Source organism: Streptomyces sp. 147326 (assembly GCF_045000215.1).
GTDB lineage: Bacteria > Actinomycetota > Actinomycetes > Streptomycetales > Streptomycetaceae > Streptomyces.
This window is the reverse complement of the sequence record NZ_CP134201.1, coordinates 6712501-6770171: the sequence shown is the minus strand read 5'-3', so window position 1 is coordinate 6770171 and position 57671 is coordinate 6712501. Positions and strand designations below refer to the sequence as shown.

At 72.0% G+C, this 57671-nt stretch carries 47 protein-coding genes, 2 rRNA genes and 2 pseudogenes (1 of these 51 running past the window's edge); 13 read left to right on the top strand and 38 right to left on the bottom strand.

What is annotated here, in order from left to right:
- Nucleotides 1–798 carry the 5' portion of a DUF5685 family protein gene (locus RIU97_RS31085; RefSeq protein ID WP_404960883.1) on the bottom strand. Its footprint begins 504 nt before the window's first position, so 798 of the gene's 1302 nt are visible here — the first part of the coding sequence; the start codon lies at nucleotides 796–798; the stop codon falls past the left edge of the window.
- Nucleotides 799–1083: 285 nt separating this feature from the next.
- On the opposite strand from RIU97_RS31085, the gene RIU97_RS31080 reads away from it, so the two are divergent.
- Nucleotides 1084–1533, top strand: a complete 450-nt coding sequence (locus RIU97_RS31080; protein ID WP_361760240.1) for a cell division protein SepF — start codon at nucleotides 1084–1086, stop codon at nucleotides 1531–1533.
- A gap of 9 nt (nucleotides 1534–1542) precedes the next feature.
- Here the strand turns inward: RIU97_RS31080 and RIU97_RS31075 are convergent, their stop codons facing one another.
- Both RIU97_RS31075 and RIU97_RS31070 read right to left on the bottom strand, forming a co-directional pair.
- Nucleotides 1543–2715: an acyl-CoA dehydrogenase family protein gene (locus tag RIU97_RS31075; protein WP_404960882.1), complete on the bottom strand. Its 1173-nt coding sequence runs from the start codon at nucleotides 2713–2715 to the stop codon at nucleotides 1543–1545.
- A gap of 202 nt (nucleotides 2716–2917) precedes the next feature.
- Nucleotides 2918–4558 (bottom strand): MFS transporter, encoded by a 1641-nt coding sequence (locus tag RIU97_RS31070; RefSeq protein ID WP_404960881.1) that lies wholly within the window; start codon nucleotides 4556–4558, stop codon nucleotides 2918–2920.
- A gap of 282 nt (nucleotides 4559–4840) precedes the next feature.
- Here RIU97_RS31070 and RIU97_RS31065 point away from each other — a divergent pair, with 282 nt between their 5' ends.
- Nucleotides 4841–5962, top strand: coding sequence for a hypothetical protein (locus RIU97_RS31065; protein WP_404960880.1), 1122 nt, complete (start codon nucleotides 4841–4843; stop codon nucleotides 5960–5962).
- Nucleotides 5963–6201: 239 nt separating this feature from the next.
- Entirely contained in the window at nucleotides 6202–7266 is a 1065-nt protein-coding gene (locus tag RIU97_RS31060; protein ID WP_404960879.1) for a phosphatase PAP2 family protein, read from the top strand.
- Nucleotides 7267–7577: 311 nt separating this feature from the next.
- On the opposite strand, the pseudogene RIU97_RS31055 reads toward RIU97_RS31060, so the two are convergent.
- The 3 genes and pseudogenes from RIU97_RS31055 to RIU97_RS31045 form a co-directional block, all read right to left on the bottom strand.
- Nucleotides 7578–8530 (bottom strand): annotated as a pseudogene (locus tag RIU97_RS31055) (helix-turn-helix transcriptional regulator); the annotation flags it as partial.
- 66 nt (nucleotides 8531–8596) lie between these two features.
- Nucleotides 8597–9121: a hypothetical protein gene (locus RIU97_RS31050; protein WP_404960878.1), complete on the bottom strand. Its 525-nt coding sequence runs from the start codon at nucleotides 9119–9121 to the stop codon at nucleotides 8597–8599.
- Between the two features lie 5 nt (nucleotides 9122–9126).
- Nucleotides 9127–10008, bottom strand: coding sequence for a transglycosylase family protein (locus tag RIU97_RS31045; RefSeq protein WP_404960877.1), 882 nt, complete (start codon nucleotides 10006–10008; stop codon nucleotides 9127–9129).
- Between the two features lie 297 nt (nucleotides 10009–10305).
- On the opposite strand from RIU97_RS31045, the gene RIU97_RS31040 reads away from it, so the two are divergent.
- Nucleotides 10306–11112: a hypothetical protein gene (locus RIU97_RS31040; protein WP_404960876.1), complete on the top strand. Its 807-nt coding sequence runs from the start codon at nucleotides 10306–10308 to the stop codon at nucleotides 11110–11112.
- A 206-nt stretch (nucleotides 11113–11318) separates the two neighbouring features.
- Nucleotides 11319–11684, top strand: coding sequence for a hypothetical protein (locus RIU97_RS31035; RefSeq protein ID WP_404960875.1), 366 nt, complete (start codon nucleotides 11319–11321; stop codon nucleotides 11682–11684).
- Nucleotides 11685–11721: 37 nt separating this feature from the next.
- Here the strand turns inward: RIU97_RS31035 and der are convergent, their stop codons facing one another.
- From der to RIU97_RS31010, 5 genes are all read right to left on the bottom strand, one after another.
- Nucleotides 11722–13185, bottom strand: coding sequence for a ribosome biogenesis GTPase Der (gene der, locus RIU97_RS31030; protein WP_361760294.1), 1464 nt, complete (start codon nucleotides 13183–13185; stop codon nucleotides 11722–11724).
- Between the two features lie 75 nt (nucleotides 13186–13260).
- Nucleotides 13261–13950 (bottom strand): lysophospholipid acyltransferase family protein, encoded by a 690-nt coding sequence (locus RIU97_RS31025; protein ID WP_404960874.1) that lies wholly within the window; start codon nucleotides 13948–13950, stop codon nucleotides 13261–13263.
- Nucleotides 13905–14612, bottom strand: coding sequence for a (d)CMP kinase (gene cmk, locus RIU97_RS31020; RefSeq protein ID WP_404960873.1), 708 nt, complete (start codon nucleotides 14610–14612; stop codon nucleotides 13905–13907). The genes RIU97_RS31025 and cmk overlap by 46 nt, the downstream gene beginning before the upstream one ends.
- Nucleotides 14613–14855: 243 nt before the next feature.
- Nucleotides 14856–15944 carry a prephenate dehydrogenase gene (locus tag RIU97_RS31015; protein ID WP_404960872.1) on the bottom strand — a complete coding sequence of 363 codons (1089 nt, stop codon included), beginning with the start codon at nucleotides 15942–15944 and terminating at the stop codon, nucleotides 14856–14858.
- 132 nt (nucleotides 15945–16076) lie between these two features.
- Nucleotides 16077–16553 (bottom strand): YidB family protein, encoded by a 477-nt coding sequence (locus RIU97_RS31010; protein WP_404960871.1) that lies wholly within the window; start codon nucleotides 16551–16553, stop codon nucleotides 16077–16079.
- A 138-nt stretch (nucleotides 16554–16691) separates the two neighbouring features.
- Between RIU97_RS31010 and RIU97_RS31005 the strand changes: the two genes are divergently transcribed.
- From RIU97_RS31005 to RIU97_RS30995, 3 genes are all read left to right on the top strand, one after another.
- On the top strand, nucleotides 16692–17033 hold the full coding sequence (locus RIU97_RS31005; protein WP_404960870.1) for a DUF952 domain-containing protein: 342 nt from the start codon (nucleotides 16692–16694) through the stop codon (nucleotides 17031–17033).
- 83 nt (nucleotides 17034–17116) lie between these two features.
- Nucleotides 17117–17590 (top strand): Rieske (2Fe-2S) protein, encoded by a 474-nt coding sequence (locus RIU97_RS31000; RefSeq protein ID WP_404960869.1) that lies wholly within the window; start codon nucleotides 17117–17119, stop codon nucleotides 17588–17590.
- 28 nt (nucleotides 17591–17618) lie between these two features.
- Nucleotides 17619–18299: a DNA polymerase beta superfamily protein gene (locus RIU97_RS30995; protein WP_404960868.1), complete on the top strand. Its 681-nt coding sequence runs from the start codon at nucleotides 17619–17621 to the stop codon at nucleotides 18297–18299.
- Here the strand turns inward: RIU97_RS30995 and RIU97_RS30990 are convergent.
- The 14 genes from RIU97_RS30990 to RIU97_RS30925 form a co-directional block, all read right to left on the bottom strand.
- Nucleotides 18288–19046 carry a DNA polymerase beta superfamily protein gene (locus RIU97_RS30990; RefSeq protein ID WP_404960867.1) on the bottom strand — a complete coding sequence of 253 codons (759 nt, stop codon included), beginning with the start codon at nucleotides 19044–19046 and terminating at the stop codon, nucleotides 18288–18290. The genes RIU97_RS30995 and RIU97_RS30990 overlap by 12 nt on opposite strands.
- 3 nt (nucleotides 19047–19049) lie before the next feature.
- Nucleotides 19050–20060: an ADP-ribosylglycohydrolase family protein gene (locus RIU97_RS30985; protein ID WP_404960866.1), complete on the bottom strand. Its 1011-nt coding sequence runs from the start codon at nucleotides 20058–20060 to the stop codon at nucleotides 19050–19052.
- Nucleotides 20057–20785 carry an NUDIX hydrolase gene (locus RIU97_RS30980; protein ID WP_404960865.1) on the bottom strand — a complete coding sequence of 243 codons (729 nt, stop codon included), beginning with the start codon at nucleotides 20783–20785 and terminating at the stop codon, nucleotides 20057–20059. Before RIU97_RS30980 ends, RIU97_RS30985 begins: the two co-directional genes overlap by 4 nt.
- On the bottom strand, nucleotides 20782–21861 hold the full coding sequence (locus tag RIU97_RS30975) for an AAA family ATPase (protein WP_404960864.1): 1080 nt from the start codon (nucleotides 21859–21861) through the stop codon (nucleotides 20782–20784). The genes RIU97_RS30980 and RIU97_RS30975 overlap by 4 nt, the downstream gene beginning before the upstream one ends.
- Complete coding sequence (gene pnuC, locus RIU97_RS30970) at nucleotides 21858–22475, bottom strand: nicotinamide riboside transporter PnuC (protein WP_404960863.1); 618 nt, start codon at nucleotides 22473–22475, stop codon at nucleotides 21858–21860. The genes RIU97_RS30975 and pnuC overlap by 4 nt, the downstream gene beginning before the upstream one ends.
- A 165-nt stretch (nucleotides 22476–22640) precedes the next feature.
- On the bottom strand, nucleotides 22641–24011 hold the full coding sequence (locus RIU97_RS30965) for a pseudouridine synthase (protein WP_404960862.1): 1371 nt from the start codon (nucleotides 24009–24011) through the stop codon (nucleotides 22641–22643).
- Complete coding sequence (scpB, locus tag RIU97_RS30960) at nucleotides 24011–24646, bottom strand: SMC-Scp complex subunit ScpB (protein WP_319726253.1); 636 nt, start codon at nucleotides 24644–24646, stop codon at nucleotides 24011–24013. The genes RIU97_RS30965 and scpB overlap by 1 nt, the downstream gene beginning before the upstream one ends.
- Complete coding sequence (locus tag RIU97_RS30955) at nucleotides 24643–25674, bottom strand: segregation and condensation protein A (protein WP_404963013.1); 1032 nt, start codon at nucleotides 25672–25674, stop codon at nucleotides 24643–24645. The genes scpB and RIU97_RS30955 overlap by 4 nt, the downstream gene beginning before the upstream one ends.
- Before the next feature lie 1088 nt (nucleotides 25675–26762).
- The gene (locus RIU97_RS30950; protein ID WP_404960861.1) at nucleotides 26763–27302 is read right to left on the bottom strand and encodes a hypothetical protein; all 540 of its coding nucleotides are present in this window, start codon (nucleotides 27300–27302) and stop codon (nucleotides 26763–26765) included.
- Complete coding sequence (locus RIU97_RS30945; protein WP_361760339.1) at nucleotides 27287–28405, bottom strand: ParA family protein; 1119 nt, start codon at nucleotides 28403–28405, stop codon at nucleotides 27287–27289. The genes RIU97_RS30950 and RIU97_RS30945 overlap by 16 nt, the downstream gene beginning before the upstream one ends.
- Before the next feature lie 368 nt (nucleotides 28406–28773).
- On the bottom strand, nucleotides 28774–29889 hold the full coding sequence (gene ald / locus RIU97_RS30940; protein ID WP_404960860.1) for an alanine dehydrogenase: 1116 nt from the start codon (nucleotides 29887–29889) through the stop codon (nucleotides 28774–28776).
- A gap of 152 nt (nucleotides 29890–30041) precedes the next feature.
- Nucleotides 30042–32054 carry a tetratricopeptide repeat protein gene (locus RIU97_RS30935; RefSeq protein WP_404963012.1) on the bottom strand — a complete coding sequence of 671 codons (2013 nt, stop codon included), beginning with the start codon at nucleotides 32052–32054 and terminating at the stop codon, nucleotides 30042–30044.
- A 330-nt stretch (nucleotides 32055–32384) separates the two neighbouring features.
- Nucleotides 32385–33032, bottom strand: a complete 648-nt coding sequence (locus tag RIU97_RS30930; protein WP_404963011.1) for an NUDIX domain-containing protein — start codon at nucleotides 33030–33032, stop codon at nucleotides 32385–32387.
- An 82-nt stretch (nucleotides 33033–33114) separates the two neighbouring features.
- The gene (locus RIU97_RS30925) at nucleotides 33115–34767 is read right to left on the bottom strand and encodes a CTP synthase (RefSeq protein WP_404960859.1); all 1653 of its coding nucleotides are present in this window, start codon (nucleotides 34765–34767) and stop codon (nucleotides 33115–33117) included.
- 472 nt (nucleotides 34768–35239) lie between these two features.
- Here RIU97_RS30925 and RIU97_RS30920 point away from each other — a divergent pair, with 472 nt between their 5' ends.
- From RIU97_RS30920 to RIU97_RS30910, 3 genes are all read left to right on the top strand, one after another.
- Entirely contained in the window at nucleotides 35240–37045 is a 1806-nt protein-coding gene (locus RIU97_RS30920) for a glycoside hydrolase family 15 protein (protein ID WP_404960858.1), read from the top strand.
- A gap of 102 nt (nucleotides 37046–37147) precedes the next feature.
- Nucleotides 37148–38530, top strand: coding sequence for an FAD-binding protein (locus RIU97_RS30915; protein ID WP_404960857.1), 1383 nt, complete (start codon nucleotides 37148–37150; stop codon nucleotides 38528–38530).
- 22 nt (nucleotides 38531–38552) lie between these two features.
- Nucleotides 38553–40172, top strand: a complete 1620-nt coding sequence (locus RIU97_RS30910; protein ID WP_404960856.1) for a PucR family transcriptional regulator — start codon at nucleotides 38553–38555, stop codon at nucleotides 40170–40172.
- 149 nt (nucleotides 40173–40321) lie between these two features.
- Here RIU97_RS30910 and RIU97_RS30905 read toward each other — a convergent pair whose 3' ends face one another.
- The 5 genes from RIU97_RS30905 to RIU97_RS30885 form a co-directional block, all read right to left on the bottom strand.
- Nucleotides 40322–41452 (bottom strand): glycosyltransferase family 4 protein, encoded by a 1131-nt coding sequence (locus RIU97_RS30905; RefSeq protein ID WP_404960855.1) that lies wholly within the window; start codon nucleotides 41450–41452, stop codon nucleotides 40322–40324.
- 261 nt (nucleotides 41453–41713) lie between these two features.
- Nucleotides 41714–43438, bottom strand: a complete 1725-nt coding sequence (gene recN / locus RIU97_RS30900; protein WP_404963010.1) for a DNA repair protein RecN — start codon at nucleotides 43436–43438, stop codon at nucleotides 41714–41716.
- 118 nt (nucleotides 43439–43556) lie between these two features.
- Complete coding sequence (locus RIU97_RS30895; RefSeq protein ID WP_361769205.1) at nucleotides 43557–44465, bottom strand: NAD kinase; 909 nt, start codon at nucleotides 44463–44465, stop codon at nucleotides 43557–43559.
- The gene (locus RIU97_RS30890) at nucleotides 44462–45277 is read right to left on the bottom strand and encodes a TlyA family RNA methyltransferase (protein WP_361769203.1); all 816 of its coding nucleotides are present in this window, start codon (nucleotides 45275–45277) and stop codon (nucleotides 44462–44464) included. The genes RIU97_RS30895 and RIU97_RS30890 overlap by 4 nt, the downstream gene beginning before the upstream one ends.
- 7 nt (nucleotides 45278–45284) lie before the next feature.
- The gene (locus tag RIU97_RS30885) at nucleotides 45285–45545 is read right to left on the bottom strand and encodes a hypothetical protein (RefSeq protein ID WP_404960854.1); all 261 of its coding nucleotides are present in this window, start codon (nucleotides 45543–45545) and stop codon (nucleotides 45285–45287) included.
- A 64-nt stretch (nucleotides 45546–45609) separates the two neighbouring features.
- Between RIU97_RS30885 and RIU97_RS30880 the strand changes: the two genes are divergently transcribed.
- A complete protein-coding gene (locus tag RIU97_RS30880) occupies nucleotides 45610–45957 on the top strand; it encodes an SCP2 sterol-binding domain-containing protein (protein ID WP_404960853.1) in 348 nt (115 codons plus the stop codon).
- A 94-nt stretch (nucleotides 45958–46051) separates the two neighbouring features.
- Here RIU97_RS30880 and RIU97_RS30875 read toward each other — a convergent pair whose 3' ends face one another.
- From RIU97_RS30875 to RIU97_RS30860, 4 genes are read right to left on the bottom strand one after another with little or no spacing between them, the layout of a single operon-like run.
- The gene (locus RIU97_RS30875; protein ID WP_404960852.1) at nucleotides 46052–46885 is read right to left on the bottom strand and encodes an ABC transporter ATP-binding protein; all 834 of its coding nucleotides are present in this window, start codon (nucleotides 46883–46885) and stop codon (nucleotides 46052–46054) included.
- Entirely contained in the window at nucleotides 46882–47955 is a 1074-nt protein-coding gene (locus RIU97_RS30870; RefSeq protein WP_404963009.1) for a FecCD family ABC transporter permease, read from the bottom strand. Before RIU97_RS30870 ends, RIU97_RS30875 begins: the two co-directional genes overlap by 4 nt.
- A gap of 2 nt (nucleotides 47956–47957) precedes the next feature.
- On the bottom strand, nucleotides 47958–49013 hold the full coding sequence (locus RIU97_RS30865; protein WP_404960851.1) for a FecCD family ABC transporter permease: 1056 nt from the start codon (nucleotides 49011–49013) through the stop codon (nucleotides 47958–47960).
- A 50-nt stretch (nucleotides 49014–49063) separates the two neighbouring features.
- Nucleotides 49064–50101 carry an HAD hydrolase-like protein gene (locus RIU97_RS30860; RefSeq protein WP_404960850.1) on the bottom strand — a complete coding sequence of 346 codons (1038 nt, stop codon included), beginning with the start codon at nucleotides 50099–50101 and terminating at the stop codon, nucleotides 49064–49066.
- 113 nt (nucleotides 50102–50214) lie between these two features.
- Here RIU97_RS30860 and RIU97_RS30855 point away from each other — a divergent pair, with 113 nt between their 5' ends.
- Nucleotides 50215–51486 carry a DUF1015 family protein gene (locus tag RIU97_RS30855; RefSeq protein WP_404960849.1) on the top strand — a complete coding sequence of 424 codons (1272 nt, stop codon included), beginning with the start codon at nucleotides 50215–50217 and terminating at the stop codon, nucleotides 51484–51486.
- Nucleotides 51487–51556: 70 nt separating this feature from the next.
- Here RIU97_RS30855 and RIU97_RS30850 read toward each other — a convergent pair whose 3' ends face one another.
- The 4 genes and pseudogenes from RIU97_RS30850 to RIU97_RS30835 all read right to left on the bottom strand — a co-directional run bounded on the left by RIU97_RS30850 (nucleotide 51557) and on the right by RIU97_RS30835 (nucleotide 57435).
- Nucleotides 51557–52414: a hypothetical protein gene (locus RIU97_RS30850; protein WP_404963008.1), complete on the bottom strand. Its 858-nt coding sequence runs from the start codon at nucleotides 52412–52414 to the stop codon at nucleotides 51557–51559.
- Nucleotides 52415–52768: 354 nt separating this feature from the next.
- A pseudogene (locus RIU97_RS30845) lies at nucleotides 52769–53989 on the bottom strand (hypothetical protein); the annotation flags it as partial.
- A gap of 104 nt (nucleotides 53990–54093) precedes the next feature.
- Nucleotides 54094–54210: ribosomal RNA gene (gene rrf, locus RIU97_RS30840) — 5S ribosomal RNA — on the bottom strand.
- 106 nt (nucleotides 54211–54316) lie between these two features.
- A 23S ribosomal RNA gene (locus tag RIU97_RS30835) occupies nucleotides 54317–57435 on the bottom strand.
- Nucleotides 57436–57671: the final 236 nt, after the last annotated feature.

Genomic DNA, 57671 nt, shown 5'->3' with positions numbered 1-57671 from the left:
GGCGAGCCCCGCGTCCGCGAACTCGACCTCGCCCAGCGCGAGCCTGATCCCGTGCAGGGCGTCGTCGCAGAGCCGGCGGGCCTCGGTGAGCGAGGTCCCGGTGGCGGTGAGCGGGTTCCAGGCGCCCGCCGCGGCGTCGGCGCCCTGGTCCTCCACCGCGTCCAGCAGGTGTGCGAGCCGCCCGAAGTACCGGCCCGCCTCGGCCAGCGCGGGGGCGTTGCCTGGCCGTCCGGCCAGCTGCGCGGTATGGGCGAAGGCGGCGGCCGTCGCGGTCTCCGTCGGCTCGGTCACCACGAGCACGGGCGTGCCGGGGCCCGCCAGCGTCTCGATGCCCGCCTGCCGGTCCACGGCGTCGACGAGCACCGCCGTGTCGAAGCCGAGCGAGGCCCCGGTGCGGGCACCGGCGCGGTCCCAGCCCCGGGCCACCTTGCGCGCGGCCGCGGCGATGGGTGCGCGGGCCAACAGGCCGTCCCGGTCCGCCACGTGGTCGCGCACCTTCGCGGAGGCGAGGACGAGCGAGACCGCGGCCGCGAGCCGCGCACCCTCGCCCCGGGCGACCGACGCGGTGCGCATCCCGCGCAGCGGGCAGGGCCCCGCGGTGCGGCGGGCGGCGGGCGCGGGCCCCGACTGAGCCTCCGTCAGAACGGAGACGAGCAAGCCGTCATAGTTCGTGACGATCCGGGCGAACTGACCGTGGTCTCCGCGAAGTGCCAGACACAGCCCGCACAGATGGGCCATCCACTCCGCCTTGAACCGCTCCCCCAGCCGGTGCGTGCAAGGTCTGACGATGCCGAACAAGCTGCTTCCCCCGTGTGTCGTACGCGTATCTGCCGGGCATCGTAGCGAGCCGCGTCCTTCACTCGAACGTCCCCATAGCTCACCCGCACGGCGGCAGTGGTCGTATTTTCACTCAGTCAGCAGTGGTAGCCACCAGGATCCTTGACCGTGCAACGGATGTTCTGCACCAGTACCGTCACGAAACCTCTGCGCGGCGGCTATCCACTTGGCGCGTTGTCAGCATCATGGACGAGCATAGGGGCAGCGGAGAGAAGACAGACTGACCGCGGTGAAAGGAGGCAGTCCATGGGTTCGGTGCGCAAGGCGAGTGCCTGGCTGGGTCTCGTGGAGGACAGCGACGACGAGCGCTACTACGACGACGACTACGCGGAGGCCGCCCAGGGTTCGGTGGCCGGCCCCGGTGAGCAGTGGGTCACCGACCCGCGGGTGAAGGTGGCCTCCGAGTCGGCCGTGGAGCACGGCCGCCGGATCGCGACGGTCACCCCGGACGGCTTCCGTGACGCGCGAGGCATCGGCGAGCTGTTCCGCGACGGTGTCCCGGTCATCGTGAACCTGTCCTCGATGGACCCGGGCGACGCGAAGCGCGTGGTCGACTTCGCTGCCGGCCTGACCTTCGGGCTGCGCGGTTCGATCGAGCGGGTGGCGACCAGGGTCTTCCTGCTGACCCCGGCCGACACCCAGATCGTGAGCGGCGAGTCCGGCGGCCGCTCGCGCGACTTCTTCAACCAGAGCTGAGCAGGGCCCTCACCGGAAGGCGTCGAGACCGGTGAGCGCCTTGCCCAGCACCAGCTGGTGCATCTCGACGGTGCCCTCGTAGGTGAGGACCGATTCGAGGTTCGTGGCGTGCCGCATGACGGGGTATTCGAGCGAGATCCCGTTGGCACCGAGGATGGTCCGCGCGGTACGGCAGATGTCGATGGCCTCGCGGACGTTGTTGAGCTTGCCGAAGCTGATCTGCTCCGGCCGCAGGGTGCCCGCGTCCATCCGCCGGCCCAGGTGGTGGGCGAGCAGGATGCCCTTGTGGAGTTCGAGGGCCATGTCCGCCAGTTTGGCCTGGGTGAGCTGGAAGCCGCCGATCGGCTTGCCGAACTGCTCCCGCGTCCTCGCGTAGTCGAGCGCCGCCTCGAAACTGGCGCGGGCCGCGCCCATGGACCCCCAGATGATCCCGTACCGCGCGTGGCTGAGACAGCCGAGCGGCCCCTTGAGCCCCTTCACCGACGGCAGCACGGCATCGGCGGGCAGCCTCACGTCGTCCATGACGAGTTCGCTGGTCACGCTGGCCCGCAGGGACCACTTGTGCTTGATCTCCGGCGCGGAGAACCCGGCGGTGTCCGTCGGGACGGCGAATCCGCGGATCCCCTCGTCGGTCTGCGCCCACACCACGGCCACGGCGGCCACCGACCCGTTGGTGATCCACATCTTGCGCCCGTTGAGCACCCAGTCCGTGCCGTCGCGCTTGGCGCAGGTGCGCATCGCGGCGGGGTCCGAGCCCACATCGGGCTCGGTCAGCCCGAAGCAGCCGATCAGCTCGCCGGCCGCCATCCCGGGCAGCCAGCGCTGCTTCTGCTCCTCGGAGCCGTACTTCCAGATCGCGTACATGGCCAGCGAGCCCTGGACGGAGACCAGCGAGCGGATACCGGAGTCGGCGGCCTCCAGCTCGAGACAGGCGAGGCCGTACTGCACGGCACTGGCCCCGGCGCACCCGTAGCCCTCGAGGGACATCCCGAGCGCCCCGATGGCCCCGAGCTCCCGGGCCAGCTCCCGGATCCCGGGCAGCTCACCGTCCTCGTACCACTGGGCGATGTTCGGCAGCACCCGGTCGGCGGCCCAACTCCGTACGGTGTCCCGGACGGCGAGGTCCTCGGGCCCGAGGAGCTCGTCGAGCCCGAGCGGATCATGGGGCAGGAACGCGGACACGGGGCCTCCCGGCGGCCTGAGTACAGAACCTAGCAACGCAAGTTTTTGCGCCCAGCCGACGCTAGCCACCCGGATCCCCGCCCGTCCACCCCCGCCTATTCAGTCCCGCCGCACGATCCAGCCCCGCCGGCGTTCGAGGCGCGGGGTCCGGGGCGGAGCCCCGATCTTTCAGCCCCGCCGGCGTTTGAGGCGCCGGCGGCGATCAGCCCGCGTGCTCGACCGACGCAGGAGCCACGCACGGCTCACCGCTCGCCTGCGCGGGCAACCGCACCGACTCGGCCGCACTCCCGCACTCCATGGCCCGCGGCAGCTTCAGCGCCATCACCGCCCCCGCGAACAACAGCCCCGCACTCACCAGCAGCGTCACGTGCAGCCCGTGCACGAACGAGTGCCGCGCCGCCGCGTACAGCGAGGCACCCGCCGGCCCCCCGAGGTGCGCGGCGATCTGATAGGCCTCGCCGAGAGAGTTCGCCGCGCCCGCCGCGTCCGCCTTCGAGACCCCCGGCACGCCCACGAGCCCCGGCCGGTACGCCGCGTTCATCACGCTGCCCAGCAGCGCGATGCCGATGCCCGCGCCCAGCTGGTACGAGGTCTCGCCGATCGAGGCCGCACCGCCCGCGGCGGCCGCCGGGGCCTCGCTCAGCATCGACTCGTACGCGGCGAAGAGCGTGGTCTGCAGTCCGAAGCCGAGCAGGATGAAGCCGACGGTCAGCAGCAGCGGCCGGTCGTGCTGGCCCATCAGCGTCAGCAGCAGCACGGCGAAGGCGGTCAGCAGGAAGCCCAGCGAGACCATCGTCCGCGGCCCGACCCGGCCCAGGGTGTACGAGCCGGTGGCGCCCGCGGCCATGGCGGCGAAGGTCAGCGGCAGCAGCCGCAGACCCGTCTCCAGCGGGCTGAGCTCCAGCACCAGCTGGAGGTACTGGACGGCGATCAGCTCCAGGCCGACGAGGGCCAGCATGGCGAGCACGATGCAGGCCACGGAGGCGGAGAAGGCCGCCCTGGAGAACATCCGCATGTCGATCAGCGGGTGCGTCCGCCGCTTCTGCCGCCGTACGAACAGCACGAGCAGCACCGCGCCGAGCAGCAGCGGGACCACGGCCTGCGCGTCCAGGAGGTGCCGTTCGGCGCCGAGCCGCTTGATGCCGAGCACCGAGCCGAGTACGCCGGCGGCGGCCATCAGCGCGCCGACCACGTCCCACGGCCCGTCCGCGGCGCCGCGCGATTCGGGCAGCAGCCAGCGTCCGAGCGGGAGGATCAGTGCCATCAGCGGGATGTTGATGAGGAAGACCGAGCCCCACCAGAAGTGCTGGACGAGGAAGCCGCCGAGCACCGGCCCGCTCGCGGCGCCGACCGCGGCGACGGCGGTCCAGATGCCGATGGCCAGGGCCCGCTCGCGCCGGTCGGGGAAGACCTGGCGCAGGATCGACAGGGTGGCGGGCATGATCATCGCGCCGCCGATGCCGAGCAGGGCGCGCGCGGCGATGAGGACCTGGGCGTTGTCGGCCAGGGCCGCTATCGCGGAGGCGACGCCGAAGAGTCCGTAGCCGAGGAGGAGGATGCGGCGGCGGCCGACCCGGTCACCGAGGGTGCCGAAGAGGATGAGCAGCGAGGCGCAGACGAGTGGATAGGCGTCGACGATCCAGAGGAGTTCGATCGGGCCGGGACGCAGGTCCTCGGTGACGGAGGGGACGGCGACGTGCAGGATGGTCGCGTCGAGTGCGACGAGGACCAGGCTGACGCAGAGAACGGCCAGGACGACCCAGCGGTTGGCTCCGCCGGAGGCCGCGCTGAGCCGCTGCCAGGGGGAAGGGGTCCTGGCCCCGGCCGCGTTCGTCCCCGACATGCATGTACCTCCCAGGTGATCCCTCGCGCTCGGCGGACCAGCGTCTTGTGGAGCCACGGGGGGTGGTGCGCTGTGCGGCGTCCAACGGGGTCCGGCATCGACACGCGAGTGAACGGTCAGCGTACGCGAGTTCGTCCGTCCGACACGTGGCCAAGCTCTCATCCCGGTGACGGCCCCGGTGTGGTGTGCGCCACTCGCCGGCCCCCCGATCCTCCCCCGCGTGCACGCGCACTCACGGCCCGTGGTCGCCGGACCCGGGCAGGGCCGGCGCCACCGATAATCATGCCCGTGGAAGATCTTGGATTTCGCCGGGCCGCGCCCGCGCTGGCCGTCTTCGCGGCGGTCCGGCTGCTGGGGCTGACCGTGCTGGCGGTGTGGGGCGCGGTGGCCGGCAGCAGCCCGCACACGCTGCTGTCGGCCCGCTGGGACTCGCTCTGGTACGCCCGCATCGCGGCCGAGGGGTACGGGTACGAGGTGGTCCTCCCGAACGGGGACGTCCACTCGAACCTGGCGTTCTTCCCGCTGCTGCCGTGGCTGGAACGGCTGGTGTCGGCCGCGACCGGACTGTCGTACGGCTCCGCGGGGCTGGTGGTGTCGGCGGTCGCGGGCCTCGCCGCGGCCTGGGGGATCTTCGCGGTGGCCGATCTGCTCCACGGCCGCCGGGCCGGGGTGTTCGCGGTCGGGGTCTGGGCGGCGCTGCCCGTCGGGATCGTGCAGTCGATGGCGTACAGCGAGTCGCTGTTCACGGCGCTGGCCGCCTGGGCCCTGTACGGGGCCCTGCGCGGCCGGTGGCTGACGGCGGGGCTGCTCGCGGCGGGTGCGGGGCTGACCCGACCGGTCGGTGCGGCGGTGGTCGCGGCGGTGTGGGTGGCGGCCGTTCTGGCCTGGCGTCGCGGTGAGCGGTCCTGGCGGATGGCGGCGGGCGCGCTGCTGGCTCCGCTGGGCGCGGCGGCGTACGTGCTGTGGGTCGGCGCGCGCACCGGGAGCGGGCTGCTCGGCTACCTGGACGTGCAGGGCGGCTGGGGCAACGGCTTCGACGGGGGCTGGGCCTTCGCCCGGTTCGTCGGCGCGAAGCTGGCCTCGGCCGCCTTCCCCGCCGGGGTGGGGCTGATCGCGGGGGTGGTGCTGGTGCTGTGGCTGTACGCGACGTGCGTGCGGCAGCGGCAGCCGGCGCCGCTGCTCGTGTACTGCGGAATCGTCGTGGCGCTGGCGCTGTGCGCTTCCGGGTACTTCGGTTCCAAGCCCCGGCTGCTGCTGCCGGCCTTCCCGCTGATGCTGCCGCCGGCGCTGGCGCTGGCGCTGGCCGGGTGGCGGACCCGGCGGGCCGCCCTGGTACTGGGCGCGGCGGCCCTGGTCTCGGCGCTCTACGGGGCGTTCTGGCTGAACGGGTCGGGGCCTCCCTAGAGCCCCCACATAACGGAATGAATCATTCCCATCCATCTTTCAGCAAAAGAAATGACCTGCGGCAATAAGGTTCGGGTAAGTGGCTGAAACAATTGCCGGGACAGTGGATCACCCCGGTTCCAACCACTGCCGAAATACCGCGAATTAAGCACCGCGTGAGACCAACTCCACATCACATGGTCATCACAAAGCCCGCGATTCGCCCGGGCCGACCAGCGGCGCGCGGTAACGTCGATTGAGTGCGTACCGACCAAATCCTGACCCGTCTGGAGCGGGTGTTCGCCCGGCTGGACCGGGAACCAGAGCGACCGGCTCATCTGCAAACCCCGCAGATGAGCCGGCACCGCGTCGTACTCCTGGGATCGACCCTCGTCTTCTATCTCGCAATCGTGGTGGCCGTACTGACCACTTCGTGGCTGGTCCGCCTGGACTGGCAGATCATGTTCTTCCGGCCCTACGAACAGTGGCCGCAGGTACACGCCTTCCTCGACTACCTCGTCGTGCTCGGCCAGCGCGGACCCACCGCGGTCATGGTCGCCGCCTGGCTCGGCTGGCGCTGCTGGCGCCAGCACACCCTCCGCCCGCTGATCACCCTCGGCGTGGCGCTGCTCCTGCTCAACGTCACCGTCGGGTCCGTCAAGCTCGGCCTCGGCCGGCTCGGCCCGCACTACGCCACGGAGATCGGATCCGCCGAACTCTTCGCGGGCGGCGATATATTTCCTTCCGGCCACACCGCCAACGCCGTCGTGACCTGGGGGATCCTGGCCTACCTGGCCTCCACCGTGGTCACCCGGCGGGTGCTGTCCGTGGTGTCCGCGGTCGTCTCGCTGAGCGTCGGCGCCACCACCGTGTACCTCGGCACGCACTGGGTCAGCGACGTTCTGCTCGGCTGGTCCGCGGGGCTGCTGATCCTGCTGGCCCTGCCCTGGTTCGAGCCGCTCATCGCCCGGAGCGAGGCCTACGTCTTCGAGCTGCGCGAGCTGCTGCGCCGCCGCGCCGAGACCGGACGGATGCCCGCTCCGGTCGTCTCCGCGCTCATCCCGCTGCTCTCCGCGGGCGGCAAGTGGCAGTTGCGGCGCGCCGACGGCCCCGTCGCCGAGGAGCCGGTCCCGGTCCCCGCCGCGACCGGTGCCGGCGCGGCGCACTCCCCGGCTCCCCGGCCCGCCGCGCACCCGGCCGTGGCCCGGCCGCACCTGATCCGCTCCGAGCGGACCCCGGTCACCCCGGCCGGCAGCCGCCGCCCGGCGCACGCCGAGCGGGCCGCCACCCGGGGGGCGGCCGCCCGCCCGATCGCCGGCGGCTGACGGACCATCGCGGGGCGGTACGCACCACCTCACCCCGCGACACGAAGGCGGGCCCGGTCTCACCGACCGGGCCCGCCTTCGCCGTTCGTCAGCGCCGCGCCCGGACGTTCGTCCGTCCCGGGTCACGCTTGTGTCACAGAATATCTACAGCCGCAAATTCTTTTGGGAACCGCGACACGCCCGGCGTGCAAGGACTTTGGAATTCCCGCCGAGCAGCCCGGAATTCGTCTCGGACATTGCCACGGCCCTCATGGACCAGACCAGCTGAATCCCCCTCAGGTCCGCCACATTTCCTTCACTTCTCCCGGCTCCACGGCCCTCCCCAGGAGATCCCGCGCGGCCCTGATCCGGTCCGTCAGCTCCGGTGGCTCGACCACTTCGAACTCACAGCCGAGCAGCATGATGTGAATCACCAGAACGTCCAGGTTCACCCCGCCGGTCCGCAGCAGACAGCTCTGCCCGTCGACCGGTTCCAGGACTCCGTCGCTCGGCCCGATGACCCGTCCCGCCTCCTGCGCCGAAACCTTCAGCCGCACCACCGCGCGGGCGGCGTACACCCGCTGCGACACGCCCTGGGAGACGTACGCGGCGAGGTCCTCGGCGGGCGGCGGACGCGGGGTGAACCGCGGTCCGTGCGGCGGTCTGGGCTCGATCCGGTCGGCGCGGAAGGTCCGCCACGCGTCCCGGTCCAGGTCCCAGGCGACCAGGTACCAGCGCCGCTCGGTGCAGACCAGCCGGTGCGGCTCGACGGTGCGGCGGCTGACGTTGCCCTCGTGGTCCCGGTAGCCGAAGCGCAGCCGCTCAGCGTCGCGGCAGACGGAGGCCAGCTCGGTCAGCACCGAGGCGTCCACGGTGGACCGCTCGGCCCCGCGCAGCATCGGCACGGTGAACTCGTTGAGCGCGGACACCCGGCGCCGCAGCCGCGAGGGCAGCACCTGCTCCAGCTTCGCGAGGGCGCGTACGGAGGCCTCCCCGATCCCCTCGACCCCGTTCCCCGCGGCGGTCCGCAGCCCGACGGCGACGGCCACGGCCTCGTCGTCGTCCAGCAGCAGCGGTGGCAGCTCGGCCCCCGCCCCCAGCTGGTAGCCGCCGCCGGTCCCGGGGCTGGCGTTCACCGGGTACCCCAGCTCCGCAACCGGTCCACGTCGCGCCGGACCGTGCGCGCGGTGACCCCGAGGCGCTCCGCGAGATCGGCCCCGGTCCATTCGCGGTGGGCCTGCAACAGGGACAGGAGGCGCAGCAGCCGTGCGGAGGTGTCGAGCATTCCCCGAGTCTGCCAGCGGAGTCCGACGGCGCGGAGCCGCGCGGGACCCGGCCGGGCGGCGGGGGTTCAGCAGGGGGGCGCCGGCGCGTCGTGGCCGCTGAGCGCGATCAGCCCGCACAGGCTCTTCAGCGACACCTTCCAGACCCCGTCGTCGAGCACCGCGACCCCCTTGCTGTCCTCCAGCGCCGGGATCCCGCTGACCAGCAGGTCGTACGTCACCTTGGCCTCGGTGGGCGAGGTGAAGGTGATGTCCGTGATCTCCACGGAGGTCTCGGGGGCGTTGCCGTCGGCCCCCAAGAGGCCCAGCAGCACGGCGAGCATCTCACCGTGCTGCAGCAGCTCGGCCTTCTCCTTGACGGATGTCTCCGGGTCAAAGAAGGTGGCCCAGTTCTTCTCGATCTGCGCCTTGGCGGCCTCGGGATCCGCCGGGCCGTCCACGGCCGGCACGGCGGGGGCCACGGCCGCCGGCGGGCCCGGTGCTCCCCGTTCGCCCGGCCCGGAGGCCGAGGACCATCCCGCGACGGCCGGTACGGCCAGCAGGACTGCGGCCGCCGCGCAGGCCGCGGCCCGAGGGTGTCTGCTCTGGACCATCTGACTCACCACCGGAGTCCGAGCGAGCCGTTCGGCTCGGTGCTTCCAGGGTCAGCGCCTTCAGGGCATCCCGCAACGCGCGAGCCGCGCCGTGCCGCGCCTCGCCGCGGCGGTGTGGTGCTCAGCCGCGGGCCGGAGCCTTGGCAGGCGGCGGCGCCGGCACGGCGGGGGGCCGAGGCGTCCGGCCCGACCACGGGCTCCGGCCTCGGCTTCGTTGCCGACTCCGGCTCCGGCTCCGGCTCCGGCTCCGGCCTCGGCTTCACCTCCGGCCTCGGCTGCGGCTGCGGCCTCGGGTCGGGGACCGCCAGGAGCATCCCCACCGCGATCGCCTCCGGTCGCGCCCCGATCAGCTGCCGGTTCGCCTCGTACAGCGCCCGCCACCCGCCCCGCACCCGGTGCTTGCGCGCGATCGTCACCAGCGTGTCCCCGGCCCGGACCGCGTGCATCCGCCCCGCCAGCCCGTACCGCTTCGAGCACACCGGCCACGCGTTCCACCCCTGCGTGCCGAGGAGGTCCTCCGCCACCCTGATCTGCTGTCCGCGGGTCGCCAGGTCGGCCCGCAGCGCGAAGGCCAGCCCTCCGTACTCCTCCCAGGTCGGCTGCCAGAACTGCAGCCCGCCGTAGAAGCCGTTGCCGGTGTTGACCGCCCACCGCCCACCGCTCTCGCAGTCGGCCACGCAGTCCCAGGGCCACTCCCCGCCCGGTCCGCAGTCCCCGGGCCCGCTGCCGATCACCCCCGGCGAGCCGGGGTGCGCCGCACCCGCCGGTCCGGGCGCGGGCGGTGGCGGAGCCGCGGCCGCCGGGCCGCAGGGAGGTACGAGCACCAGCACGGCGGCAGCGACGGCGACGCCGAAGGCGGCGGCCCGGCGGATCCGGAGGTTGGGCATCGGGTCACGCTACGCAGCCCCCTGCGGCCCCCTCCGGCCCGCCACGCGGCGGCTCACCGCCCCCACCCGGCTGGCCGACCCGCCACCCCTGCCCCAAACGGCCATACCCGGCCGTCAACTGAGCACAACCAGAAAAGAGTTGGCACGAAAACAACGCCCCAGTCGGACGGTTCACTCTTCCGGGGGCCAGGTTCGATTCCGTTCCCTCCAATGGCGTGACCCCGGCCGCCGCTCGTCCGTTGAGCCCGGCGAGCCGGGAGTCCCCCGGCCCCCGCACCTATGCCGAGGAGCCACCCCGTGCCGCGCATGCTCGACGTCAGTGATGAGGTACGTGCCGAGATCGGTGACGAAGAAGCCGACAGGCTGCTCGTCGGCGAGGACGCGCCGCGCAGTTACGACTGCACTTCCTGCCGCACCCCCGGCGACCCCGAGAACGACCGCACCAGCACGGTGCTGTTCGTCGGCGAGGAGACCGCCGTCCTCGCCTTCGCGCACGCCACCTGCATCCCCTCGCAGGTCGTCTCCGTCTCGGAGGAGCAGCTCCAGGGCGCCGTCCGCAGCATCACCGGCGACAGCCCGGCGCCCGGCGCCGACGGCAGCGCCCCGCAGAACGTGCCCGGCGGCCAGGCGGTCCTCGGCATCACCAGCGGCCTGATCCTGATCGGCGGCGAGCTGCACCCCGCCCTGGTCGTCGAGCCGACCGCGCCGATCGCCCGTCCCGGCAGCGACGGCCCCGGCGACGACTTCCTGCCGCTCCTCATCGAACAGGGCTTCATCCCGGTCACCGACACCGCCGAGCTCCCCACCGTCCTGGGCGGCTGGTCGGTCCTGCTCGCCGGCGGCCAGCTGCACGCCGTGCTGCAGCCGGGTTCCGAGGGCGGCGGCCAGGTCGCCTGGTGGCAGGCGCACCAGGCGCTGTCGGTCACCGACGGCTGGCGCACCGCCGTCCAGAAGACCCAGCGCGTGCTCATCTACGCCGCCCCGGTCGGCTCCATCGGCCAGCAGCCCCGTGAGGACCTGCTGCGCGACGCGCTGGACAAGGCCGCCGCCGCGGGCAAGCTCGTGGCCGCCGCAATGCCCCTGGCGGGTACGCCCGGCGCCTGATCCAGCCGGGACCGGAACGGCCGCCAGCCCCCGCCGAGGGGGCCCGGCGGCGTGCGCCGGGGGTGTGCGGTCCGTCCCGCACACCCCCGGCGATCTGCGTTTCCTCCCCCGTCACCCCGCATCCGCAAGCCGTCGGTTTCGTTGGCTGATACGTGCATTCATACGACTCCTCCCGCGCCCCGTCCTATCCGAGCGCCGTCCCCGCGATGCGCCCCGCACGCGACCGGGACAGCGCACCGGCCGTCTCGCACACCCCGATCTACGACACGCTGTACTCGGAGTACCTGCGTGCCTTCCGGGCACTGCCGGGCGACCGTACCGGCGAGGAGGACCTCGGGTTCACGGCCTTCTCCTACGGGAGCGCCTACACCGGCGGCGCCGGCTCGTACGGCAGCGGCTGGAACGGTTCCGTGTGGCAGCGGACGGACGACTGGCAGCCCGCGTACACCCCCCAGCCGCAGCCGGCGTACTCGTACGCGGGCAGCTCCGGATACGCCGGCGGGCGGCAGCACCAGACCGGGATGACGCACATCCCGGCGGCCCTGCCGCCCGCTCCGCGCCGGGGCTACTGACCCCGGACAGCGCTTGCGCGCACCGCTGCTCGCGCTGCTACTTCTTCTTCTTGTACTGGGCGCCGCGCTTCTCGCGCACCCGCACCGAGATGTGGATCGGGGTGCCCTCGAAACCGAACTCCTCGCGCAGACGGCGCTCGATGAAGCGCCGGTAGCCGTGCTCCAGGAAGCCGGAGGCGAAGAGGACGAACCGCGGCGGCTTGCTGCCCGCCTGGGTCCCGAACAGGATGCGGGGCTGCTTGCCGCCACGGATCGGGTGCGGGTGGGCGGCGACGACCTCACCGAGGAAGGCGTTCAGCCGGCCGGTGGGGACGCGCGTCTCCCAGCCCGCGAGGGCGGTCTCGATCGCCGGGACCAGCTTCTCCATGTGGCGGCCGGTGAGCGCCGAGACGTTCACCCGGGGCGCCCAGGCGACCTGCTGCATCTCGGTCTCGATCTCGCGCTCGAGGTAGTAGCGGCGCTCCTCGTCGAGCTCGTCCCACTTGTTGTACGCGATGACGATCGCGCGGCCGGCCTCGACGGCCATGGTGATGATGCGCTGGTCCTGAACGCTGATCGTCTCGGTGGTGTCGATCAGGATGACCGCCACCTCCGCCTTCTCGACGGCCGCGGCCGTGCGCAGGGAGGCGTAGTAGTCGGCGCCCTGCTGGAGGTGGACCTTCTTGCGGATGCCGGCGGTGTCGACGAACTTCCAGGTGATGCCACCGAGCTCGATCAGCTCGTCGACCGGGTCGCGGGTGGTGCCGGCCAGCTCGTTGACGACGACGCGGTCCTCCTTCGCCACCTTGTTCAGGAGCGAGGACTTGCCGACGTTCGGGCGGCCGATCAGCGCGATGCGGCGCGGGCCGCCGGGGGCGGCGCCGCCGAAGGTCTGCGCGGGGGCCTCGGGCAGGGCCTCCAGGACGGCGTCGAGCATGTCACCGGTGCCGCGGCCGTGCAGCGAGGAGACCGGGTGCGGCATGCCGAGGCCCAGCGACCACAGGGAGGCCGCGTCGGCTTCGCCGCTCTGGCCGTCGACCTTGTTGGCGCACAGGACGACGGGCTTGCCCGCCTTGCGCAGCAGGCGGACGACGGCCTCGTCGGTGTCGGTGGCGCCGACCTTGGAGTCGACGACGAAGACGACCGCGTCGGCGGCCTCGATGGCGTACTCGGCCTGGGCGGCGACGGAGGCGTCGATGCCGAGGACGTCCTGCTCCCAGCCGCCGGTGTCGACGACCTTGAAGCGCCGGCCGGCCCATTCGGCCTCGTACGTGACGCGGTCGCGGGTGACGCCGGGCTTGTCCTCGACGACCGCCTCGCGACGGCCGATGATCCGGTTCACCAGGGTCGACTTGCCGACGTTCGGGCGGCCTACGACGGCGAGGACGGGCAGCGGGCCGTGGCCCGCCTCCTCGATGGCGCCTTCGACCTCCTCGATGTCGAAGCCCTCTTCCGCGGCGAGCTCCATGAACTCCGCGTACTCGGCATCGCCAAGTGCTCCGTGGTCGTGCTGGTCGTTCATGAAGTCCGTTCCTCGTCGTTCGTGGTGGTCGGTGGCACCCGCGCAGCGCGGTTCCACTACTAGGTCAAGTCTCGCTCAGCGCCCGGTGAGGCGCTTGGCGTCGGCCAGGTGGGCGGTCAGCCGGTCCTGGATGCGTGTGGTGGCCTCGTCCAGCGCGGTACGGGTACGTCGGCCCGTGCCGTCGCCGGCGTCGAAGGCGGAGCCGAAGACGACGTCGACCCGGCTCTTGAAGGGCGGCAGCCCCGGGATCAGCTTTCCGCGGTTCTCGGTGCTGCCGAGGACGGCCACGGGCACGACGGGCGCTCCGCTGCGGACCGCGAAGTACGCGAGACCCGCGCGCAGCGAGGCGAAGTCCCCCTCGCCGCGGGTGCCCTCGGGGAAGATCCCCAGAGCCCCTCCGTTGTCGAGCACCTTCAGGGCGCGGCCTATCGCCGTCCGGTCGGTGCCGGTGCGGTCGACCTTGACCTGCCCGATCCCGTCGAGGAAGGGGCCGAGCGGGCCGACGTACGCTTCCTTCTTGATCAGGAAGTGCAGGGGCCGCGGCGCGGTGCCCATGACCATCGGGCCGTCTATGTTGTGCGAGTGGTTCACGGCGAGGATCACGGGACCGGAGACGGGCACCTTCCAGGCGCCCAGCACGCGCGGCTTCCACAGCCCGTACATGAGCCCGATGCCGATGCGCCTGCCGACCGCCGCACCCGTGAGGGAGGGCGATTCGCTCACTTGCGGCCCGCCCGCTTCTCTTCGACCAGGGTCACGACGCATTCGATCACCTGGTCGAGCGTGAGCTCGGTGGTGTCCACCTCGACGGCGTCGTCGGCCTTGGCCAGCGGGGAGGTCTTGCGGCCGGAGTCGGCCGCGTCGCGCTTGATCAGCGCCTGCTTGGTGGCCGCCAGGTCGGTGGCCTCCTTGCCGCGGAGCTCCCCGCTGCGCCGGGCGGCACGCGCCTCGGCGGAGGCGGTCAGGAAGATCTTGAGCTCGGCGTCGGGCAGGACGGTGGTGCCGATGTCCCGGCCCTCGACGACGATCCCGTCGGCCTCCAGGGCGGCCGCGGCGGCGATGGAGCGCTGCAGCTCGGTGATCAAGGTGCGCACCTCGGGGACGGCGCTGACGGCGCTGACCTTGGAGGTGACCTCCTGGGTCCGGATGGGCCCGGCGGCGTCCAGCCCGTCGACGGTGATCGTGGGGGCGCCCGGATCGGTGCCGGACACGATGGACGGCTTGCCGGCGGCGACCGCGACGGCCTGCGGGTCGTCGGTGTCGACACCGTTGGTGATCATCCACCAGGTGATGGCCCGGTACTGGGCACCGGTGTCCAGGTAGCGCAGCCCGAGCTTGGCGGCCACGGCCTTGGAGGTGCTGGACTTGCCCGTGCCGGAGGGACCGTCGATGGCGACGATCACGGCGGACGGAGCTGCGGTTTCCACGGTGCGGGCACCTTCCTGGTTGCGCGTACGTGTCCGGGCGCGGCAAAACGCCCCTCCCCAAGGTTACCGGCCCCCGACAGCTCCCGGCCCCGCCTTGTTCAGCCGGGGCAGAGCCCGGCCACGGCGCAGCGCTTTCCCGGCTTCACCGGCACCGTTCGGCCCCCGTCGGCGTTCGAGGCGCGGGGTCCCCCCGGACTCCGTGCGGGGGAGAGGGTCCGGGGCGGAGCCCCGGCACCGCACCCGCTACTGCTGCCGCAGCGCCCAGCCCCGTTCCCGCAGCTCGGCCGTCAGGCCGGCCACCGCCCGCGGCTCCACCATCAGCTGCACGAGCCCCGCCTGCTGCCCCGTCGCGTGCTCGATCCGCACGTCCTCGATGTTGACCCCGGCCCGCCCCGCATCGGCGAAGATCCGCGCCAGCTCCCCCGGCTGGTCGCTGATGAGCACGGCCACCGTCTCGTAGACCGTCGGCGCCGCGCCGTGCTTGCCCGGCACCCGCACGCGGCCCGCGTTCCCGCGCCGCAGCACGTCCTCGATGCCCGCCGCGCCGCCGCGCCGCTTCTCCACGTCGGCCGACTGGAGGCCCCGCAGCGCCTCCACAGTCTCCTCCAGGTCGGCCGCGATCCCGGCGAGGACGTCGGCCACCGGTCCCGGGTTGGCCGAAAGGATCTCGACCCACATCCGGGGGTCCGAGGCCGCGATCCGGGTCACGTCCCTTATGCCCTGCCCGCACAGCCGGACCGCCGTTTCGTCGGCCTCCTCCAGCCGGGCCGCGACCATGCTGGAGACCAGCTGCGGGGTGTGCGAGACGAGAGCGACCGCCCGGTCGTGCGCGTCCGCGTCCATCACCACGGGGACGGCCCGGCACAGGGCCACCAGTTCCAGCGCGAGGTTCAGCACCTCGTGTTCGGTGTCCCGGGTCGGGGTGAGCACCCACGGGCGGCCCTCGAAGAGGTCCGCGGTGGCGGCGAGCGGTCCCGACTGCTCCTTGCCCGCCATCGGGTGCGTCCCGATGTACGCGGTGAGGTCGACGCCGAGCGCCGCCAGCTCCCGCCGGGGCCCGCCCTTGACGCTGGCCACGTCCACGTACGCCCGCGCCGCCTTGCGGCCGATCAGGTCGGCCAGGGTCGCCGCCACGTGGGCCGGGGGTACGGCGACGATCGCGAGGTCGACCTGGCCCTGGGGCGCCTCGTCGGTGCCGGCCCCGAGGGCGGCCGCCGTGCGGGCCCGGTCCGGGTCGTGGTCGGCGAGGTGCACGGTGATCCCGCGCGCCGCCAGGGCGAGCGCCGCGGAGGTGCCGATCAGTCCGGTTCCGATGACGACGGCGGTTCTCACGGGCGCTCCAGGGTTGCGTACGGCACGGTGACGGGACTGCCCGGCCAGGGTAGCCAGAGCGGACGCACGAGGGCCCGGCGGTCCGTCCGGTAGGACGGCGGCCGGGCCCTGACGGGCTGTCGTCCGCGACGGTCAGAGCGCCTGCGCCTTGATGATGTCCTCCAGCGAGCCGGACGGGACCTGTCCCTGCGGCGTCAGCTTGTCGACCGCCTGCGGCAGGACCTGCGCGATCTGGTCGGCGGCCTGCTCCGGGGAGATGCCGGCCTGGTCGGCGGCCTGCTGCAGGGCCGCGTCCGGCAGCGCCTCCTTGATCTGGTCGGCGCTGACGGGCTTGTTCTCGCCGGTGCCGATCCAGGACTGCGCCTGGTCGGCGAGGCCGGACTTGGTCAGCATGTCCAGCAGGCCGCCGAGCGGATTGTTCGCACCGTTGCTGCCGGCCGCGTGGCCGCCAGCACCGTTGCTGCCGGCCGCCTGGCCGCCGCCGGCACCGCCGCCCATGAGCGCGCCGAGCAACGAGCCGAGGATGTTGGCCCCGCCGCCGCTCCCGCCCGGGCCACCGCCGCCCCCGAGGAGGCCGCCGAGAAGAGAGCCGAGGTCGTTACCCGCCATGGTCCTGCCTTTCGAAGAGGGACCGGGCCGCGCCGACAAGCGCCGTACCCGGCTTCGAGACACGGACAATGTCACCCATACCGCCTCATGGCGCCACCGGATGCACGGGCCCCCGGTCGCTGCGGTAGAACGATCGGCATGATCTTCCACATCGTCCCGCTCGCCGACTGGGCCGCCGCGCCCGGGCTCCCGTTCGCCCCGCCCTCGCTGGACTCGGAGGGTTTCGTGCACTGTTCGGCCGATCGCCCCACGGCGCTCGCGATCGCCGACGCGCACTACCGCGAGGTGCCGGGTACGTTGCTCGCGGTGGAGCTCGACGAGGACGCCCTGACCGCGGAGGTCCGCCGGGAGGGTGAATCGGGCGTCCGCTACCCACATGTTCACGGCCCGGTGAACCGGGAGGCCGTGATCCACGTGTGGGAGGTCGTACGCACACCTGGCAGTCCTGCCTCACTGGCCCCATGGGAACCGGGCCGGTGAAACGGCGCGGCAAGCTTCACCTGAGGCTCGCCGCAGGCCAGGATGCTGCACGCCCTTCCCGGCCACAACGCGAGGAGAGACTCATGAGCGACCCCACGCACACCGCCCGGCGCACGGTACTGGCGGCGGGCGCGGCCGCCCTGGCAGGCGGTGCGCTCACCGCCTGCGGCAGTGACGGCGAGAAGACCCCCCAGGGAGAATCGAACCTCTCGGCGTCCGTGCCCGCCGCCTCCACCGCCGCCACCCCGGAATCCGGTTCGGCGGGCGCGGAGGTCCTCGTCAAGGCCGCGGACGTGCCCAAGGGCGGCGGAACGATCCTCAAGGAGGAGAAGCTCGTGGTCACCCAGCCCACGGCCGGATCCTTCCGCTGCTTCACGGCGGTCTGCCCCCACCAGGGCTGCCTGGTGAACAAGGTGGAGAACGGGAGCATCGACTGCCCCTGCCACGGCAGCAAGTTCGCCATCGCGGACGGCGCCGTGACCAAGGGTCCGTCCACCAAGGGCCTGGCGGAGAAGAAGATCAAGGTCGCGGCGGACGGCAATATCTCGCTCGCATAGCGGCAGGTCAGGCGCCTACGCTCGCCGGATGGACGATCTGACGCTGGTACGGGACCACACGGTCTACCGATGCGTGATGGGCTCCCGGGCGTTCGGGCTGGCGACGGAGGCGAGCGACACCGACCGGCGCGGTGTCTACCTCGCCCCGACGCCGCTCTTCTGGCGGTTCGAGAAGCCCCCCACGCACGTGGAGGGCCCGCGGGACGAGGAGTTCTCCTGGGAGCTGGAGCGCTTCTGCGAACTCGCGCTGCGGGCCAACCCGAACGTCCTGGAGTGCCTGCACTCCCCCCTGGTGGACGAGCTCACGCCGGTGGGCGAGGAACTGCTCTCGCTGCGCGAGGCCTTCCTCTCCCGCCGGGCCCACACCAGCTTCAGCCGGTATGCGGCCTCCCAGCGCGGCAAACTCCTCGCCGACGTCCGCATCCACGGCGCCCCGCGCTGGAAGCACGCCATGCACCTGCTGCGCCTGCTCCTGTCCTGCCGCGACCTGCTGCGCACGGGCCGCCTGACCATCGACGCCGGCCCGTACCGCGACCGCCTCCTCGCCGTCCGCCGCGGGGAGCTCGCCTGGGACGAGGCCGACGCCTGGATGGCCCGCCTCCAGGGGGAGACGGAGGCCGCCCTTGCCACCACTCCCCTGCCCGCGGAGCCGGACCACGCCCGTGTCGAGGACTTCCTGGTCCGGGCCCGCCGCGCGTCAGTCGCGTAGCGCCCGGCGCCGTACGACGAACGCGTCGAGGGCGTCGTACGCCGTCCCGTGCTCGGGCAGCACGGAGGCGGACTGCGCCGCGTCCAGCACGGCGTGCAGCGCCTCGAAGTCCGCGCGCACCCCGCCGACGGCCGGGCCCTCGTAGCCCCCGTGCTCGGCGGCGACCTTCGCCTCGATCAGGGCGGTGAGGTACGGGGGCGCCTCGGGCACCTCGGCCAGCAGGGTCGGCAGGTGCGCCTGCACCGTGCCCGACCGCATCAGGTGGATGCCGGTGAGCAGCGCCCGGAACGCGTAAAGCAGCGGCTTGAGTTCGGCGGCCTTGTCGAAGAGCCGCCACTGCGTGTTGGCGAACCCCCGGTAGTGGTGGGCGTGGTGGGAGGTCAGCACGCCCGGGGCCAGCGCGATCAGCTCCTCGTGCGCCGGTGTCGTGTGGACCACGAGCGGGGAGAGCAGCTGCTCCAGGACGTAGCCGTTGCGGTTCAGCATCAGGCGGACGAACTTGCGCAGGTCGTGCGTGACGAGGTCCATCTCCACGTCGTCCCGGTCCCACATGCGGGTGCGGGTCTCCTCCAGTTCGCGCAGGCCGAGGAGGGCCTGCGCCGGCAGGAGGTGGGCGCCCCGCAGGTCGATGTCGGAGTCCCGGGACGGGAAGCCGTACAGGTGGGCGCCCGACACCGTGGCGAAGAGCAGCGGGTCGGGCTGCTCCGCCACGACGGGGGTCAGGTCGAGACTCAGTGCATCCAGCATGGATCAAGCATCCCAGAGGGTGCCGAAGGCGAGGAGTTCGTCCCGGTACTCGATGCGGCCCTCCCAGTCCCGGGGCCAGACGTCGGGGCCGAGGTGGGCTCCGGCGAAGGCGCCCGCGAGGCAGGCGATGGAGTCCGAGTCGCCCCGCGTGCAGGCCGCGCGGCGCAGGGCCAGGAGGGGCTCGTCGGGGAAGAGCAGGAAGCACTGGAGGGCCGTGGCGAGGGCCTCCTCGGCGATCCAGCCGTCGCCTGTGGTCAGGCAGGGGTCGGTCTCCGGGGAGGGGGACCGCAGGGCGGCCGCCAGCCGGTCGAGGACCGCCAGGCACTCGTCCCAGCCCCGCGCCATGAAGGACTCCGGCGAGGCGTCGGAGGAGGTCCGCATCCAGAGGTCGCCGAGCCAGCGCTCGTGGTAGCGGGTGCGGTTCTCCAGGGCGTACGAGCGCAGCCGTCCGACCAGGCCCGTCACCTCGGTGCCCGCGGCCAGCAGGTGCACCGCCCGCGCCGTCAGGTCGGAGGCGGCGAGCGCCGTCGGGTGGCCGTGGGTGAGGGCGGACTGGAGCTGGGCGGCGCCGGCCCGCTCCTCGTCCGTCCAGCCCGGCACCAGCCCGACCGGGACCACGCGCATGTTCGCGCCGCAGCCCTTGGAGCCGACCTGGCTGGCGTCCCGCCAGTCCCGTTCGGGCTGGTTCAGGAGGCTGCAGGCCTTGAGGCAGGTGTTCCCCGGCGCCCGGTTGTTCTCCGGGGAGTGGTACCAGTCGACGAACTCCTCGCGGACCGGGCGGGCCAGGCGCAGCGGGCCGACCGGGCCGCGCTCCATGGCGGTGCGCATCCCGCGCGCGAGGGCCAAGGTCATCTGGGTGTCGTCCGTGACGATCGCCGGGCGGGGGAGCTTCATCTCCCGCCAGGGGCCCGTCTTGGCCAGGATCGAGGGCACGTCGTTGAACTCGGTCGGGAAGCCGAGGGCGTCGCCCAGGGCCAGGCCTATCAGGGCGCCCGTCGCGGCTCGCTTCGTCATCGGGTGGGTCCTTCCGGTCGGAGCAGAGGGGGATGGAGTGCGGTCGCCGGGCCGGGCCGGTAGAGGGCGGCCGGTTTGCCGCGGCCGCCGGTCAGCCGGGCGGCGCCCGGCACGGCCTCGACGAACCCGGGCGTCGTCAGGACCTTGCGGCGGAAGTTGGGGCGGTCGAGGGCGGTGTCCCAGACGGTCTCGTAGACGGCCCGGAGCTCGCCCAGGGTGAACTCGGGCGGGCAGAAGGCGGTGGCCAGGCAGGTGTACTCCAGCTTCGAGCCGATCCGCTCCCGTGCGTCCGCCAGGATCACGGCGTGGTCGAAGGCGAGGTCGCAGGCCTCCCCGACCGGCAGCCAGCGGGCGTGCGCCGCGTCCCCGCCGCCCTCCGCCGCCGGCTCGGGCATGTCCGGGACGAGGGCCGTGAAGGCCACCGAGACCACCCGCATCCGCGGATCCCGGTCCGGTTCGCTGTACGTGCGCAGCTGCTCCAGGTGGAGCGCGGCCATCACCGGCTCCGGCAGGCCGGTCTCCTCGGCCAGTTCGCGCCGGGCGGCCGCCTCCGCGGACTCCCTCGGCAGGACGAACCCCCCGGGCAGCGCCCAGGCCCCCGCGTACGGCTCCTGGCCGCGCCGGATCAGCAGCACGTGCAGGGCGCCGTCGCGCACGGTGAACACGGCCAGGTCGACCGTCACCGCGAACGGCTCGAAGGCGTACGGGTCATAGCCGGCGGTCATCGGTTCTCCGGAAGGGGGTCGGTGAAGTGCCAGCCCTCGGCCAGCAGCTCGTCCACGGCCGCGACCGCCGTTTCCAGCCGGGCCGCCCGGTCCCCGCGCACGACGAGGAAACGCCTCCCGGTGCGCTCCAGTTCCGCCCGGAACCGCCCGGTCATCCAGGGTCTGAGCTGCGGCCCGTCCCGCAGCCCGTCGTCCTCGAAGGGCACGTCGGCGTGGTCGGTCAGCAGGTACAGGTCCCGTCGGGTCAGGGCGGCGATCCGCTCGACCTCGGGGTTGCGGTCACCCATGTACCGCTCGTGCCAGATCCCGGTCGCGAAGGAGTCGGTGTCGCAGAACAGCACCGGGGAGCCGAGCCGGGCGGCCTGCTCCTCGTCCGCGTCCTGGTGGCGGGCGATGACCGGGAACTCCTCCGAGGTGAAGGACACGTCCGTCCAGGACGCCGCCTGGTCGGCCGCGCGGGCCGCCGCCAGCTTCTCCTCGCTGTACCGGCGGCCGTACTCGGCGACCCAGCCGGTCTTGGCCCAGACGCCGCCTCGCCGCCGGTAGTGGTCCGCCAGGGCCCGCGACAGCGTGGTGGTCCCTGTGGACTCCGCGCCCAGGACGACGACCCGCCGGGTCAGCGCGGCGCGCACGGCCGGCCCGAGGAACTCCCAGGAGCCGACCGGGTCCTTGCGGACCGCCGTCCCGGACACCGGGAACAGCGTCCGCTCCCGGTCCACCAGGACCTCCTCGGCGCCGAACCGCCGGGCGAGCTCGCTCCCGTACTCCTCCGAGGTGAACACGGCGTCCACCCGCCCGGGGACCGCGCTGCGGAAGACCGCCATGTGCGCCTCCCAGATCTGCGGGTCGTGCAGGTCGACCGGGATGTCGTCGACCGCGCCGACGACCTCGGCCCCGGGGTGCGCCTCGCGCATCCAGGCGACCCGGTCGGCGAGCGGGACCGACTCCACCGAAGCCGCGCACACCAGCACGGTCAGCCGCTCGCACTGGTCCTGGGCGGTGTGCACCAGGTGGTGGTGCCCGGCGTGCGGCGGGTAGAACTTGCCGAGGACCAGGCCGTGCCCGTGGCGCCTCATGCCGTCGCCTCCTTCGCCTCCGCCGCCGTACGGGCGTCCGCCGCGGGCAGCGTGCGCCGCCAGCCGAGGAGTCCGGCCACGCACAGGGCGAGGAAGCCCACGTAGAGCGCGGAGGTCAGGTAGAGCCCCTTGTGCGCGTAGAGCGGGATGTAGACGAGGTCGGCGGCGATCCACAGCCACCAGGACTCGACGAGCTTGCGGCACTGCCCGTAGGTGGCGGCGAGCGAGAGCCCGGTGGTCAGCGCGTCCCAGAACGGGACGGTGGAGTCGGTGGCCCGGCTCAGCAGCAGCGTGAGTCCGAGAACCGCCACCGCCCCCGCCGCGGCGAGCCCGGCCCATTCGGTGCGCGTGGTGCGGCGCACCGGCAGGGCCTCGGCGGATCCTGGTCCACCCCCGTGGGTCCAGGACCACCAGCCGTAGGCGGCGAGGGCGATGAAGACGATCTGGAGCCCGGCATCGGCGTAGAGGCCGGCCTGGGCGAAGAGCACGATGAAGAAGACGTTGTTGGCGATGCCGATCGGCCAGTTGGCGACGTGCTGCCGGGCGACCAGCCAGACGCACAGGGCGCCGGTGGCGAAGCCGAGCACCTCGGTCCAGCTCATGGTCCAGCTCATGCCGACCCCCCTCACTCTGTTTAATGGTCAGACTGACTATAAACAGGGAGGCGGGTCCCCGACAAGCAGAAAACCCGCGGCGCCCTGGGGCACCGCGGGTTCGTTCTCTCCGAACGGGGTTCCTGCGAACGGACCGGCCACCTGTGCGGTGACCGGGGCCGCCTCCTACAGACCGACCTCGCGCATCAGCATGCCGACCTCGGTGTTGGTCAGGCGGCGCAGCCAGCCGGACTTCTGGTCGCCCAGCTCGATCGGGCCGAAGGAGGTCCGGACGAGCTTCTCGACCGGGAAGCCGGCCTCCGCCATCATGCGGCGGACGATGTGCTTGCGGCCCTCGTGGAGGGTGACCTCGACCAGGTAGTTCTTGCCGACCTGGTCGACGACGCGGAAGTGGTCGGCGCGGGCGTAGCCGTCCTCCAGCTCGATGCCGTCCTTGAGGCGCTTGCCGATCTCGCGCGGCAGCGGGCCGGTGATGGCGGCGACGTAGGTCTTCTTCACGCCGTACTTCGGGTGCGTGAGGCGGTGGGCCAGCTCACCGTGGTTGGTGAGCAGGATGATGCCCTCGGTCTCCGTGTCGAGCCGGCCGACGTGGAAGAGACGCGTCTCACGGTTGGTGACGTAGTCGCCCAGGCACTGGCGGCCGTCGGGGTCCTCCATGGTGGAGACGACACCGGCGGGCTTGTTCAGCGCGAAGAACAGGTACGACTGGGTGGCGACGGTCAGGCCGTCCACCTTGATCTCGTCCTTCGGCTGGACCCGCTTGCCCTGCTCCAGCACGATCTCGCCGTTGACCTCGACACGGGCCTGCTCGATGAGCTCCTCGCAGGCGCGGCGCGAACCCATGCCGGCGCGGGCGAGCACCTTCTGCAGACGCTCACCCTCCTCCTCGGCACCCGGGAAGGTCTTCGGGGTCTTGATCACGGGCTTGTCGGCGTACCGGTCGCGCACGCGCTCCTCGATGCGCGCGTCCAGCTCGCGCGGGCGGGACTGGCCGCTTCGGCTGCCCGGGCCGCGGCGCGGGCCGCCGGCCCCGCCGATGCCGGGGGTCCTGGAGGTCTTGGGGCCGCCCTTGGCACCACCGCGCGCGGCAGCGCCACGGGCACCGCCGCCGCCGGCCTTGGGGCCGCTGCGACCGCTGCGCTCGCCCTCGGGGCCCACGTCGTAGCGGCGCTCCTCGGGGCGCGGGTTGCGGATCCGCGGCGGCGGAGCCTGGTCGCGGTCGCGCGCGTCCGAGCCGCCGCCCTGGTAGCCGCCGCCGGAGCTGCCGCCCTGGTAGCCGCCGGAGCTGCCGCCGCGGTAACCGCCGCCGCCTCCGGTGGAGCCGCCGCGGGAGGAGCCACCGCCGGAGGAGCCACCGCGGGAGCCGCCACCGCCGGAGGAACCACCGCGGGAGCCGCCACCGCCGGAGGAACCACCGCCGCGGTAGTTGCCGCCGCCGGAGGAGGAGCCGCCGCGGGGGTTACCGCCGCGTCCGCCACCACCGCCGCCGCCGCTGTTCCTGTTGCCGCCACCGTTGCCGTTGCCGCTGCTTCGCATCAAAGTTCCGTCGTCTTGTCGTCGTCTTCATCGGTATCCGGTGAGTCCGGATCGAACGACGGCACACCTTCTTGCGTCTCGGCTTCGATCGCGTCCGCCTCGGGGAGGAAGGGCGCGAGCTCCGGGAGCTCGTCCAGGCCTCGTAGGCCCATCCGCTCCAAAAAGTGGTTCGTCGTCCTGTACAGGATCGCACCTGTTTCGGGTTCCGTCCCCGCCTCCTCCACCAGACCGCGCTGGAGGAGGGTCCGCATGACCCCGTCGCAGTTGACTCCGCGCACCGCCGAGACCCTCGAGCGGCTCACCGGCTGGCGGTACGCGACGACCGCCAGGGTCTCCAGGGCCGCCTGGGTGAGCCGGGCCTGCTGGCCGTCCAGTACGAAGCCCTCGACGGCCGGGGCGTACTCCGCCCGGCTGTAGAACCGCCAGCCGCCCGCGACCAGCCGCAGCTCGAATCCCCGGCGCGCGGCCGTGTACTCGTCGGCGAGCTCGCGCAGCGCGTGCGCGACCTCGCGCGGGGTCCGCTCCAGCACCTTCGCGAGGTGCGCCTCGGTCGCGGGCTCGTCCACGACCATGAGCACGGCTTCCAGGGCCGGCTTCAGCTCCAGCGCGGCCACCGCGCTCGCTTCGCTGCTCAATCCTTCGCCTCCACGATCTGGTCGAACTCGTCGGTCACGGTCGGCATGCCGTCGCCGTCCCCGCCGCTCCAGCGCACGGTGAGGGTCTGCAGGGCCTCCTCCTGGTCGAGAACGACCGCCTTCTCCCGGTAGAGCTCCAGGAGGGCCAGGAAGCGCGCGACGACGGTGAGGGTGTCGCCGGCGTCCTCGGTGAGCTCCTGGAAGGTGGCCTCCCCGCGCGCCTTCAGCATCCGCACCACGAGCCCGGCCTGCTCGCGCACGCTGACGAGGGGCGCGTGGATGTGGTCCACGTACACCTGGGGCTTGGCCCTCGGCTGCATGGCCTTGACGGCGAGCCGGGCGAACCCTTCGGCCCCGATGCTGATGACGACCTCGGGCAGCAGGTCCGCGTGGTGCGGCTCCAGCCCGACGGTCCTCGGGTACCGCCTCCCCTCGGCCTCGGCCCGCCCTTCGAAGATCTCGGCGATCTGCTTGTACGCGCGGTACTGCAGCAGGCGCGCGAAGAGCAGGTCCCGGGCCTCGAGGAGGGCGAGGTCCCCCTCGTCCTCGACCTCGGCGGCCGGCAGCAGGCGGGCGGCCTTCAGGTCGAGGAGGGTGGCGGCGACGACGAGGAACTCGGTGGTCTGGTCGAGGTCCCAGTCCGGCCCCATCGCCCGGATGTGGGCCATGAACTCATCGGTGACCTTGGACAGCGCCACCTCGGTGACGTCGAGCTTGTGCCGCGAGATCAGCTGGAGCAGCAGATCGAAGGGCCCCTCGAAGTTCTCGAGCCGCAACGTGAACCGCCCGTCGCCTCCAGCGGGGCGTGCAGGCACTCCGGCCCGAACCACGCCGCCTGCGACAGCAGCACCCCCACCAGGCGCGCCTGCGGCGGGGGCCACGACACCCCCGGCCGAACCGCCTCCGCCAAGGCCAGCAGCGTTCGCGTCCACGGCAGAGCCGCCCCCGACAGCAGCGTCCACGCCAGCGCCGACTCCGGCAGAGGTGGGAGTGTCCCCGGCCCCGGCCGAGCCGCCTCCGGCCGGCACTACGGCGCCCTCGGCCGAACCGCCTCCGGAAGGGCCGGCAGCGTCCGCGTCCACGGCAGAGCCGCCCCCGACAGCGGCATCCTCGCCAGCGCCGACTCCGGCGGGGGTGGCAGCGTCCTCGGCGGCGGGTCTGCCGGCCGGCAGTGCGGCGGTCTGCTTCGGCCCGGGGTGGTCCTGCTGGCTGTCTTGGGGGTCGTGCGGGGGGCCGGGGGTCTCGGGCTCCGCCCCAGCATCCACCGCTGCGCGCCGCGCAGCAGGCGCGTGAGGCTCGGCCTTGCCGCCTGCGGCGGGGGCGGCAGCGTGCTCGGCCCCGGCCCGGCCGCCTGCGCGAGCACTGGCCTCGCCCGGCTCGCCTCCGGCGGGGGTGGCAGCGGCCTCGGACTGGGTGCCTGTTGTGGGGATGTCGACCGGGGTTCGGTCCGCTGGCGCGTCTGCGGACTCCGGCCCAGGGCGGTCCTGCCGGGGGGCTGCGGGGTCGTGCGGGGCCCCGGGGGTGGGCCGGGGCTCCGGGCCGCCCTGCGCCGCCGTGGGCCCCGCAGCGGGCGCGTCAGGGGCTTCGGGGTCCGCTCCCCCGTCGGCCGCGTCGGAGTTGCCGGGGCCGCGCCCCAGCAGTCGCCGGGGCGGTCGGCCGGATTCGGCGGGGAAGGGCATCGCGGTCCAGGTGGTGCGCAGGGGCAGCGGCGGCGGGCTGGGTGACAGCCACGAGCAGCCTAGTGCTGCGGCCGGAAAGTCCCGCCGGGGCGCGGCGTCCGGTGCGGCTCATCGCACGGCGGGGGGGCAGCGCTGCGCCGTCCGGCAACGCGGCTGGTGCGGTGGCCGGAAGGTCCCCCCGGGCCCGGCGTATCGCACGGCAGGGGGCGGCAGCACTGCGCCGTCCGGCAACGCGGCTGGTGCGGTGACCGGAAGGTCCCGCCGGGCGCGGCGGGCGGTGCGACGCACGGGGGTGGGTCGGGGCCCGCGCTGGGCGTATGGACGTACTGCGCCGTAAGGCAACGCCGCCGGGAGCCGGGCCCGGCTGGGCCTCGGCGTCCGGGTGGCCCGGAACCCGGCAGGGGTTCCAGGGCTCCGGGGAGCCGGCCTCAGGCAGGTCAGCGGCCGCGCAGGCGGCGGACCAGGATGCTGGCGTCGCCGCGGGACTCGAGATCGGCGAGGACCACCGCCACCGCCTCGCGGACGATGCGGCCCCGGTCGACGGCGAGCCCGTGCTCCCCGCGCAGCACCAGCCGCGCGTGTTCCAGGTCCATGAGCTCCTCGGCGGAGACGTAGACCGTGATCTTCTCGTCGTGCCGTTCGCGGCCGCTGGGCCGCCGGTTCGCACCGCGGCCCTGCCCCTTGCCCCGGCGGGTCGCACCGGTCGGGGGGGTGACCGCCCCGCCGACCGGGCCGGCGGGGCTGACAGAACCTTCCTGCGGTCGCCGCGGCTGCCCCACGACGGGCCCGCCGGACGCCGTACCGGCCTCAGCCTCCCGGCTGCGGCCCTCACCCGCCGTGCCCTCGGCCGAACTGGCCGAGTGTTCCGCGACGGGTGCCTCCTCGACCCCGCGCCGCGGCGAGGACGACTGCAGCGCCATCCCCCCGGTCGTACGGAACAGTTCGTCGGCTCCGGGCAGACTCACTCGGCGTGACACCGGGCGAGCACCTCCCTGGCCAGCTGGCGGTAGGCGGCGGCTCCGACGGAGTTGGAGGCGTACGTCGTGATCGGCTCACCGGCGACCGTGGTCTCCGGGAAGCGCACCGTGCGGCCGATGACCGTGTGGTAGACGTGGTCGTCGAAGGCCTCGACGACGCGCGCCAGCACCTCACGGCTGTGCACCGTACGGGAGTCGTACATCGTGGCGAGGATGCCGTCGAGCTCCAGCTCGGGGTTGAGCCGCTCCTGCACCTTCTCGATGGTCTCGGTCAGCAGCGCCACGCCGCGCAGCGCGAAGAACTCGCACTCCAGCGGGACGATGACCTTGTGAGCCGCCGTCAGGGCGTTCACGGTCAGCAGACCGAGCGAGGGCTGACAGTCGATCACGATGTAGTCGTAGTCGGCCAGCAGGGGCTTCAGGGCCCGCTGCAGGGTGGACTCGCGCGCGACCTCACTGACCAACTGCACTTCCGCAGCGGACAGGTCGATGTTGCTCGGCAGCAGGTCCATGTTGGGGACCGCCGTCTTGAGCAGCACCTCGTCGGCCGACATGCCCCGCTCCATGAGCAGGTTGTAGACCGTCAGGTCGAGTTCCATCGGGTTCACGCCGAGACCCACGGACAGCGCGCCCTGCGGGTCGAAGTCGACGAGCAGCACGCGGCGCCCGTACTCGGCGAGCGCGGCACCCAGGTTGATGGTCGACGTGGTCTTGCCCACGCCGCCCTTCTGGTTGCACATCGCGATGATCTTCGCCGGACCGTGGTCGGTCAGCGGACCCGGGATCGGGAAGTACGGGAGCGGGCGTCCGGTCGGGCCGATCCGCTCACGGCGCTGGCGGGCAGCGTCGGGGGCGAGGGTGGCCGCGTACTCGGGGTCCGGTTCGTACTCCGCGTCGGGGTCGTAGAAGTGCCCTTCGGGCACATTGTCGTAGTCGGCGAAACCAGTGGGCTTTTCGCCGCTCAGGTCGCCGGCCCTGGAGTTCACGTCTAGGCCGTCCATGCTCTTTTGGGGCGTCGTCATGTGCTGGTGGTTTGCGAAGGTGCGTACCGCGACGGAGCCGACGGCTTCGAGCCCGGTAGGGCCTTGGCCCCGCTCGGGCATCCCTGCTCGACCACCCCCAGGGGCAAATGTCGACTCATTCACAAGTCGTCTTACCTCCTCGGACGTGACCAGGACACTTATCGATAGGTCAGCGTGGCACCATGCCGACGGTTGGCGACTCTATGGCGTGTCACCACTCAGCGGCAACACAATCCGCCGGACCCGGCACGATGTGTCGGTAACCGAACACCACTCTGTCAAGGGCGTGCGAGCTGTCGCTGCGAAGTTTCGCGGGTGCGCGAAAGGGTTAAAGGGTTACGTTCGAGGCGAGTTGAGCGGGGCCTCGGGGCACGCCGCAAACGCGTCCGGCCGGACCTTGCGGGCAAGGTCCGGCCGGATACGTGAGATTGACGTCAGTCGTTGACGCGTCAGCCGAGCAGCGTGCTCAGCTCGAGGGTCTCGAGGCCGTGGGCCTCGGCGACGGGACCGTAAACGACCTGCCCGTCATGGGTGTTGAGGCCCAGCCCGAGCGCGGGGTCACGGCGCAGCGCCTCGACCCAGCCGAGGTTCGCGAGCTGCACGATGTAGGGCAGCGTAGCGTTCGTCAGCGCGTAGGTGGAGGTGTTCGGCACCGCGCCCGGCATGTTGGCGACGCAGTAGAAGACCGAGTTGTGGACCTGGAAGGTCGGCTCGGCGTGGGTGGTCGGACGGGAGTCCTCGAAGCAGCCGCCCTGGTCGATCGCAATGTCGACAAGTACACTTCCGGGCTTCATCTTGGCGACGAGCTCGTTGGTGACCAGCTTCGGCGCCTTCGCACCCGGGATCAGGACCGCACCGATGACGAGGTCGGCCTCGATGACGGCCTTCTCGAGCTCGTAGGCGTTGGAGACGATCGTCTTGATCTTCGTGCCGAAGATCTTGTCGGCCTCGCGGAGCTTGTTGATGTCGCGGTCGAGCAGGGTCACGTGGAAGCCCATGCCGATGGCGATCTGCGCGGCGTTCCAGCCGGAGACGCCGCCGCCGATGACCACGCACTCGCCGGCGTGGGTGCCGGGGACCCCGCCCGGGAGGACGCCGCGGCCGCCGGCCGAGCGCATCAGGTGGTAGGCGCCGACCTGCGGGGCCAGCCGGCCCGCGACCTCGGACATCGGGGCGAGCAGCGGCAGCGCGCGGTTCGCGAGCTCGACCGTCTCGTACGCGATGGCGGTGGTGCCGGACTCCAGCAGGGCGTCCGTGCACTCGCGGGAGGCCGCCAGGTGCAGGTAGGTGAAGAGCGTCTGGTCCTTGCGGAGGCGGTGGTACTCCTCCGCGATCGGCTCCTTGACCTTCAGCAGCAGGTCGGCGGTGGCCCAGACCTCGTCGGCGGTGCCGAGGATCTCCGCACCGGCCGAGACGTACTCGGCGTCCGTGATCGAGGAGCCGACACCGGCGTTCTGCTCGATGAAGACCTGGTGGCCGTTGCGGACCAGCTCATGCACGCCGGCGGGCGTGATGGCGACCCGGAACTCGTTGTTCTTGACCTCGCGGGGGATGCCGACCTTCATCGTCGATCACGGTCCTTGGCTCAGGGGATTTTTCGGGGCACTTCCATACATACCCGCCCACAAGAACGCGCAACGGGATGCACCACGGGATGTCGTGGTGAAGCCAGTCTAATGAAGGACGACGCGCTGTCTAGCCTTGCAAACAAATAATCTCAGTCGATATCACTGCGGATTTCGCAGGCTGCGGGGTCGTCTCCCAGCAATCTGTCGGCTGCGGAGCGGTGCAGCCTTGCAGCTGCGGGGTCGCCCAGCCGGTCGAGCGTGTCGGCCAGCCGGACCTGCAGCGCGGCCTGAAGTCGCTGGTCGCCGGCCCTGCGTGCGAGCTCCACCGCCTCACGGCAGGTGTGCAGCGATTCCTCGGGCCGTCCCGCGTACTCCTGGACCCGCGCCATCTCGCTCAACGCCTTTGCCTGACCCGGCACATCGGCCAGTTTCCGGTAGCCCGCGGCGGCGGCCCGCCAGCTGCGCAGCGCGTCCCCGTACCGGCCGGCGTACGTGTGCACGTTTCCGAGCCGCCCGTACAGCCGGGCCTCGTCCGCGCGCTCCCCCCGCGCGAGGGCCTGGGAGAGCGCCCGGCCGAACCAGTCCGCGGCCCGGTGCCAGTCCGCCAGCTCCTGGTACGCGCCGCCTACGGATTCCATCGCGCGGCCGGTCGCGTACGGATCGTTCGCCGCCCTTCCGGCGTCCAGCGCGGCCCGGTAGCGCTCCAGGGCCTCCTGGGTCCGGCCGGTCTCGGCGTCCAGGTCGGCCAGGTTCAGCAGCGCGGCGGCCTGCTCCCGGTGCAGGTCCCGGCGCTCGGCCACGTCCAGGACCAGCCGGTGCAGCCCGTACAGCTCGGGGGCGGCCCCGGCGGTGCCCCGGTGCTCCGCCAGGGCCCGCACGAGGGCCGCGACCAGCCGGCGGGCGAGGGTGTCCAGCTCCCCGTCGGCCACGGCCAGGGTGGCCGCCGCGTCGAGCGCGGGCAGCCGGGTGTCCAGCCAGGTGGCGGCGGCCCGCCGGTCCGGGAACCGCAGGGCGCGCGGCAGCCCGTCCAGGACCTCCCGCACCTCCTCCTCGTCGGCCGCGGCCATGGCCCGGCAGGAGTGCAGCAGCCGTACGGTGCGCTCCAGCGTCCGGGCCCGGGCCAGCTGGACCTCGGCCGGCCGCTCCCTGGCCTCCAGCAGGGCCTGCAGCAGGGGTGCGAGGCAGCCGGGCAGCAGGAACAGCCCGTCGTGGGCCGGGTGTACGAGCCCCAGCCCGGCGAAATCATCCAGCGTGGCCTGGGCCGCGGCCACGGAGCAGCCGGCGAGGGCGGAGGCGGTGTGCGAGTCGACGAGGCCGGCGGGGGCCAGCGGCAGCAGCCGCAGGGTCCGCTGGGCGGGCTGCGGCAGGGACTCGTAGACGAGCCGGAAGCACCGGGCGAGCGGGCCGCCGGTACTGGCCGGCATCTCGTGCAGCTGCTTGGCCACGTCGGAGACGGAGGCCTTGGGGTGGGCGGCGAGCCAGCCGCCGACGAGGCCGAGCGCGGCGGGCTGGCCCCCGCACTCCTCGGCGAGGGCGTCGGCGGCCCGGGGGTCGGCGGTGACGCGGGTGTCGCCGATGTGCTGGGCGAGCAGCTCCACGGCGGACGGCGTGTCGAGCCCGCCGAGGGTGCAGGGCCGCACGTCGGGGATCCCCGTGAGGGGCCCTTCGGCGGTGACCACGACGAGGCACTCGGGGGTGTCCGGAAGCAGGGCGTCGACCTGATGCGGATCGGCGGCGTCGTCGACCAGGATGATCACCCGGCGCCCGTCGAGCGCGGTGCGCAGGGCGGAGCTCAGCTCGTCCTCGCCGGCGCCGGGCGGGGTGGGCTGCCCCAGCCCCTCCAGCAGGCCCCTGACGGCCCGCTCGGTGGCCACCGGCTCCCCGCCGGGGCGGGTGAGCCGGGTCCGGAGCACCCCGTCGGGATACTCCTCGGCGACCTCGCGGACGAACTCCTCGGCGAGGGCCGTCCGGCCGGAGCCCGGCCGCCCGGCGACGAGCAGCACCCTGGCCCGGGGCGCCTTGGCCTTCCGGCCGGAGAGGGTGTCGAGCCCGGTCCGCGCGATGTCCTCGCGCAGCTCCTTGAGCTCACGCCGCCGCCCGACGAAATCCGTCACGGATCCGCTCCTCTCCCTGCCTTCGGATGGCGAGCGTAGTTCACGCAGAGCGACGACCCGTGTGGAGCGCGGCGGGCAAATCCCCCAATCGGATCAGCGGATGGTCCTCTTTTCTTCACGCGCCGCTCGCGGCGGACTCGGCGCCGGGGGGCCTCACCGGCTTCGCCCCGCTCCGCCGGGCTCCGTCCGTCTTTACCTCGGGCGGGGCTTCGGGGCGTGCCCCGGGCCGTCCGCCGGCTGCGGGCCCGCCGCTGCGCGGAGCCCTCCCCGCCCCGGCCTTCCACCGTTCCCCGGGGCTCGGCCCCAGACCCCGCGCCTCAAACGCCGGCGGGGCTGGATTTTCCAGCCCCGCCGGCGTTTGCGGACCAGGTCCGCGGGCTACGCCTCGTACGGGCGGGCCGGCCACGGGGCCAGGGCCGGGCGGAGGGCTTCGATGCCGCCCTCGGAGGCCAGGGCGGCGGACAGGGCCAGGACCCCGGTCACCAGCCCGGGATTGCCCAGCTCGCCCGCGAGGATCCCGCGCACCAGGTCCCCGAGAGGAACACGCGCGAGTTCCATGTCCGCCTCCTCGTCGGAGACCTCGTACCGCGCCCCCTCCGCCTCCGCGAGGTCCCGCGCCAGGAAGACCCGTACCGCCTCGTCCGACCCTCCCGGGGAGGTGAAGAAGTCGGCGAGGACGCGCCAGTCCTCCGCCTTGACGTGCGCCTCCTCGTACAGCTCCCGCTGGGCCGCGTGCAGCGGGTTCTCCCCCGCCACGTCCAGGAGCCCCGCCGGCAGCTCCCACAGCCGGTGCCGTACGGGGTGCCGGAACTGCCGCAGGACCAGGACCCGCTGCTGCTCGTCGAGGGCGAGCACGCACACCGAGCCGGGGTGCACCTGGTAGTCGCGGCGCACCACCGAACTGTCGGGCATCCGGACCTGGTCCGACTTGACGGACGTCTTCGCGCCCTCGAACGGGGTGCGCGAGGCGACGACCTCCCACGACTCCGGTGTGTCCACGATGTCGTTGCCGATGTCGTTGCCCATGGCCATGGCCGATACCTTCCCGAGAACGCGACAGCCGGGGCACGATCCGTGCCCCGGCTGCCTACGTTATGCGGTCAGGCCCTCACTTCGCGGACTGCTGCCGCTCCACGGCCGCCTTGACCAGGCCCGCGAACAGCGGGTGCGGGCGCGTGGGGCGCGAGCGCAGCTCCGGGTGGGCCTGGGTGGCCACCAGGTAGGGGTGCACCTCGCGCGGGTACTCGACGTACTCGACGAGCTTGTTGTCCGGGGAGGTGCCGGAGAAGACCAGGCCGGCCTTCTTCTCCAGCTCGCCGCGGTAGGCGTTGTTGACCTCGTAGCGGTGCCGGTGCCGCTCGTCCACGTACGCCTGGTCGCCGTAGACCTCGCGCACGATGGAGCCCTCGGCGAGCTTCGCCGGGTACATGCCCAGACGCATGGTCCCGCCCAGGTCGCCCGCGCCCTCGACGAAGGCCAGCTGCTCCTCCATGGTCGAGATGACCGGGTGCGGGGTGGAGGCGTCGAACTCGGTGGAGTTGGCGTCCTCGATGCCCGCGAGGTTCCGCGCGGCCTCGATGACCACGCACTGCAGGCCCAGGCACAGGCCGAGCAGCGGGATCTTGTTCTCGCGGGCGAAGGTGATCGCGCCGACCTTGCCGTTGACACCGCGGTCGCCGAAGCCGCCGGGCACGCAGATCGCGTCCACGTCGGCCAGCTGCGCCGCGGCGCCGGCCGGGGTCTTGCAGTCGTCGGAGGTGACCCACTTGATCTGGACCCGGGCCTTGTTGGCGAAACCGCCGGCGCGCAGCGCCTCGGTCACCGACAGGTAGGCGTCGGGCAGGTCGATGTACTTGCCGACGAGCGCGACCTTGACCTCGTGGTCGGGGTTGTGGACGCGGTCCAGCAGGTCCTCCCACACCGTCCAGTCGACGTCGCGGAAGGGCAGGTCGAGCTTGCGCACGACGTACGCGTCCAGGCCCTCGGTGTGCAGCACCTTCGGGATGTCGTAGATCGACTTGGCGTCGATGGCCGCGACCACGGCCGCCTCGTCCACGTCGCACATCAGCGAGATCTTGCGCTTGATCGAGGTCGGGACCTCGCGGTCGGCGCGCAGCACGATCGCGTCGGGCTGGATGCCGATGTTGCGCAGGGCCGCGACCGAGTGCTGGGTCGGCTTGGTCTTGAGCTCGCCGGAGGGGCCGATGTAGGGCAGCAGCGAGATGTGCACGACGAAGACGTTGTCGCGGCCGACCTCGTGGCGGACCTGGCGGACGGTCTCCAGGAACGGCAGCGACTCGATGTCGCCGACGGTGCCGCCGACCTCGGTGATGACGACGTCGACGTCCTCGGTCGCCATGCGGCGGATGCGGTGCTTGATCTCGTTGGTGATGTGCGGGATGACCTGCACGGTGTCACCGAGGTACTCGCCGCGCCGCTCCTTGGCGATGACCTGCGAGTAGACCTGGCCGGTGGTGACGTTGGCCGAGCCGTCGAGGTCGACGTCGAGGAAGCGCTCGTAGTGGCCGATGTCCAGGTCGGTCTCGGCGCCGTCGTTGGTGACGAACACCTCGCCGTGCTGGAACGGGTTCATCGTGCCGGGGTCGACGTTCAGGTACGGGTCGAGCTTCTGCATCGTGACCCGAAGACCGCGCGCCTTCAGCAGCGCACCCAGGCTGGAGGCCGTCAGGCCCTTGCCGAGGGAGGAAGCGACACCCCCGGTGACGAAGATGTGCTTGGTCGTCATGGATTTGGGCGGCATCGCCAAGAGGGGGCTCCCGTGGTCGCGAGGTGAGGTGCGTCCGGCGCCGGCCACCGTCGATCCGGAAGGGTCTCAGGGGGCGCCGAAGCTGCGGTTTCGGGGCTCCTGATTCGCACAGGCAGACCACCGGTCCACGGGGTACCAGCCTATCAGCGCCCGGGCCGGTCCGCCTCCGGCCACGCGGCGTCAGCGGCTGGTAGCAGGGCGCCGAAGTGCGGGGGGCCGGCGTGGCGCCTCCTCACCCGTTCGGCCCATCGGTATTCTTCCGCGGCTTAAGGAGATCACTAGGGTGCCGTCATATCCTGCTCGGATATCGCACACATCACCGCCGGGCAGTCCGTCAGACGGCCTAACCGAGCCGATATACGGAATCATGGGCTCAACGCGGAGATCCCCACCCACAGGTGACCGCGCAACTGCGCAATGCAAGCGCCCTTCGGGGCGGACGTGGCCGTTCGACTGGAGATGCAACGTGTCCGGGCGCATCGAGGATTACGCACTGATCGGGGACATGCAGACCGCCGCGCTGGTCTGCCGGGACGGGGCGGTGGACTGGCTCTGCCTGCCACGCTTCGACTCCCATGCCGTGTTCGCGAGCATTCTCGGCACCGAGGATCACGGGTTCTGGCGGATCGGCCCGGCGTATCCGGCCGGCTCCGAGGCCCCGCGTGCCGACCGCCGCCGCTACCGCGGTGACTCGCTGGTGCTGGAGTCGGAGTGGGACACGCCCCGCGGAAGGGTCCGCGTGATCGACTTCATGCCGCCCCGCGAGGACCACGCGCCGCAGCTGGTCCGCATCGTGGAGGGCGTCAGCGGGCGCGTCCCGATGCGCTCGGCGCTGCGGATGCGTTTCAGCTACGGGCGCGTCGTGCCCTGGGTGCACAAGGTCGACGGGCGCACCGTCGCCGTCGCCGGCCCCGACTCGGTCTGGCTGGACACCGAGGCCCAGACGTACGGCAAGGACCTGACGACGTACTCCGACTTCACGGTCGGACCCGGCGACCGGATGGCCTTCAGCATCAGCTGGCAGCCCTCCCACAAGGACGCGCCGGAGCCCCCGGACGCCGAGGCGGCGCTGGAGTCGACCACGGACTTCTGGCGCGAGTGGGTCGACCAGTGCACGTACCACGGGCCCTACCGGGAGGCCGTGGTGCGCTCCCTGATCACCCTCAAGGCCCTCACGTACGGCCCCACGGGCGGGATCGTCGCCGCGCCGACCACCTCCCTGCCGGAGGAGATCGGCGGAGTCCGCAACTGGGACTACCGCTACACCTGGCTGCGCGACGCGGCCATCACCCTCTCCTCGCTGCTGCGCACCGGCTACCGCGAGGAGGCCCGCGCCTGGCGCGAGTGGCTGCTGCGCGCGGTGGCCGGCGACCCGGAGAACCTGCAGATCATGTACGGGATCGCGGGCGAGCGGGAGCTCGGCGAGACCGAGCTGGACTGGCTGCCCGGCTACGAGAACTCCCGCCCGGTCCGCGTCGGCAACGGCGCCGCGGGCCAGCTCCAGCTCGACGTCTACGGCGAGGTCACCGAGGCCCTGCACCTGGGCCACATGACGGGCCTCGCCCGCAGCGACTACGCCTCGCTGCTCCAGCTCAAGCTGATCCGCTACCTGGAGACCCACTGGGACCAGCCGGACGAGGGCATCTGGGAGGTGCGCGGCCCGCGCCGCCACTTCGTGCACTCGAAGGTGATGGCCTGGGTGGCCGTGGACCGCACGATCAAGCTGATCGAGAGCGGCGACGCGGACGGGCCGCTGGAGCGGTGGCGCGAGCTGCGCGACGAGATCCACCAGGACGTGTGCGAGAAGGGCTACGACAAGGAGCGCAACACCTTCACCCAGTCGTACGGGTCGAAGGAGCTGGACGCCTCCCTGCTGCTGATCCCGCAGATGGGCTTCCTGCCGCCGGACGACAAGCGGGTCATCGGCACCATCGAGGCGATCCAGCGCGAGCTGTCCACGCCCGACGGTTTCATCCTGCGCTACCCGACGGCGGGCGAGCAGGCCGGCGTGGACGGCCTGGAGGGCGACGAGGGGGCCTTCCTGGCCTGCTCGTTCTGGATGGCCGACGACCTGGCGATGATCGGCCGCGTGGACGAGGCGCGCCGGCTGTTCGAGCGGCTGCTGTCGCTCCGCAACGACCTGGGTCTGCTGGCGGAGGAGTGGGATCCGCGGCTCCAGCGGCAGGTGGGGAACTTCCCGCAGGCCTTCAGCCACGTTCCGCTGATCGACACGGCGCTGCGGCTGACGGCGAGCGGGGCGTACGGGGGTTAGCGCCCTCCCGGGCGTACGGGGCGCGGGGTGCTCGCCGCGCCCCGCCGATCCCCGCCCCCTACGCTGGAAGGGTCCTATGCCCTCCTGTGGAAGGGGGCGGCCATGGCTCCCCTCTCGAAGGCGGGCGCGGCCCTGACCGCGCTCCGCGAGGACCTGTCCGGCACGGTGTTCGCCCCGGAGGATCCGGGGTACGACGAGGCCCGGACGGTCTTCAACGCGATGATCGACCGCAGGCCCGCCGTGATCGCCCAGTGCGAGAGCGCGGCGGACGTGGTGACCGCCGTGCGTTTCGCGAGGGACCTGGACCTGAACGTCGCCGTGCGCGGCGGCGGGCACAGCGTGGCCGGGATGTCCCTCAACGACGGCGGCCTCGTCGTGGACCTGCGGCGGATGCACGAGGTGACGGTCCACCCGGCGGCCAGGGCCGCGCACGTCGAGGGCGGCGCCACGATGAGCCACCTGGACCGGGCCTGCCAGCCGTACGACCTGGCCACCACCGGCGGCCGGGCCTCCACCACCGGCGTCGGCGGGTTCGTGCTGGGCGGCGGGACCGGCTGGCTGGACCGGAAGTTCGGCCTGGCGGTGGACAATCTGCTGGGCGTGGACCTGGTCACCGCGGACGGCCAGCTGCTGCACGTGACCGCCGAGGACCACCCCGACCTGTTCTGGGGGCTGCACGGCGGCGGCGGGAACTTCGGCATCGCCACCTCGCTGACCCTGCGCCTGCACGAACTGCCGCACATGTCGATCGCGTTCCTGCTGTACCTGCCCGAGCGCGGGGCCGAGGTGGTCCGCGCGTTCCGGGAGGTCATCGAGGCCGGACCGCCGGAGGCCTCCGGCGGCGCCCTCTACCTGACCGGCCCGCCCGAGGAGTTCGTACCGCCGCACCTGGTCGGGCTGCTGCTGGCCGGTGCGCTGCTGACGTACGCGGGCCCGGAGGAGGAGATGCGCGAGCTGGCGCGGCCGCTGCTGGCGATCCCCCACGAGTCCGAGATCGTCACGGCCATCCCGTACGCCGACCTCCAGTGCATGATCGACGACCCGCCGGGGATGCGGAACTACTGGTCGGCGGAGTACCTCACCGGTCTCCCCGACGAGTTCGTGGACGCCTTCTGCGCCCGCGCCGAGTCCATGCCGGTGCCGACCGGCACCCAGCACCTGGTCTTCCCGCAGGGCGGAGCCATCGCCTCCGGCCCGGCCGACTACCCGGTGCCGTACCGCGACGCGCCCTGGGCCGTGCACCCGTTCGGGATCTGGGAGGACGCCGCCGACGACGAGAGGTGCCGGCAGTGGGTCAAGGACGTCCGGGCCGACGCCGAGCCGTGGAGCACCGGCGCGGTGTACCTGAACTTCACCGGGGACGAGGGCGGGGACCGGGTGGTCTCCGGCCTCGGCAGCACGAACATGCAGCGGCTGGGCGCCCTGAAGCGGCAGTACGATCCGGACAACATCTTCCGCTTCAACCACAACATCCGGCCGACGTGACCCCCTGATAGCGTCCCGCGATATGGACAACCAGGGCGGGATCACGGTTCAGCGGGCACTGGAGCTGCCGGGACTGCGCAGCGGGCTGCCCGAGGTCGTGGCCTGCGCCGACCGGCTGGGCCGCACCGTCCGCTGGGTCCACGCGGGCGAGGTCCCGAACATCGCCTCCCTCCTCAAGGGCGGCGAGCTGCTGCTGACCACCGGCCTCGGCCTGGGCACCCGGCCCGCCGAACAGCGTGCCTTCGTACGCCGCCTCGCGGACCGCGGGATCGCCGCGCTGGTGGTCGAGCTGGGACCGCGCTTCACCCGGCTGCCGGCGACGATCGTGGAGACCGCGCGCACGGCGGGTCTGCCCCTGGTCCAGCTCCACCGGGAGGTCCCCTTCGTCACCGTCACGGAGGAGGTCCACACCGAGATCGTCAACCACCACTACGCGCTCCTGCAGCGGGCCGAGGAGGTCCACCGGCGCTGCACGGAAGCCCTGTTGGGCGGCGGGGGCATCCCGCAGGTGCTGCGGATCCTGGCCGACTTCACCGGGAACCCGGTCTTCCTGGAGACCCCCGACGGGCAGCTGCTGTACGCGGCGGGCAGCGCGGCCGGGGACGCGGGCGCGGACCCGCTGCAGGTGTGGGAGGGCCTACGGGGCCAGCGCGAGGCCGAGCCGTCGGCGAACACCGTGGTGGTCGACGTACCGGGCGGGGGCCACGGCACGGGCTCGGTCCGGGCCCGTGTCGTCCTGGTGGGGGTCTCGGCGCCGCTGCTGCCGGTGCACCGGATGGCGGCCGAGCGCACGGCCGGTGTGCTCGCCGTCGTGCTGATGCAGGCACGGCAGGAGGAGGAGCTGGCGGCGCGCGGCCGCGGCGACTTCCTGACGGACCTGGCCGAGGGCCGCATCTCGGCGGAGGACGCCCCGGCGCAGGCCCGCGTCCTGGGCTTCAAGCCGGGCGCGGGGCCGCTGCTGCCGGTGGTCATGCGGCTCGCCTCGGACCTCGGCCCGTCCGGTAACTGGGCCGTCCTGGCCCGCGCGGTCCTGGAGGAGCTCTCGTCCGTCGGCGTGCCGGTCCTGCTGGGCGTCCGCCCGGTCGAGGGCCGGGTTCCCCTCCTCGTGTCCCTCCGGGCGGAGTCGGAACGCAGCGCGGTGGCGGACCGGGTCTCGGCCGCGCTGCGGGCGGGCGTCGAACGCGCGGGCCTGGACCGGGCCGCCGCGCCGCCGGCCGTGGTCGTCGGCGTCGCGGGCGGCTGGGCGGCCGCCTCGGCGGGCCTGCGGCACGCCGCGGAGACCGCCACCGCGGCCCACGGCCTGCCGGCCCGGCCCTGGTACGACGCGCGGCGGCTGGACATCGACCTCCTCCTGTGGCGGCTGCGCGAACACCCCGACCTGGCGGCCTTCGTGGACCGGGCGATCGGCCCGCTCCGCACCCACGACACCACGTCCCGGCCCCCTCTCCTGCCCACCCTGGAGACGTACCTGGCCCACGCGGGCCGCAAGGCGGAGACGGCGCGCGAGCTCCACCTGAACCGCCAGACGCTCTACAACCGCCTGGCCCGCATCTCGGAACTCCTGGGCACGGACCTGGACGACCCGGAGACGGTCCTCTCCCTGAGCCTGGCCCTCCGCGCCCGCCGCCACACACCTTCCTGACGCGGCCCTGCGGGGCTGAGATTGCCGGACGGCACCTTTCGGCGCAGCTCAGCCAGATCCAGCCCCGCCGGCGTTTGAGGCGATCCTTCAGCCCGTCCGGCGTTTGAGACCGGGGTGCGGGGCGGAGCCCCAGCGGCGGGCCTCCGGGGCTAACGCCGGCGACGTTCCATCAGTTCGTCGTAGACGGACAGGACCTGCGCGACGGTGTCGTCCTCGGACGGCCACGTCGCCGCCTGTACCCGCCCCGCCGCGGCCAGCGCGTCCCGCCGCTCCGGATCCGCCAGCAGGCCGGTCACGGCCGACGCGAGCGCCGCCGCGTCCCCCGGCGGGACCAGCACCGCGCCCTCCCCCACCAGCTCCGGCACGCCCCCCACCGCCGTGGCCACCAGCGGCACGCCCACCCGCAGCGCCTCCTGCGCCAGCAGGGCCCGCGCCTCGCGCCGGCTCGGCAGCACCGCCAGGTCCGCCGCCGCCAGCAGCTGCGCCGCGTCCCGGCGGCGCCCCAGCAGCCGTACCGGGAGCCCTTCGGCCTCGATCCGCCGCGACAGTTCGGCCCGTAGCGGCCCTTCGCCCGCAACCACCAGCAGTGGGGCCGGGTCCAGCGCCCGCCACTCCCGTGCCGCGTCGAGCAGCAGGGAGTACCCGCGGTGCGGGACCAGGCTCCCGACCGTGATGAGCAACGGCCGTCCGACCGCCCCGAGTTCCGCCCGCACCTTGCCCGGATCCGCCGCGCCCCGGCCGTCCGGGCCGTCCGGGCACGCCGGTACCGCCACCGGCGCCAGCCGCGCGTCCCGGGCTCCCCGCAGCCGTGCGAGGTCCACGAGGTCCGAGGAGGCGCCGAGGACCACGGCCGCGGCCCGTGCCACGTGCCGTTCCAGCATCCGGCCCAGCCGTCCCAGCGCGCCCGCGGCCGTCGGCCCGTCGCCGTGCCAGCTCACCACCAGCGGCACCCGGCGTCCCCGTATGGCCAGCGCGGCCCGCATCCCGGCGCGCACCCCGTGGGCGTGCACGACATCCGCACCGGCGCACGCGGCCCGCAGCACGCTCACCGCGTCGGGCGCGAACTGCGCCCCGGCGCCGGTGAAGTCGTACTCCCCCTCCGCCTGGACGGGCGCGCACACCGTGACCCGTACGCCGCGCGCGGCGAGCCCGGTCGCGAGCGACCGTACGTGCGCGCAGCTGCCCGCGCCCGCGCGGTCGCCGAGGACCTGGACGGTGCGGAGCGGCTGGCGCCCGTAGGGCTGTGCCGGGAGGGAGGTGGAGACCGGGGAGCTGCTCACGGGCCGAAGCTCCAGGGTGTGGGAGTCAGAGATGTCGCCAAGGATGCCAGTCCGCACGCGCGTTCCGGGACCATACGGGTGCGGATCCCGTACGAGATACCGCCGGACACCCCCCAGCCTCACCCACACGGCCTAGCACCGCGGCACCCTGGCGGCTGCCCGCGAGGGCCGCGGCCGCCCGGGAACGGCTGCGGACACGGCGGAGGGCCCGCCGCGCGGTGCGCGCCGGGCCCTCCTGAATCCGTGTCGCCTCGGCCCGGCTCACGCGTCCGCGCGCGCCGCCGCCAGCAGTTCCTCGGCGTGTGCCCGCGCGGAGACCGAGTCCTCGTGCCCCGCCAGCATGCGCGACAGTTCGCGGATCCGGTCCTCGCCCTCCAGGACGGTGACCCCGCTCCTGGTGACGGACCCGTCGTTGGTCTTCTCGACGAGCAGCTGGCGGTCGGCGAAGGCCGCCACCTGCGGCAGGTGCGTGACGACCACGACCTGCGCCGACTTGGCGAGCTTCGCCAGGCGCCGGCCCACCTCGACCGCCGCCTTGCCGCCGACTCCCGCGTCGACCTCGTCGAAGAGGTAGGTCGGCACCGGGTCGGAGCCGGCGAAGACGACCTCCACGGCGAGCATCACCCTGGACAGCTCACCGCCCGAGGCGCCCTTGGCGATCGGCCGCGGCTGGGCGCCGGGGTGCGGGGCCAGCAGCAGTTCGACCTCGTCCGCGCCGGAAGGTCCGTAGGCGACCGGGCGGCCGTCCACGTCCACCCCTTCGGGGTCCTCGGCCTGCCGGACGTCGATCGTGACCCGGGCGTGCGGCATCGCCAGCGAGGCCAGCTCCTCCGTCACGGCGGAGGCGAAGCGGGTCGCCGCCTCCACCCGGGCGTCCGTCAGCGCCTGGGCCAGCAGGGACAGTTCGGAGCGCAGCCCGTCGCGTTCGGCGGTCAGCTCCGTGATCCGCTCGTCGTCGCCGTCCAGTTCCAGCAGCCGTGCCGCGCCCTGCTCGGCCCACTCCAGTACGGCGTCCACGGTGCCGTCGGAGCCGTACTTGCGGATCAGCTGGGTCAGGGCCGCCCGCCGCTCCTCCACCGCGGCCAGCCGCAGCGGGTCGGCGTCCAGGTCGTCGGCGTAGCCCGCCAGCTCTCCGGCCACGTCGGACAGCAGGATGCCCAGCTCCCCGATCCGCTCGGCGAGCGCGCCGAGCGCCGGGTCGTGCGACCGTACGGATTCAAGGGCCCGGTGGGCCCCCGCGACGAGCATGTTCGCGTCGATGGCCTCCGGGTCCTCGGGATTGCCCGCGAGCGCGGCGTGGGCCAGCTGCGCCGCCGAGGCCAGCGATTCGGCGTGCCCGAGGCGCTCGGCCTCGGCCGCCAGCTCGGTGTCCTCGCCGGCCACCGGTTCCACGGCCGCGATCTCGTCCAGCCCGAAGCGCAGCAGGTCCGCCTCCTGGGCCCGCTCCCGGGCCCGGGTGGTGATCTCCTCCAGCTCGACGGCGACGGCGCGCAGCCTGCGGTAGGCGGAGCCGTACTTCTCCAGCGGGACGGCGACGGCGTCGCCGGCGTACCGGTCGAGCGCCTGCCGCTGCCGGGCCGGGCGCAGCAGCCCCTGCTGGTCGGTCTGCCCGTGTACGGCGACCAGGTCGTCCGCGAGCTCGCCGAGCAGGCCGACGGGCACGGAGCGGCCGCCGACGTGGGCGCGCGAGCGCCCCTCGGCGGACACGGTCCGGCTGATCAGCAGGGCTCCGTCGTCGAGCTCCGCCCCGGCCTCCTCGGCGCGTACGGCGGCGGGCGCGCCGGGGCGCATGACGATGCGGCCCTCGACGACCGCGGCCTTGGCCCCGATGCGCACCAGGGCCGGGTCGGCGCGACCGCCGAGCAGCAGCCCGAGGCTGGTGACGACCATCGTCTTGCCCGCGCCGGTCTCGCCGGTCACCGCGGTGAAACCGGGCGACAGCTCGACCACCGCGTCGTCGATGACCCCGAGCGACCGTATCCGCATCTCCTCAAGCACGGGACGACGATACCGAGGTTTCACCGGTGCCATGTGACGTCACCCGTCCCGAGTTCTCCGAACGGATGTGCTATTAAGGGCGAAGGGCGACACGCCGGGACACCCGCTAGTGGGGCGCCCCGCGCCAACCGGACACGGGCAGTGCGAACTTCGCGACCAGTCGGTCCGTGAAGGACGCGTGGTGCAGCCGGGCGAGCCGCACGGGCACCGCCCCGCGCCGGACCTCCACACGGGCCCCGGACGGCAGCTCCAGCATCCGCCGGCCGTCGCACCACAGCACTCCGTGCGGGGTGCCGGCCTGCACCTCCACCGCCAGCACCGAGGTGGGCGAGGTCACCAGCGGCTTCGCGAACAGCGCGTGCGCGCTGATCGGTACCATCAGCAGCGCCTCCACCTCCGGCCAGACCACCGGCCCGCCCGCGGAGAAGGCGTAGGCCGTCGAGCCCGTCGGAGTCGCACAGACGATCCCGTCACAGCCGAAGCCGGTCACCGGGCGCCCGTCGATCTCCAGGACCACCTCCAGCATCCGTTCCGGGGACACCTTCTGGACCGCGGCCTCGTTCAGCGCCCAGTCCCGGTGGACCACGTCGCCGTTCGTGCGCACGACCACGTCGAGGGTCATCCGCTCCTCGACCTCGTACGAGCGCGACACCACCCGGTCCACGACCTTGTCCAGGTCGTCCCGCTCGGCCTCGGCGAGGAACCCCACCCGGCCCAGGTTGACGCCCAGCATCGGCACCCCCGAGGCGCGGGCGAACTCCGCGCCCCGCAGCAGGGTCCCGTCCCCGCCCAGCACGATCAGCAGCTCACACCCGTCGAGCACGCCCGGGGTGGACTCGGTCACGAGCTCCACCTCGGGCGGCAGCGGCAGGTCCACCGCCTCGTGCGCGAAGACGCGTACGCCCAGCCCGCAGCGCAGCAGCCCCTTGACGACCAGCTCCGCGCTGCGGATGGCCGCCGGCCGCCCGGTGTGCGCGAGCAGGAAGACGGTGCGTTCCCCCGTTGAATCTGTCACTGCGGCCCCTCCGCCACTGCACGGTCAACATCCGCCGGGTCGAGTGCCGGTGCCCCCGCCCGCAGCCACAGAAAGTACTCGACGTTGCCCGAAGGACCCGGCAGCGGACTCGCCGTCACCCCGACAACGCCCAGACCCAGCTTCGCCGCCTGCGCCGCGACCTCTCGCACGGCCTCCGCCCGGAGCTCCGGGCTGCGCACGACTCCGCCGCTGCCCAGCCGGTCCTTGCCGACCTCGAACTGCGGCTTGACCATCAGCACCAGGTCCGCGTCGGGCGCGCAGCACCGTACGAGCGCGGGCAGCACCAGCCCGATGGAGATGAAGGACAGGTCACCGACGACGAGGTCCACAGCGACCCCGTCGATCTGCTCGACCGTCAGCTCGCGCACGTTCGTCCGGTCCTTGACCGTCACCCGGTCGTCGCTCTGCAGCGACCAGGCGAGCTGCCCGTAGCCGACGTCGACGGCGACGACGTGGGCGACGCCCGCCCGCAGCAGCACGTCGGTGAACCCGCCCGTGGAGGCCCCGGCGTCCAGCGCGCGGCGGCCCTCCACGCGCAGCCCCTGCGGCTGGAAGGCCGCGAGCGCGCCCGCGAGCTTGTGGCCGCCCCGCGAGACGTAGTCGGGATCGCTGTCGTCCTTGAGGACGACCAGAGCCGCGCTCGTCTCGACCTGGGTGGCGGCCTTGGTCGCGGTGGTGCCGCCCACGGTCACCCGGCCCGCGGCGATCAGCTGCGCGGCGTGCTCGCGCGAGCGGGCCATGCTGCGGCGTACCAGTTCGGCGTCCAGGCGGCGGCGTGCCACTCCTGCCACGTTCGGTTCAGCTCCTGTTTTCGTACGGACCAGGGACGGGCGGTGCGTCCAGCGCGGTCAGCGCCTCGCGCAGCCCCCTGTGGACATCCTCGTACACCTGGACGTGTCCGTCCGCCGCGAGGTGGTCCGCGTCCGCCAGCCGCGCCAGGTGCGCGTCCACGCCGGCGTGTCCGGTGGGAGTGCGTACGACGCCCAGCGCCACGGGCCCCGCTGGCCCGGCGGAGGCTTCGCCGTCGGCTTCTGCTGCGCCCTGGGCTTCGTCGGTCATGCCCCGACGCTACCCCGAAGCGCCCCGCGACCACGCACGGCTCTGCGGTACGGTCGTGATCACGATGGCTACGATCCAGGAGTGCCGCGAAGCACTCGACACCCTCTCCGGCAATCTCGCCCGGGCCGACGGCGGCGTACGCGGCGCGGCCGCGCTCGACCGCTCCCTGAGCTGCCACATCACGGACCTCGACGAGACGTTCACGGGCCGCCTCGACGGAGGCAGCATCCGCGTGGACGCGGTCGCCCCCGGCCCTCCGGCCGCCAAGGCCGAGATCCGTCTCGCGATGACGGGCGACGACCTCCTCGCCCTGGTCGCGGGCGACCTCAAGTTCGCCAGGGCCTGGGCCTCCGGCCGAGTCAAACTGGAAGCCGGCTTCCGCGACCTCCTGCGCCTCAAGAGCCTGCTCTAGCCCGCACGAACCGGCCCCGCCGCACCGTCCAGCCCCTCCGGCGTTTGAGGAGCGGGGGTCCGGGGCGGAAGCCCCGGCAGCCGGCCCGCACGCGCTACACCACCGCGTGAGCCCCCGCACGGGACCGCCGCGCAGCCGGAATCACCAGCGGCGTCCCCGTCTCCGGGTCGTCGATGATCTGGCACTTCAGGCCGAACACCTTCTCCACCAGCTCCGCCGTGACCACCTCCGCCGGCGGCCCCTCCGCCACGACCTTCCCGCCCCGCATCGCGATCAGGTGCGTCGCGTAGCGGGCCGCGTGGTTCAGGTCGTGCAGCACCGCGACCAGCGTCCGCCCCTGGTTCTCGTGCAGCTCCGCGCACAGGTCCAGCACGTCTATCTGGTGCTGGATGTCCAGGTAGGTCGTCGGCTCGTCGAGCAGCAGCAGCGGCGTCTGCTGCGCCAGCGCCATCGCGATCCACACCCGCTGCCGCTGCCCGCCCGACAGCTCGTCGACGGCCCGGTCGGCGAGTTCGGCGACCCCGGTCGAGGCCATGGACTCGTTCACGACCCGCTCGTCCTCGGCCGACCACTGCCGCAGCAGCCCCTGGTGCGGGTACCGGCCGCGCGCGACCAGGTCCGCCACCGTGATGCCGTCCGGCGCGATCGAGGACTGCGGGAGCAGCCCCAGGGTCTTGGCGACCTTCTTCGCCGGCATCGAGCCGATGGCCTGCCCGTCCAGCAGCACCCGCCCGGCGGCCGGCTTCAGCATCCGCGACAGGGCCCGCAGCAGCGTGGACTTGCCGCAGGCGTTGGGGCCGACGATCACCGTGAAGGAGTTGTCGGGGATCTCCACCGACAGGTTCTCGGCGATGACCCGCTGGTCGTAGCCGAGCGTCACGTTCTCCGCGGTCAGCCGCTGCACTTGCGTACTCCTCATCAGGTTCATATACGTCCCGCCTTGCGCTCGGTGACGAGCAGCCAGAGCAGGTAGACACCGCCGACCAGCCCGGTCACCACGCCCACCGGCAACTGGTCGGCGCCGAAGGCCCGCTGCGAGGCCCAGTCAGACACCATCAGCAGCACCGAGCCCATCAGTGCGGCCGTGAGCAGGTTCCCGCCGGGCGAGCGGGTGAGCCGCCGGGCCAGCTGCGGCGCGGCCAGCGCGATGAAGCTGATGGGCCCGGCCGCCGCGCTCGCCGCGGTGGTGAGCAGGATCGCCGCGAGCATCAGCAGCAGCCGCGTCCGCTCCACCCGCACCCCGAGGGCGTACGCGGCGTCGTCGCCCATCTCCATCATCCGCAGGGCCCTGCCCTGCCCGAGGACGAGCGGGAAGAGCACCGCGCACACCGCGAGCAGCGGCCACACCTGCGCCCAGTCCCGGCCGGCCAGCGAGCCGGTCAGCCAGACCATGGCGCGGGTGGCCTCGATCATCTGGGCCTTCGTGATCAGGTACTGGATCAGGGCGATGAGCATGGCGGAGGCGCCGATGCCGACCAGCACCAGCCGGTAGCCCTGGATGCCCTGCTTGTACGCCAGCAGGTAGACGGCGGCTCCGGCCAGCAGGCCGCCGATCAGCGCACCGACGGCCACCTCGTTGGCATCGCCCTTGAAGAGGATGATGACGACGAGCGCGCCGACCACCGAGCCGTAGCCGAAGCCCAGCAGGTCCGGTGAGCCGAGCGGATTGCGGGAGACCGACTGGAAGACCGCTCCGGCCATCCCGAGGGAGGCGCCGACGAGGAGGGCGACCAGGGCCCGCGGCAGCCGCAGGTCGTTGACGATGAAGTCGTTGGCGGGGGTGCCGTTGCCCAGCAGGGTCTGGACGACGTCCCACGGTGCGATCTGGAAGTCGCCGGTGCCGATGAGCAGGACGGCCAGCGCGAGCGTCACGGCGGCGAGCAGGAGCCCGACGGCCAGCGCGCGCCCCTCGACGCGCAGCGAGATCCCGCCGGGCAGGTGCAGCGGACGGGGCCCGGACCGGCCCTTGCGAGATGTGTCGTCCACGGTCGCGGTCACGGTCACAGCTGGGCCATCCTCTTGCACCGAACCAGGTAGATGAAGACGGGGCCGCCGATGAGCGCGGTCACGACGCCGACCTGCAGTTCGGCGGGCCGGGTGACGACACGGCCGACGACGTCGGCGCCGAGCAGCAGTACGGGTGACAGGACGGCCGAGTACGCGAGCACCCAGCGCATGTCGGGCCCGGTGAACGCCCGGACGAGGTGCGGGATCATCAGCCCGATGAAGACGATGGGCCCGCACGCGGCGGTCGCCGCACCGCACAGCAGGGTGATGGCGACCATGGCGCCGATCCGGGTCCGCGTCAGGTGCGCGCCGAGCGCCCGCGCCGTGTCGTCGCCCATGGCCATCGCGTTCAGCGGCCGGCCCAGCGACAGCGCGAGCACCGCGCCGACGATCAGGAAGGGGGCCACCTGCCGGACGGTGTCCATGTTGGCCGAGGCCAGCGAACCCACCGTCCAGAAGCGGAGCTTGTCGAGCGCCTTGCTGTCCATCAGCTGCACGGCGTTGATGTAGCCGACCAGGGCCGCGCTGGCGGCCGTACCGGCGAGCGCGAGGCGTACCGGGGTCGCACTGCGGCTGCCTCCGAGCACGTACACGACGACCGAGACGAAGGCGGCGCCGAGGAAGGCCCACCACACGAACTCACGGATCGACGTCGCGCCGAAGAAGCTGATCGCGGAGACCACGGCGGCCGCGGCGCCGGCGTTGACGCCGAGGATGCCGGGCTCGGCCAGCGGGTTGCGGGTCAGCGCCTGCATCACGGCACCGGACAGGCCGAGGCCGAGGCCGACCATCAGGCCGAGGAGCGTGCGCGGCACCCGAAGGTCCCGCACCACCACGTCGGATGGCGTCCCCGCGTAGGCGAACAGGCCGTGCCAGACCTCGTCGAGTGGCATCTGCTTGGCGCCCACGGCGATGCTCACGACGGCGATCAGCGCCAGCACCGCGAGGGCGGCGAGCAGACCGGCGGCGCGCGCGGCATGGCGCGGGCGGGCGGCGGCCCGTTCGGGCGCCGCGCTCGGTTCGGATTCGGGGGGACTCTCGACCAACACGCAGGTTAGGCTAACCTACCCTGCACCCTGGCCGGATCCCCCCTTGCGCCCTAAAGACCCAGCCTGGCCAGCGCCTTCGCCGCGTCCAGCGTGCAGACCCCGTCCCCGGCCGCCGTCCAGGCCGCCGCGCACAGCGCCCGCAGCCCGTCGACCGGGTCCCCCCCGTCCCCCCGCAGTTCCAGCACGCCGCGGTTCAGCGCGACCGCGGTCCAGCCGCCGCAGTGGAAGCCCTCCGCGACCGGTTCCACCTCAGGCTGCCCGGTCAGCAACCCGCGCAGGTCCCGGTCCACATAAGTCGGCCGGTGCCTCGGCTCGGCCCGCACCAGCTGCTCCGCGTCCGTCACCCCGGTCAGCACCAGCAGCGAGTCCACCTCCCCGTTGAAGGCACCCTCGATGTCGGTGTCCAGCCGGTCACCGACCACCAGCGGCCGCTCCGCCCCGGTCCGCAGCACCGTCTCCCGGTGCATCGGGGGCAGCGGCTTGCCCGCCACCTGCGGCTCCGCGCCCGTGGCGATCCGTACGACCTCCACCGCGGCCCCGTTGCCCGGCCCGATCCCCCGCGCCCCGGGGATCGTCAGGTCGGTGTTCGACACGTACCACGGCACCCCGCGGTTGATCGCGTACGAGGCCTCCGCGAACCGCCCCCAAGGCAGTTCGGGCCCCCCGTACCCCTGCACCACCGCCGCCAGGCCCGCCTCCTCGGCCGAGTCCACCGGCACCAGCCCGCGCTCGCGCAGCGCGACCCGCAGTCCCTCCCCGCCGATCACCAGCACCTTCGACTCCGGCTCCACCTGCTCCGCGATCAGCCGGGCCACCGCCTGCGCCGAGGTGATCACCTCGGCCGCCTCCGTCGGGATGCCCAGCTCGCCCAGGTGCTCCGCGACGGCGTCCGGGGTCCGCAGCGCGTTGTTGGTGACGTAGGCGAGGTGCATCCCGTCCGCCCGGGCCGCGGCGAGGGACTCCACGGCGTGCGCGATGGCCTCGCCGCCCGCGTACACCACCCCGTCGAGGTCCAGCAGGGCGGTGTCGTACGCCTGGTGCAGACTCTGCTCACTCGCCGCGGGACTGGTCCTGCTCTGCCGGGTCATCGCGTCCGCTCCTCTGGAGGCCCCTCCCAGCGGTAGCCGGGGGAGATCGATCTTGTCCGATTCTGCACTGCCCCGATCATCCCGCATGGCGAGACGCGATTTACCATGCACCAATGACCACACCTGGCAGCGCGGACCAAGGGCTGCGACTGATCCCGTTCCATGGCCTGCGCTACGTCCCGGAGCGTGTCGGCAGCCTCGCCGCAGTCACCTCCCCGCCGTACGACGTGGTCGTGCGCCCCGACGGAGTCGACCACCTCGAATCCGCCGATCCGCACAACATCGTGCGCCTGATCCTCCCGCAGGCCGGCACCCCGGCCGCGCGCAACGAACAGGCCGCCCGCACCCTGCACGACTGGCTCGCCGAGGGCATCCTCAGCGCCGACCCCGAGCCCGCGCTCTACGTGTACGAGCAGCGCAAGGCCGGCCTGCTCCAGCGCGGCGTCATCGGCGCCCTCGCCCTGTCCGCCGCGGACGCCGGCATCGTCCTCCCCCACGAGGACGTCATGCCCGACGTGGTCACCGACCGGGCCGGCCTGATGCGGGCCACTTCCGCCAATCTCGAACCGCTCCTGCTCACCTACCGGGGCGACGACCCCGGCACGGGCGCGGCCGCGGTCGTCGAGGGGACCGCCCGGCGCGCACCCCTGCTGTCCACCACCACCGAGGACGGCTTCCAGCACCGCCTGTGGGCCATCACGGACCCGGCCGAGCTCGCCACCGTCACGGCGGATCTCAGCCACCGCCAGGCCCTCATCGCCGACGGCCACCACCGCTGGGCGACCTACCTGCGCCTCCAGGAGGAGCACGGCTCCCCCACGGCGTGGGACTTCGGCCTGGTCCTCCTCGTGGACACCGCCCGCTACCCGCTCCAGGTCCGCGCCATCCACCGGATGCTGCGCCGGCTCCCGGTCGCCGACGCCCTCGCCGCCCTCGGCGGCCACTTCCGCATCACTCCGGTCGACGGGCCGCTCCCGCTGGCCCTGGACGCCCTCGCGGACGCCTCGGAACGCGGCAACGCCTTCCTCCTCACCGGCGACGGCAGCTTCCACCTGGTCACCGATCCCGACCTGGCGCTCCTCGACCGCACGGTCCGCCACGACCGCCCGGAGGCCTGGCGCCGACTGGACGCCACCGTCCTGCACGCGACCCTCCTCGACTCCCTCTGGCACGTTCCGGACGCCCCCGAGGAGATCACGTACATCCACGACGCCGCGTCCACCGTGGCCATGGCCGAACGCCACGGGGGCACCGCCGTCCTGCTGCACCCCGTACGGGAAGAGGTCGTACGGGACCTGGCCCGCCAGGGCGTCACCATGCCCCGGAAGTCGACCTCCTTCGGACCGAAACCGGCCACCGGCCTGGTCCTGCGCGGCCTGGGCTGAACCCCCTCCGGACATGAAAAAGGGCGGTACCCCACCAGGGGTACCGCCCTTCTCATTCACTCACCGCGCTTCAGGCCTTGTCGCGGCCCGAGTCCTGCGCGTCGGCGTCGGCCGCGGACTGCTCCAGCGGCTCGTACTCCTCGTCGTCCTCGTCGTAGTACTCGGCGACGTCGGAGGCGCGCTCGGCCGCGGCGATCTCCGCCTCGTCCTCGTCGTCCTCCTCGTCGTCCTCGTCCTCGATCTCGTCCTCGAGGTCGGCGTCACCGTCGACATCGGCATCGACGTCGGACAGGTCGACCGCGGCGTCGACGAACTCGACACCGTCGAGCTCGGCGAGGCGGTCCGAGGCGTCGGTGGTCCCGTCCTTGTCCGCTTCGAGGGTCTTGCCGAACCACTCGCGCGCCTCGTCCTCACGACCGGCCGCCAGCAGGGCGTCGGCGTAGGCGTACCGCAGGCGCGCGGTCCACGGCTGGACGGAGCTGGAGGCCAGCTCCGGGCTCTGCAGCGTCACGATGGCCGCTTCCAGCTGCCCCTGGTCCCGCCGGGCACCGGCCGCGACCAGACGCATCTCGACCTGGCCGGCCTTGTCCAGCTTCTGCACCTCGGGCTCGCCGGCCATGGCCAGCGCCCGCTCCGGACGGCCGAGGCCGCGCTCGCAGTCGGCCATGACGGGCCACAGCTCGACCGAGCCGGTCATGCGCTTGGCGGCGCGGAACTCAGCGAGGGCCTCGCTGTACTTCTGCGTGGCGTACGCGGCGAAGCCGGCGGCCTCGCGGACTGCGGCGACACGGGAGGCCAGTCGCAGGGCGATGCGCGAGTACGCGTACGCCTGCTCGGGGTCCTCGTCGATCAGGCGCGCGACCATGACCAGGTTCTTCGAGACCTCTTCGGCCAGGCCCTTGGGCAGGCTCAGCAGCTCCTGGCGCACATCGGCGTCGATCTCGAGGCCGGTGACGTCCTCGTCGATCGGAAGCCGCTTGACCGGGTCACGGTCGGAGCGGAAGTCGCGGTCGCCGCCACGGTCATCGCGACCGCGGTAGCCACCACGGTCACCACCGCGATCGTCACGGCCACCACGGAACCCGCCACGGTCGCCGCCGCGGTCGTCGCGACGCGGGTAGGACGGGCGGTCGCCGCCACGGTCGTCACGACGGGGGTAGGACGGGCGGTCGCCACCGGAGGGACGCTCGCCACGGTCGTCACGGCGCGGGTAGGACGGGCGGTCCCCACCACGGTCATCACGACGCGGGTAGCTCGGGCGGTCGCCACCACGGTCGTCACGGCCGCCGCGGAAACCACCACGGTCGTCATCACGACGCGGGTACGAGGGACGCTCACCGCGGTCGTCGCGACGCGGGTAGGACGGGCGGTCGCCACCGCGGTCGTCACGACGGGGGTAGGACGGGCGGTCGCCACCGGAGGGACGCTCGCCACGGTCATCGCGACGCGGGTAGGACGGGCGGTCCCCACCACGGTCGTCACGACGCGGGTAGCTCGGGCGGTCGCCACCACGGTCATCGCGGCCGCCGCGGAAACCACCACGGTCGTCATCACGACGCGGGTACGAAGGACGCTCACCGCGGTCGTCGCGACGCGGGTAGGACGGACGGTCGCCACCGCGGTCGTCGCGACGGAAACCGCCGCCACCGCCACCGGAGGGACGCTCGCCACGGTCATCGCGACGCGGGTAGGACGGACGGTCCCCACCACGGTCATCACGACGCGGGAAGCTGGGACGGTCGTTGTCCCGGCGGAAGCCGCCACCGGAGGGACGGTCACCACGGTCGTCACGGCGCGGGTAGGACGGACGGTCCCCACCACGGTCATCACGACGCGGGAAGCTCGGGCGGTCGCCACCACGATCCTCACGGCCGCCGCGGAAACCACCACGGTCGTCATCACGACGCGGGTACGAAGGACGCTCGCCACCACGGTCGTCACGACGGGGGTAGCTCGGGCGGTCGCCACCGGAGGGACGGTCACCACGGTCGTCACGGCGCGGGTAGGACGGGCGGTCGCCACCACGGTCGTCACGGCCGCCGCGGAAACCACCACGGTCGTCATCACGACGCGGGAAGGACGGGCGGTCCCCACCGCGGTCATCGCGGCGCGGGAAGCTGGGACGGTCCCCACCACGGTCGTCACGACGGAAACCGCCACCGCCGCCACCGCCACCGGAGGGACGGCCACCGCGGTCGTCGTCACGGCGGGGGTAGCTGGGACGGTCGCCACCGCGGTCGTCACGACGGAAACCGCCGCCACCACCGCCGGCGGGACGCCCGCCACGGTCATCGCGACGGAAGCCGCCACCGCCACTGGACGGACGACCGCTGGCACCACGGTCGTCACGACGGAACGGGGGACGGTCGCCACCACGGTCGTCACGGCCCCCGCGGTAGCCGCCCCTGTCACCGCCGTCGTTGCGCCGAGGCTCGCGCTCCGGACGATCGTCGGGAGAGTTGGACATGGGTGTGACTCCTGTCTTCGGGGTACCGCTAGTCATTCTCGCGCAACCAACCCATGGCCGCGCTTCGGCGTAAAGAGGTGAAACAAAAAAGGACCCTTGGTCCAGCGTTGAACGCTGGACCAAGGGTCCTTTGAAAGATTGTTCGGCGGCGTCCTACTCTCCCACAGGGTCCCCCCTGCAGTACCATCGGCGCTGAAAGGCTTAGCTTCCGGGTTCGGAATGTAACCGGGCGTTTCCCTAACGCTATGACCACCGAAACCCTATCGGTTTCGAGCGAACAAGCACACTTTGTAGTTATGTTCTAGCTCTAGAAACCAGCAACTGTTCGTTGCTTCAGAACTAACACAGTGGACGCGAGCAACTGAGGACAAGCCCTCGGCCTATTAGTACCAGTCAGCTTCACCCGTTACCGGGCTTCCACATCTGGCCTATCAACCCAGTCGTCTACTGGGAGCCTTACCCTCTCAAGGAGGTGGGAATACTCATCTTGAAGCAGGCTTCCCGCTTAGATGCTTTCAGCGGTTATCCCTCCCGAACGTAGCCAACCAGCCATGCCCTTGGCAGGACAACTGGCACACCAGAGGTTCGTCCGTCCCGGTCCTCTCGTACTAGGGACAGCCCTTCTCAATATTCCTACGCGCACAGCGGATAGGGACCGAACTGTCTCACGACGTTCTAAACCCAGCTCGCGTACCGCTTTAATGGGCGAACAGCCCAACCCTTGGGACCGACTCCAGCCCCAGGATGCGACGAGCCGACATCGAGGTGCCAAACCATCCCGTCGATATGGACTCTTGGGGAAGATCAGCCTGTTATCCCCGGGGTACCTTTTATCCGTTGAGCGACGGCGCTTCCACAAGCCACCGCCGGATCACTAGTCCCGACTTTCGTCCCTGCTCGACCCGTCGGTCTCACAGTCAAGCTCCCTTGTGCACTTACACTCACACCTGATTGCCAACCAGGCTGAGGGAACCTTTGGGCGCCTCCGTTCCCTTTGTGAGGCAACCGCCCCAGTTAACTACCCATCAGACACTGTCCCTGATCCGGATCACGGACCGAGGTTAGACATCCAGCACGACCAGAGTGGTATTTCAACGATGACTCCACCCCAACTGGCGTTGAGGTTTCACAGTCTCCCACCTATCCTACACAAGCCGAACCGAACACCAATATCAAACTGTAGTAAAGGTCCCGGGGTCTTTCCGTCCTGCTGCGCGAAACGAGCATCTTTACTCGTAGTGCAATTTCACCGGGCCTATGGTTGAGACAGTCGAGAAGTCGTTACGCCATTCGTGCAGGTCGGAACTTACCCGACAAGGAATTTCGCTACCTTAGGATGGTTATAGTTACCACCGCCGTTTACTGGCGCTTAAGTTCTCAGCTTCGCACGCCCGAAAGCGCACTAACCGGTCCCCTTAACGTTCCAGCACCGGGCAGGCGTCAGTCCGTATACATCGCCTTACGGCTTCGCACGGACCTGTGTTTTTAGTAAACAGTCGCTTCTCGCTGGTCTCTGCGGCCACCCCCAGCTCACGGAGTAAATCGATCACCAGTGATGGCCCCCCTTCTCCCGAAGTTACGGGGGCATTTTGCCGAGTTCCTTAACCATAGTTCACCCGAACGCCTCGGTATTCTCTACCTGACCACCTGAGTCGGTTTAGGGTACGGGCCGCCATGAAACTCGCTAGAGGCTTTTCTCGACAGCATAGGATCATCCACTTCACCACAATCGGCTCGGCATCAGGTCTCAGCCTTAATGAGGGACGGATTTGCCTACCCCTCGGCCTACACCCTTACCCCGGGACAACCACCGCCCGGGCTGGACTACCTTCCTGCGTCACCCCATCGCTTACCTACTACAAGTCTGGTTCGTCGGCTCCACCACTTTCCTTTCCCCGAAGGGTCCGGAACGGCTTCACGGACTTAGCATCGCCTGATTCGATATTGGGCGTTTCAAAGCGGGTACCGGAATATCAACCGGTTGTCCATCGACTACGCCTGTCGGCCTCGCCTTAGGTCCCGACTTACCCTGGGCAGATCAGCTTGACCCAGGAACCCTTAGTCAATCGGCGCACACGTTTCTCACGTGTGTATCGCTACTCATGCCTGCATTCTCACTCGTGAACCGTCCACAACTAGCTTCCGCTGCTGCTTCACCCGGCACACGACGCTCCCCTACCCATCACAGCGGGCGTTGGCCCTATTGCTGCAATGACACGACTTCGGCGGTACGCTTGAGCCCCGCTACATTGTCGGCGCGGAATCACTTGACCAGTGAGCTATTACGCACTCTTTCAAGGGTGGCTGCTTCTAAGCCAACCTCCTGGTTGTCTCTGCGACTCCACATCCTTTCCCACTTAGCGTACGCTTAGGGGCCTTAGTCGATGCTCTGGGCTGTTTCCCTCTCGACCATGGAGCTTATCCCCCACAGTCTCACTGCCGTGCTCTCACTTACCGGCATTCGGAGTTTGGCTAAGGTCAGTAACCCGGTAGGGCCCATCGCCTATCCAGTGCTCTACCTCCGGCAAGAAACACACGACGCTGCACCTAAATGCATTTCGGGGAGAACCAGCTATCACGGAGTTTGATTGGCCTTTCACCCCTAACCACAGGTCATCCCCCAGGTTTTCAACCCTGGTGGGTTCGGTCCTCCACGAAGTCTTACCTCCGCTTCAACCTGCCCATGGCTAGATCACTCCGCTTCGGGTCTAGAGCGTGCAACTCAATCGCCCTATTCGGACTCGCTTTCGCTACGGCTTCCCCACACGGGTTAACCTCGCTACACACCGCTAACTCGCAGGCTCATTCTTCAAAAGGCACGCAGTCACGACCGTTGTTCCGAAGAACAACGGCGACGCTCCCACGGCTTGTAGGCACACGGTTTCAGGTACTATTTCACTCCGCTCCCGCGGTACTTTTCACCATTCCCTCACGGTACTATCCGCTATCGGTCACCAGGGAATATTTAGGCTTAGCGGGTGGTCCCGCCAGATTCACACGGGATTTCTCGGGCCCCGTGCTACTTGGGAGATGAGCAAGCAAGCCGCTGATGTTTCGTCTACGGGGGTCTTACCCTCTACGCCGGACCTTTCGCATGTCCTTCGACTACATCAACGGTTTCTGACTCGCCGACCGGCCGGCAGACCGATCAAGCTCATTCCCACAACCCCGCATGCGCAACCCCTGCCGGGTATCACACGCATACGGTTTGGCCTCATCCGGTTTCGCTCGCCACTACTCCCGGAATCACGGTTGTTTTCTCTTCCTGAGGGTACTGAGATGTTTCACTTCCCCTCGTTCCCTCCACATGCCCTATGTGTTCAGGCATGGGTGACAGCCCATGACGACTGCCGGGTTTCCCCATTCGGACACCCCCGGATCAAAGCTCAGTTGGCAGCTCCCCGGGGCCTATCGCGGCCTCTCACGTCCTTCATCGGTTCCTGGTGCCAAGGCATCCACCGTGCGCCCTTAAAAACTTGGCCACAGATGCTCGCGTCCACTGTGTAGTTCTCAAACAACGACCAGCCACCCATCACCCTGCTCCACTCGGGAACAAGTTCACTGGGGCCGGCACTGAAGACATGACCTTACGGCCGTACCTTCAGGACCCAACAACGTGCCAAGCACGATCCTCCGTCAGTGACCACTTTCCACGCCGAGCAGTACGTGACATCGGAAACCGTGCCAACTAATCAACGTTCCACCCATGAGCTGACCG

Coding starts and splice junctions, on each gene's coding strand:
- RIU97_RS31035 (WP_404960875.1), top strand. CDS start 11,319: ATGCGCCCCGCACGCGACCGGGACAGCGCACCGGCCGTCTCGCACACC.
- RIU97_RS31065 (WP_404960880.1), top strand. CDS start 4,841: ATGCCCGTGGAAGATCTTGGATTTCGCCGGGCCGCGCCCGCGCTGGCC.
- RIU97_RS31000 (WP_404960869.1), top strand. CDS start 17,117: ATGAGCGACCCCACGCACACCGCCCGGCGCACGGTACTGGCGGCGGGC.
- RIU97_RS30985 (WP_404960866.1), bottom strand. CDS start 20,060: ATGACGAAGCGAGCCGCGACGGGCGCCCTGATAGGCCTGGCCCTGGGC.
- RIU97_RS30910 (WP_404960856.1), top strand. CDS start 38,553: ATGGACAACCAGGGCGGGATCACGGTTCAGCGGGCACTGGAGCTGCCG.
- RIU97_RS30880 (WP_404960853.1), top strand. CDS start 45,610: ATGGCTACGATCCAGGAGTGCCGCGAAGCACTCGACACCCTCTCCGGC.
- RIU97_RS30995 (WP_404960868.1), top strand. CDS start 17,619: ATGGACGATCTGACGCTGGTACGGGACCACACGGTCTACCGATGCGTG.
- RIU97_RS31050 (WP_404960878.1), bottom strand. CDS start 9,121: ATGGTCCAGAGCAGACACCCTCGGGCCGCGGCCTGCGCGGCGGCCGCA.
- RIU97_RS30930 (WP_404963011.1), bottom strand. CDS start 33,032: ATGGGCAACGACATCGGCAACGACATCGTGGACACACCGGAGTCGTGG.
- RIU97_RS30975 (WP_404960864.1), bottom strand. CDS start 21,861: ATGAGGCGCCACGGGCACGGCCTGGTCCTCGGCAAGTTCTACCCGCCG.
- RIU97_RS31080 (WP_361760240.1), top strand. CDS start 1,084: ATGGGTTCGGTGCGCAAGGCGAGTGCCTGGCTGGGTCTCGTGGAGGAC.
- pnuC (WP_404960863.1), bottom strand. CDS start 22,475: ATGAGCTGGACCATGAGCTGGACCGAGGTGCTCGGCTTCGCCACCGGC.
- recN (WP_404963010.1), bottom strand. CDS start 43,438: ATGCGGATACGGTCGCTCGGGGTCATCGACGACGCGGTGGTCGAGCTG.
- RIU97_RS30945 (WP_361760339.1), bottom strand. CDS start 28,405: ATGCCCGAGCGGGGCCAAGGCCCTACCGGGCTCGAAGCCGTCGGCTCC.
- RIU97_RS30965 (WP_404960862.1), bottom strand. CDS start 24,011: ATGCGAAGCAGCGGCAACGGCAACGGTGGCGGCAACAGGAACAGCGGC.
- RIU97_RS30980 (WP_404960865.1), bottom strand. CDS start 20,785: ATGACCGCCGGCTATGACCCGTACGCCTTCGAGCCGTTCGCGGTGACG.
- RIU97_RS30875 (WP_404960852.1), bottom strand. CDS start 46,885: ATGAACCTGATGAGGAGTACGCAAGTGCAGCGGCTGACCGCGGAGAAC.
- RIU97_RS30855 (WP_404960849.1), top strand. CDS start 50,215: ATGACCACACCTGGCAGCGCGGACCAAGGGCTGCGACTGATCCCGTTC.
- RIU97_RS31045 (WP_404960877.1), bottom strand. CDS start 10,008: ATGCCCAACCTCCGGATCCGCCGGGCCGCCGCCTTCGGCGTCGCCGTC.
- RIU97_RS31010 (WP_404960871.1), bottom strand. CDS start 16,553: ATGGCGGGTAACGACCTCGGCTCTCTTCTCGGCGGCCTCCTCGGGGGC.
- RIU97_RS31070 (WP_404960881.1), bottom strand. CDS start 4,558: ATGTCGGGGACGAACGCGGCCGGGGCCAGGACCCCTTCCCCCTGGCAG.
- der (WP_361760294.1), bottom strand. CDS start 13,185: ATGAACGACCAGCACGACCACGGAGCACTTGGCGATGCCGAGTACGCG.
- RIU97_RS30915 (WP_404960857.1), top strand. CDS start 37,148: ATGGCTCCCCTCTCGAAGGCGGGCGCGGCCCTGACCGCGCTCCGCGAG.
- RIU97_RS30925 (WP_404960859.1), bottom strand. CDS start 34,767: ATGCCGCCCAAATCCATGACGACCAAGCACATCTTCGTCACCGGGGGT.
- RIU97_RS30885 (WP_404960854.1), bottom strand. CDS start 45,545: ATGACCGACGAAGCCCAGGGCGCAGCAGAAGCCGACGGCGAAGCCTCC.
- RIU97_RS30990 (WP_404960867.1), bottom strand. CDS start 19,046: ATGCTGGATGCACTGAGTCTCGACCTGACCCCCGTCGTGGCGGAGCAG.
- RIU97_RS31005 (WP_404960870.1), top strand. CDS start 16,692: ATGATCTTCCACATCGTCCCGCTCGCCGACTGGGCCGCCGCGCCCGGG.
- RIU97_RS30860 (WP_404960850.1), bottom strand. CDS start 50,101: ATGACCCGGCAGAGCAGGACCAGTCCCGCGGCGAGTGAGCAGAGTCTG.
- RIU97_RS31025 (WP_404960874.1), bottom strand. CDS start 13,950: ATGCGTCGTGACCCTGGTCGAAGAGAAGCGGGCGGGCCGCAAGTGAGC.
- ald (WP_404960860.1), bottom strand. CDS start 29,889: ATGAAGGTCGGCATCCCCCGCGAGGTCAAGAACAACGAGTTCCGGGTC.